The organism is Pseudoalteromonas sp. TAB23 (assembly GCF_000498075.1).
GTDB lineage: Bacteria > Pseudomonadota > Gammaproteobacteria > Enterobacterales > Alteromonadaceae > Pseudoalteromonas > Pseudoalteromonas arctica.
Genome location: NZ_AUTP01000241.1, coordinates 1 through 49,837, shown reverse-complemented (window position 1 = coordinate 49,837; position 49,837 = coordinate 1). Strand labels below are relative to the sequence as shown.

The window sequence follows — 49,837 nt, the reverse complement described above, 5'->3', positions numbered from 1 at the left end:
TTTTTTAAGTAGATGCTGTATGTACAAGGGGAGTAAGTAGAGATGATGTTTATCGGCATTGATATTAGTAAAGAGAAGATTGATTTATCGTGGTTGAGAGACCAGCTTACAAACAAAATTAAAACAAAAGTCTTTAAAAACAAGCATCAAGACTTTTTAGCAATAGAAAAATGGCTTTTAAATACAACTAAAAGCGCTGCTAATGAGCTCGTTATCACCCTCGAACCAACGGGTGTTTATCATGAAGCACTGATGTATTTTTTACACGAGCAAGGCTTTAATATTATTTTAGCGAATCCCGGTAAAGCTAAAAAGTATGCAGACGCTTTAAACATAATTCATAAAACAGACAAATCTGATGCAACGATGCTTGCTCATTACGGCTGTGCTAAGCACGCAGTCGTTAGTTATTGGCAACCTGATGCATTAGAAGTTAGAGAGCTTAAAGCCCTTATCCGTCGTTTAGATGCGCTTGAGAGTAACCGACAACGAGAAGCTAACCGATTAGAAGCAAGTGAATTCAGCAACGTTTCAGCACGTGTTTGCCAATCGATAAAAGTGACAATCGCGTTTTTAGATGATGAAATTAAACAGCTTAAATCTGACATTGATAACCACATAGATAATGAACCTGATTTAAAAAGAAACAGGAAACTACTTGAGTCTATCCCTGGCATAGGGCCCGTATTATCGAGAGAGCTGACGTATTTGTTTGCGGCTAAAAAATTTAATAAAGCCAAAGAAGCGGCAGCTTATTGTGGATTAATCCCACGGCATAATGAATCGGGTAAATTAAAAGGGCGAACATCAATCAGTAAACTTGGGCCAGCCAGAATTCGATGCAAACTTTATATGGCGGCCATTGTTGCAGGGCAATGGAATAAAACAATAAAGAGACACAAGTTAACGTTAATAAACAATGGTAAAACACCGATGCAAGCTGTGTGTGCAAATATGCGAAAGCTCATTCATATATGTTTTGGTGTAATAAAAAACCAAGAAGCGTTTAAGCTCCAAGAAAGTTAAATACGACCTTGAAGCTTAAAATGAGAGATGGTATCTACAGCCGAAATTTAACACCGTGAATAAGATTAGCTTGTGTTTCTCACTTACTCTTCTTTCACTTCTCTTTGTTCAATAGATATTTTAGTGGCTCTGTTCCGATTCAATGAATTTCGATACCAGTAAAAAAAAGCGCAATATAAATATCGCGCTCTTGAATCAACTTTCAACTCGCTCAAATGAGTTTACTCTTTTTCATTTTCCATAAAACGTTGTAGCTGATCTTTTAAGTTTGGCGGAATACCTTTAATCACTAGTGTATCGGTTGCTTCGTTGTACGTTACGCGCTCACCTAAGTGTTTACGTTCAAAACTTACACTTACACCACCACCAAGACCTGAAAACTTAACCATACTGGTTACTGTTTTTTTATCAACGGGGAAAGTTTCTTCCAAGTCATAGCTTTGCTCTTTGCAAAAACTATCAAACGGGCTGTCATCGCCTTTTGTAAGCGTTGCAGATAGATCGCTCACACTTGCATCTTCGCCTGTGGTTACGCAATCATTACAGTAATCAAATACTTGTTTACGTAAATCGTCTTTTTCTGATTTATCAAACTGTTGCTCTGATAAATAATCCTCTACTGCGCTAAGCATTACTTGGCTTTGCTGTTTTGAATCAATACCCTCTTCACAGCCTAAAAAGTCTAAGAAAAAGTCAGCAACTTTACGACCCGCACGTCCTTTGATAAACGAAATATAACGATTATCTTCTGCTTGCGTATCCCACGCTGTTAAATCGATACGAGCAGCGAGTTGCATGCGAGATATGTCTAAATGGCGAGAAGCCGCTAAATCAAGCTCAGACGTCATAGAGTAATGCTCTTTAATGTTAATCATCGCAATTAACATGTAATCGGTAGCAACATACTGATAATGACAAAATACTAAATAGCCTGTTTCACTAAATGCATACTTATCAAGTTCTTCTTTTAAAACCGTTGAGGCTTGCTCGGTCATATGCCAAAAGCCTAGCTCATCGTTACGGTAGCTTTGCATTGCAGATGCTACAACACTGTTTTTATCACCACTGAAAGCACAGTAACCTTTACCTGGCTTACCATTGTATGCATGATGTAATTGTTCGATAAAAACGGCTACTTTATCGTTAATTACCATCTCATCATTTCGAAGGTGAATTTGCGTATCGCCGTCTTTTTTGTCTACATAATGAACGACTAATTTTTTAACGTCTGTTGTCATCTTTGTTTTTCACGCCTCTAGTGTTAAAATACGAGAATATAACTATTTTATTGAACCAACTGATGCCAATCTTATCAAAATACTCTAATGAAGAAGTAGAACAAATCGTCGATCAGCTTATTGATGTGCTAACTAAACACAATGCGCCGGTAGATTTAAGCCTTATGTGTTTAGGAAATTCTATCACGCATATCTTAAAAGAGCATGTACCAACAGGGAAAAGACAAGCCGTAACTGAGAACTTTGCAAAAGCTCTATCACAGTCGGTTAAATAAACTCTATGAATTTATCGCAGCACAATCAGTTTTCATCAAAAGCGAGTCAGCTATTAAGCTGGGGCCATTGGTTTACTTTTGCCAATATTGGTTTGGCGCTATTTATTAGCTTAAGCTACTTATTTGCCGACTCGCCACCAACAAGCTTTATGGGCATTACTTATATGCTAGTAACGTGGTTAAGCCACACTAGTTTTATCGCCTTTTTAGCGTTTGTGCTGACGGTATTTCCGCTTAGTTTAATATTCCCCTACCCACGACATATACGAGGCATGGCGGNTGTTATAGCCACACTAGGCGCTTCACTGCTTACCCTTGATGCTTATGTTTACGTTACTTTGGGTTATCACCTAAGTATATCTGCCTTACCTGAGATTATTTCTCTACTGTGGCATCGTTTAACCAGTTCACCTGCTTTAACAACCATTTTAGCCAGTGGGATAGTATTACTTATTTTAGGCTTTCAGCTACTTGTGAGTAATTACACATGGCAACACCTTGAGCGCTTAAAACAATATAAATTTGCACGTTACGCAATTTCATTTTTAATAGTGTGTTTTTCACTTAGTCACAGTATTCATATTTGGGCTGACGCAAATTTAAACTTTGACGTAACGAAGCAAGATAATGTACTACCACTTTCATACCCTACTACCGCTAAAAGTTTATTGGCTAAAAATGACCTGCTTGATATAGAAAGCTATAAGCAAGCACATAACGTAAAAATTAATAACCAAAATATTAGTTATCAAATGCCAAGCCCGCTTGATAAGTGTGAAGACTACACACAAGCCAATGTAGATATTTTTGTATTTGAAACCCAGCAGCAACTCGCTAAATTTGTTGCCGATAATAAAAACTTACACAAAACAGAGCAGTTTTTACAGCCAACTAATCACGACGATATGCTATTTAGCTTAGTGTATGGTTTGCCAGCTTTTTATAAAGCAGCAATTTTAAGAGATCAAACTCTTCCCGCATGGCAAAGTCAGCGCCGCAGCATAGAAGTAACCGGCGTGGAAGAACTTAGTTTTATAAATGATCAAGCACATAGTTCTAGCGCAATTAGAGTTATTAAAAGTAGCGATAACGCCGTTGTACGAGATGATAAAACACAAGTTTTTGCTTTTAGTCTTGCCAATAACAAGCAAGAAGTAGTAACAACATCAACTTTATATAGCTCCGACAAACGTATTTCTAAAGTAGATGGACTTATTCAACCTAGCGATTTAATTGCAACAAGTGTTGGCCAATATTTAAATTGTAAAGCCATTGCTAAGCAAACAATGCTGGGAGTTAATTTATACAAGAAAAAAGATGATATGGGCGTTAACTACTCTCAGGGTGTCGTTATAGCCTATAAAAAAGATAGGATTACCTTAATAGATTCAGATGGTAACTTTAAAAACATTTCCGCAGCTGAAGGTTTTTCTATTGAACAAGGTTTAGATATACCATTTTTAGTACAGAGTATTAAAAAGCTTAAAACCTTCACCCAATAGCCGTTATCCTAACCTAGCTTGCTATACCACCAAGCTAGGTTATAGTTTTATATTGTTTTACTAAAGAATATAAAAATCAAGGACGGCATACATGTTTAAAACTCTTCGTTATATCATCCTCCACTCTAGCTTTTTACTTGTCAGTTTTTTTAGCTTTAGCGATACCACTTACTACAAATGCGTAACAGAAAAAGGCACAATCTTTTCTCAACTTCCCTGTGACGACGAAGCAACGACTTATAAAGTTAACACAACGGGTAATCAGTATTCAGGTCCTCAAGTTGATTACACTAAACAACTGAATGAGCTTGAACGTGAAAGACTTCTATCTGGCTTACAGGCAGAGCTTCGCAGTAATAACCATAAACTAACAATACTTGATCGTAATAAGCAGCGTGCTGAATACAAACAACAAGAGCGGTTAAATCATATCTTAGCCATTGATGATAAAAAGCGTATTACCAAAGATATTACTAAAAAATTAAAAATAATTAATAAAGAGTACAAAAAAGATGTATTGGTTATTACTAAACAAATTAAAATTCTCGAAAAAAAGATAGCTCAATACCAATAAATCACTCTTAATTAGCAAGTAATATTTATCTTTGTTTTAAACTTAAAATAACATACCCTTAACACAATAGAGTATAAGCTCTAGGGACTATTAAGGAGTGCAAATGCAGCCTCGCCACATTGCTGAATTAATTTTAACGGGTTTTAAAAGGCACTATCAGCTATTTCAAAAAACAACGGCCAAAGCCCCTCTTGCCTTTGCAAAAAAAGATTGGCAAGCAATTAATGATATCAGCCGTTTACGTATCAGCTATTATGATGATCGTGTTAACGAAACCACACAAGCGCTAAAAAAAGAAACCCCAACAGAGCAACTAGATGAAAGCCTATGGCTCGAAGTTAAAAAGATATATCAGCACTTTTTATGTTTCCACCCTCAAGCAGAACTCGCCGAAACCTTTTATAACTCTGTATTTTGCCGGCTGTACCATAGGCGCTATTTTCATAATGACTTTATATTTGTAGAAGCAACTTTGAAAGATGCTCCTTCAGTACCTGTTGAGGCCGAATATAGGACATACTTTCCAGTAGTTGATGGCCTAAAGCCAACAATAAAGCGCATTATTAATCATTTTGATTTTAAAGCCCCATTTGTAAATTTAGAGCGTGATATTCGCCTTCTTGTTAAAGCTTTTTATAAACAAGCCCCCGATACACATCATCAACCTTGGCAAATGCGCTTTGATATTTTGCACACGCCTTTTTATCGTAATAAAGCAGCTTATATTATTGGTCGTGTTGTTTCAAAAAGTGGGGTTCAGCCTTTTATAATAGCCGTATTACACGATGAAGATAACGGATTATATTTAGATGCACTTTTAACTAAATCATCTCAAATGCGTGTCATTTTTGGCTTTGCCCGTGCCTACTTTATGGTAGAGACTCATGCACCTTCAGCACTTGTCCGGTTTTTGAATCAGCTTATGCCAAACAAAACACTTGCTGAGCTCTATAACGCAGTGGGTTTTCATAAGCAGGGTAAAACTGAGTTTTATCGAGAGTTTTTAAATCACTTATCTCACTCTAGTGATGTGTTTACAATTGCACCGGGTACTCCCGGTATGGTGATGATGGTATTTACCCTTCCCTCATTTGGTTATGTTTTTAAAGTAATAAAAGACAAATTTGGTGAAAGTAAGCCCTTCGGCCGTGATACCGTATTAAAGCGTTATCAACTAGTAAAAAACCATGATCGCGTTGGCAGAATGGCCGATACCATAGAGTATTCTAACGTCGTATTTCCTTTGGCGCGTTTTGATAGTAATTTACTTGCGCAATTACATAAAACAATTGGCTCATCAATGGTAATTGAAGGCGAATGGTTGATCATCAAGCATTTATATATTGAACGGCGCATGACACCACTCAATTTATTTTTAGAAAATGCTGATGAAGAAAGTGCCGCAGACGCGATTGAAGAATACGGGCAAGCTCTAAAAGAAATGATTGCCGTTAATATATTTCCTGGCGATATGCTCTTAAAAAACTTTGGTGTAAGTAAGCACAAACGTATTATTTTTTACGATTACGATGAAGTTCAATACCTAACAGATATGAACTTTAGAGCATTACCAAAAGCAAAGAGCTACGACGATTATTTAATGGATGAACAAAGCTACTCTGTTGCACCACAAGACGTATTCCCAGAGCAGTTATGTACATTTGTAATGCCTAATCCTATGTATAAAAAGTTTTTTCTCAGCACTCATCCAGAGCTTATAGATGTTAGCTTTTGGAAGCAGGCTCAACAAAATATAAAAAATGGGCAGGTAAGTCATATTTACCCTTACCCGACAGCACAGCGATTTATCCATCACTGGTAGACGCAAAGGACACACAATGAATATAAGTAAAATAGATTTAAATTTACTCGTTTATCTCGATACATTGCTTCGAGAATGCAACGTAACACGCGCTGCTAATCAATTGAGTATTACGCAGCCCGCAATGAGTAATGGCCTTAAACGTCTTCGTAACTTATTTAACGACCCTATTTTAGTTCGTACCAGCGATGGTATGGTCCCGACAGAGCGCGCTTTAGAGTTACAACCCGTTATTCGTGGCATATTAATGACGCTTGAAGAAACCCTAGCACCTAATCGAGAATTTGAGGCAAGCCAGAGTAAACGTGTATTTAGAATAATGGCCAGTGATTACGCTGCAAGTACGTTAGCGCCAAAGCTCTTAAGTAAACTACACGAAGAAGCCCCCGATACTACTTTAGATATACTCACCCCAAGTGATGTAACCTTTCATGATGTAGAAAACGGTAAAGTAGATATGGCAATCAACCGTTTTGAAAACTTACCTCAGTCTTTTCATCATAAACGTATTTGGAAAGACAGTTTTTGCTGCTTAGTTAAGGCCGACAACCCTATTATTGAAAACTTTAGCCTCGACAGCTACTTAAAAGCGCGCCATATATGGGTGAGTAAAACAGGTTTTGGTGTAGGCGTGGGCATGGACCCTAAAGATGTGCAAAAACTTGGTTGGGTTGACGAAGCACTTGCCCACTTTGGTAAACATCGTAACATTGCCACTTTTACGCGTAACTACCATGTAGCGATTCATTTAGCTAAAGAGAAAAATTTGATTGCGACCCTTCCTTCAAAAGCCGCAAATATATACTTAGATGATCCGGGGCTTAAAATTTTAGAGCCACCGTTTCCAATTCCTCCTTTTGAGCTTGATATGATTTGGAGCCCACTGTTACATCGCGATGCGAGCCACATCTGGTTACGCCAAAAAGTAGCTGAAGTAGCTGAAGAGCTAAAATAACTTTATTACACAATATAATGTAAAAATTGCTAGGTTAATACTTTCCTCATTAACTTAGCCCCTTTCTGAAATAAAATTAAACTAATAAAATCAAACAACTACATAAAAATAAAAACGTGGAACATACATTGCTTTTATTAAATTGAACTATACATTCATTTAATAAAAGAGGTCATTATGAACACCCATCAAGGATCAGAAGTAAATCATATTACTGACATCATTCAAGTTATGAACAGCGGCATCGACTTTTATCAAAAAGCACAGGAAAAAGTTGAAGACCCTGCTATTGGCGCACTTTTTCAGCGTATGATAGATGCCCGAAAAGTGAGTGTTGAGCGCTTGCAGCCATATGCAATTAATGAAAAAGGCGAACGCGAAGATGGTTCATCTTTCGCAGTTGAAGCACGACGTGCATACACAGCCTTACTTACTACATTCACCTCACATAACGACAGCACGTATGTAAAAGAGCTTGAAGAAGTAGAAGATAAAACGCTTGTAGAAATTAAAGCCGCTATGGATAAACCACAACCGGCTGATTGCGAAGCTGCACTGGCTAAAACATTATTAACAATGCAAAGCTGCCATGCAGAAATGAGCCGTATGCAAAAGCATTAAGCTTACATAACGCATAAATAGAACCCAGCCTAGCGCTGGGTTTTTTATTGGCTCTAATACCAACCTGCATAGATATTTAAGCAATTTAACGAATTAAATTACACTATACGATGTTAAATAGACCCCATATATAAGCAAATTGGTATAAACACCACCTTATTTCGCCACATTTTAAATACATAATGAATACAAATATTTAATGTTATTAGAATGTTTATTTAACCACGCTTTATTTTTGCTGTGCTAATTTTGTTAGTAGGTACCTAAAACCTTGCTGTGGCGCCGCAGCATTTAATTAAAAATAAGGTCCAATATGAAAAGTAAACTAACTAAACTGCAAAATAATGCTGATGTAGATATGACCCCGATGTTAGACATAGTGTTCATATTGCTAATTTTCTTTATTGTAACTACATCTTTTGTAAAACCTGTGGCTATTGAATTAAACCGACCACTCGACAACCCTCAAATAGATAAGCCTGTTAAAAATGCTTTATTTAGAATTGATGAAAGTAACGGAGTATATTTTTCAGGGAGGTTAATTGATTTAGAGCAAGTTGCGACTAATTTAGCGATGTTCGCGGCTAAATATGAAATAAGTTCGGTACTTATAACCGCAGACGAAAACAGTACACATAATACTTTAATGAGTGTAATGAATAATATTAAGCAATACGATGATTATTCAATAAGTTTGATTTCTAAATAAAACAGCCCAAGATAAAACCAAAAAAAGGGCCTTACGGCCCTTTGAGTTAAATAACGAAAGGGAGGTTATTAATTAAAAACGGTATTCTGCACCTACGTAGTAGTAAGCACCGTTAAATCCAAATGGAGCCGAACGACGTGAGTAGTCAAACACACCTGAGCTACTTATTACTGTATTGCCACTAGCATCCACAATAGTACCTGAGCGAGAGTTACCTATTTCGTTTTTATCTGGGTAAACATCAAACAAGTTATTTGCACCAATGTTTACCGACAAATCTTCAGTAACGAAGTAGTTAACTTTAACGTCAGTTAAAATTTCTGCGCCATACGTTTGACGACCACCATCTTCTACTGTGTACTCACCAAAGCGATTAAGTGACAGGTTAACTGTCCAATCGTCACGTTGATAAAGCGCACTTAAGTTAATACGATCCTCTGGTTGCCACTCTTCAATAATAGAGATGTCTTCCGCTGAAAATATATCGTCTACGTTTACTGTCTCAAGGCTTGAGCCAGCAGGCGAAAATAACGATACAACATCTGTTTTAGTAAAGTTAGCTGCAAGTGTAAAATCAAGCGTGCCGCCTAAACCTTCAGTGTTCCACGTTGCTACAAAATCAACACCACGAGTTTCTGTATCAGCACCATTTAAGAAGAACTGACCTACGCCAGCACCCGCACTATTTAGTGCAGCATCAAGGCTTGTAGATAAACCTTTACCTAAGCGGTCACTAATTACAATACGGTCGTCAATATCAATTGAGTAGTAATCAACGGTTACATTAATATTATCTGTAACGTTATATACAATACCTAAACTACGGTTTTGTGATTTTTCTTCTTTAAGCTTTGGAATACCTAAGCTTTGCGCAAGTGTTGAATCATTTCTAAATGTACCAACCTCTTCTGCAACTAAATTACCATTAGTACCAACAACAAATTGCGTACTTACGTTATTAAAGTAAAGCTGCTGCATTGAAGGCGCTCTAAAACCTGAGCTTAATGCACCACGTAGTGAAATATCGTCGGTTACAGACCAGTTACCAGCAAGCTTAAAGTTTACTGTATCACCAAAGCCTTTGTAGTTATCGTAGCGAAGTGCACCCGATAAAATTACATCTTCAATCACATAAGATTCTGCATCTATGTAAAATGAAATTACATCACGCGATTCATCAACTGATGACGCAGGAGCTGAACCACCAAAACCTTGTGAACCACCTGATGCATCTTCAGAGCCAACACCACCACTTAAGCCGTTGTAAATACTTACACCGTTGGTTGTATCGTAATCGCGGTATGCGTACTCATTACCTTCTAAAATGCGATATTCGTCAGTACGGATTTCTGCACCCATTGCTAAAGAATAATCATCAAAGTTTTGCGTAAAATCAATATTGATTGTTTGCAGTGATAATTCCATGCCGTAAGCGTACGCTTCACGTGGGATAGTTGTACGAATATCAGCAGCACTTAAACCTTGGTCATAACGTAAAAAGTTAGCGTATGAGGCATTGATAGTGTCACTTGTCGTGTAATCAATGCTGTTTTCACCATAGGTGTAAGATAAATCAAGGCTTGCATCGTTATCAAACTCAGTTTTATAACCAAAGTTGTACGAGATATCGTCGATAGTTGTATTAATTTTTGGTAAGAAACCTAATGGAATCGTCGCATCGTTATCTTGTAGTACTGGGTTACCACCTGCATTTGCATTATGACGGAAAAATGCAGCCGACTCATTTTCACGTGTTGAGTAAGTAATAAAGCCGTAAAGCTCGCCATCACCTAACTCGTAACCGGTATTAATTGTTAAACCAAATTGCTGAGAATCAGCATCACCAATTCTAAAAGTATCACGATCGGCTGTCAGCTCACGCGGATCGCCAGCAAGTAAAGTGCCGTCACTTAGTTCTGTACAACCATAAAACTGACAAGAGCCATGTAAACCAGCACGGTTAGTCGGTGCACGGTCACGGTAATTGATAGTTGTATTTAAATAACCGTCATCACCTAGCGCAAAGCCTTTATTAAAATCAAGGTTAATGGTTTCGCCATCGCCTTCAGAATATTGACCGTAGTTAATAGCCGCTTTGCCACCTTCGCTACCATCTTTAAGCACAATATTAATAACACCTGCAATTGCATCAGAACCATACTGAGCAGCAGCGCCATCACGTAATACTTCAATGCGTTTAATTGCAGAAGCTGGAATTGCATTCATGTCAGTACCTGCGGTACCACGCCCAACAGAGCCATTAATATGAATAATACTTGCTTGGTGACGACGTTTGCCGTTAATTAACACCAATGTTTGATCGGGGCCCAAACCGCGAAGTGTCGCAGGTCTTAAAGCATCAGTACCGTCACTAATTGCAGAGCTTGAAAAGTTAAATGAAGGGGCGATAGACTGTAGCATACGACCAACTTCTGTTTGGCCTGTATTTTCAAGCGCTTCTGCACTTAAGATATCTACTGGAACGGGTAAATCTTCAACTGAACGTCCTGCTACACGGCTACCGACAATAGCAATTTTTTCAATTTTTTCTTGAGCGACTTCTTCTGCTGCGTTTACACCTTGCGAATTTACTGCAAGTAAAGCTGGTAATACTGCTGCACTGACCGCTGAAAGCTTCATCATGTTGTTATCATTCCTGTTGATTTGTTTGAGTTTTATACTCAGTAAACCATTTTGATCAACAACCGCATCGAGCTCAGTCCCACCTAATAATGCCTCTAGAGCATCTAGCTGAGTGTAAAATCCATAAACTGAATTTGCGTCATACTGCTTTGCCAACTCATAAGAAAACACCACGGTTTGCTCTGTTTGTTTAGCATATTCAATTAAGGCTTTGTCTGCTCGCTGCGCTTTTATATCAAATTGCACCATTTGCCCAGTGGTTTGAGTTGCTGCTTGTACACTCAAGCTAAAAATAGCCGGTACAAGCACACTAAATCCACTCAATAAATGCGTTTGGTTACTGCGCAACTTATATAAACAGCTGACAAACAAAAATCCTCTATGGTTTTGTTTCTTTTTTTTAATGTTTTTTTTACGTTCAATCTTTATTGATGCAACTTTATCTAACATTAGTTTGATTTGCATAACGTCTACTTATGATTCTGTATGGTGTTTTAGCGTTACTACATGCTCACCTAAACGCTCATGATCAATCGAAAAATTAGTTTGTAAACTTTCTAGTAAACCTTCAACGTCACCCGCTTTAAATACCCCAGCTACTTTAATACTGGCAAGCTCGGCTGATGAAAGTTCAAAACGTGTTGCGGTATAGCGACTTACTTCATTTAAAGCATCGCTTAACTCTTCTCCATTAAAAATAAGCATGCCATTTTGCCATGCCAAATCGCGTTGTACGTCGTTCATTGAAAGCTGGGTAATTGGCTTTGTAACACTCTGCTCTATAATTACTTTTTCGCCTGAGGTAACAATATTGGCATTAATTTGACGAATTTTTTGCGTGCTGTTATCTGCAAGCTGATAATCTTTAAAGTCATTTGCATCAACCGCTACACTAGGGTCGGTGATCATCACTTTGCCTTCGGTAACAACAAGCTCTAAATCTGATGAGGTATTACGCTGTACATTAAACACGGTACCGAGTGCGGTAAAGCTTTTGTCGCCGGCCATAACACTAAACGGACGCGTGGCATCTTTTGCTACATTAAAACGCCCTTCTCCTCGACTAAGTAACAACTGCCTGCGGCCTTTGCTATAAGCAACTTCTAGTAAGCTATTAGTATTAAGCTGCACTATAGTGCCGTCAGGCAATACATAGGTTGCTTGCTCGCCTACTTTTGTTTTGTAAATTTTAGTGTAGTTAACTTTTGCAAGCTCTTGGTTATAGCCGTTTTCTAAATTAATTAATAAGTAGCTGCATACCATTAGTGCTGCAAATAAACTCGCTGCAATTGAGTAAGAAAACATCCACTTATTTTTTGATGCTTTAGTATTGTTACGCTGAGGAAATAAATGACTTAATTCATTTAATACCGAAAGCTCATCCCAAAGCTGAGCAAGCTCGTATATAGAGTCTTGATGGGCGATGCTTTGCATCATCCATAATTTAAATTGCTCTTTTTCATCATCAGTTAAACCACGATCAATCGCGCTTATCCAATCACATGACTTTTCTAAAATTAAATCTTTTGAATTAAATTGATGAACATTACTCATTCTGCGACCCTCTTAACTGATATAGGGTGTGCTTGAGCTTTAGGGTTTGTTTGAGGGCTTTGCTCATGTTCACGCATGTACAACATGGTTTGTAACAATCCTTTGGCAATGTGTTTTTCAACAGTGCTTTGGCTTAACTGCATTTGGTCTGCGATCTCTTTTTGGCTCATGCCGTAAACTTTTTTTAATATAAAGCATTTACGAATCGATGAGCTTAGTTGCTCAGTAGCTCTACAAAAAAGTAAAAAGCGCTCTTTAGATGTATATTCATCTTCAAGCTTCATTGATTTGAGTAATACGGGTAATTCGTTATCATTTTCTAACGAATCATTAAATTTGTTGTCCCACTTAGCTATATGGTTAAGTGCTAGGTGTTTTGCTGTTTTAAGCATGTAACTGCGGGTAAACTGTATATCTTGCTTTAAATCAGCTTCGTAGCTTTTTACAAAAGTTTCTTGCACAATATCTTCTACATCGTCGGGTTGAACAATGCGCGATACAAAACGTTTGAGCTGTTTAGATATATCAACAAATGTTGACGTGAATTTTACTTTTTTCGTCATCCTTAACATCCACCTGTTGTTATTTTTATTACTAGGGCGTGTTGGCCTTTCGTGGTTGAATTTGCAGCAGTACGTTTGGTATTTAGGCAAGGCAGAGCCTATCTATTGTGGTTACTCCCCATAAATAGGTGATAACGCAGCATAAATGCCAAACATGCGCTGCCCTTTGAGCTCGATCTAGGGACGATTAACTCTTTGTTGCTCGGTTTTGACTTAGCCCGCTAGGTTACAAACCTAGCGCCGCGATTAAATCGTACCTAGATTGAACAAATTTCAATCCACAAAGGTCAACACGCCCCATTAGATTACGAGTTTTTGATATAAAAACAAGCTCAAATGTTAATTCTGGGTTATTTAAATGGATAGGAAGATAAATGAGTAAATTTTTAGATTATATCCGACTTAGTTTCTTTGCATTCGGTTTACTACTTGGAGTGCAAATCCCTGCATTTGTAAGCGATTTTGGCCAAGCATTATCAGCCCAATTAATTGAAGCTAATAATGCCATTGCGCCTTTTAAAAGCGATGCAGCTAAGTATTTTAATAATGATTTAAGTAAGCTAATTAAACACTATAAAAATATTGATGATGGGATTGTGAATAAAGGTGCAAGTAATATCAGTACACTTTACACACGACAACAAGACTTACAAATCGCTGTAAATAGGTTTGCGCAATCTCCATATATTTTTACTATGATCAGTGGCATGAGCGATGTAAAGCAACAAGTGTGGCAACGCTTTGAAGGTCAAATCATTTTAAAAAAAGACTCTATTATAGCCGCCATTGTTGCAGCTATTATAGTTGCCTTACTTGCCGAGCTTACTGGTTATTTGTTTTTAACTGGAGTAAAACGCTCATTTAAACGCTTATTCGCAGCTCAAAAATAGTGATTTCATAAAGTCATAAAATACATCGGTTTTGCGGGTAGTTAAGCTATTTTGCGGACGCAAAAACCAAACTGGTGCATCATCTTGTGCCATTACACCGGGCATAACTTCAACTAAAATGCCATTTTTAATATCTTCATGAATAGCTATCATTGATTTAATTGCAATGCCATGACCTGCAATGGCTGCTTGAGTCATATTGTCGGAATTAGAAATAGTAAAGCGTGTTCTTGCATTAAAAGTATGTGTTTTACCTTGTTCATCAAAAAGCTTTAATTGGCGCTGCCACGGCAGGCAAACCCAATAGTGTTCGCTCAATTGAGCTAAGCTTTTAGGCATGCCATATTTTTTTATGTAGCTAGGAGCTGCGCAAAGTATACGTTTGTTGTTTACTATTTTTCGTGACAGTAAACCGGAATCATTTAATTGTCCTACACGAATTGCCACATCTTGTGCGTCATCAACCACATTTACAAAATGATCAGTAATTAAAAAATCAAGTTTTAGTTCAGGATAGGCCTGCTCTAACTCATTAAGTCTTGGCATTACGTATTTTGAAAAAATCCAAGGGGGCATAGTCACGCGTAATAAACCACTCACAGATGAACTACGCGCACCAATACTATGCTCAGCGTCGTGCAGCGCCTCCATTATAGCGCCAACTCGCGTATAAAATATTTCACCTGCGGGAGATAACCGTACTCGTCGGCTATCTCTAAAAACAAGTACTGTTGCAAGCTCACGTTCTAATTTACTTAAGCGATGGCTTACCGTTGCAGGCGATAAACGCTGCTCACGCGCAGCAGCAAGCACCCCTTTATTTTCAACTACTGCTATAAATGTTTCTAGGTCGCTTAAATTATACATAAAGATGCCATTGTGCACTTTTCAATGTTTAACATTTTCGAATGAAGCTTTCAGTTTTGCAATGTTTATTTAAATATGTAAAACACTATAATTGCAAATAGTCTAATTATTGAGGTTCAATCATGAGTTTAAAAGCGCAAATAGATGCCTATAACGTACAAAAAGATGCCAAGTTACCGGCTGACGTTTTAGCATTAATGAACACTACAAACGAAGAACTTATTGCACAGCATATTAAAGACAATGCGTTGCAAATTGGTCAAAAAGTAGAAAACTTTAGCCTAGCCAATCATAAAGGCGAAAACATTGACCTTGCGGATTTATTAAAAAAAGGCCCGGTAATTATTAGCTTTTATCGTGGTGGCTGGTGCCCATATTGTAATTTAGAGCTAAAAGCACTTAATGACTACTTACCGCAATTTAAAACTCAAAGTGCTCAGTTAGTCGCAATATCACCACAACTGCCTGATGAAACTCTCTCAACTGCACAAAAAAACGCCCTTGAGTTTGATGTGCTTTCAGATGTTAGTAATAAAGTAGCTGAGCAATTTGGTTTATTGTTTACACTTGATGAGCGTATTCAAGCGTTGTACACACAATTTGGTATTGATTTTGAACACTACTATGGCGATAAAAGCTTTAAATTGCCGCTACCGGCTACTTATGTGATAAACCAAGAAGGTGTTATTACATACGCATTTTTAAACGAAGACTACACCCTACGCGCAGAACCTACTGATGTTATGGCAGCACTTGAATCGGAGAATAACTAATGTCTATTTTAAAATCGTTAAAAACACTTACTCTTTCACTACTTGTAGGCACAAGCCTTGTATCTGGTTATGCAGTCGCTGATGAACCAAAAGAACAAACAAAGCCCAAAGTGCTTATTTTTGATGTAAACGAAACCCTACTTGATTTAACGTCAATGCGTACCTCTATTGGTAAAGCACTAGGCGGACGTGAAGATTTATTACCACTGTGGTTTTCAACTATGTTGCACCATTCATTAGTAGATACAGTAAGCGGTAGTTATCACGACTTTGGGCAAATCGGTGTGGCGTCACTCCTTATGGTTGCTCAAAACAACAATATTGATATTACTAGTGAACAAGCTAAAACAGCTATTGTTACGCCTCTTTTAACTCTTCCTCCACACAGCGATGTTAAAGAAGGACTGGCAAAACTTAGAGCACAGGGCTATAAATTAGTAAGCCTTACAAATTCTTCAAACAAAGGTGTAAAGGCACAGTTTGAAAGCGCTGGTTTAATGTCTTACTTTGATGCACGTTACAGCATTGAAGATATTAAAATTTACAAACCAGACTTACGTGCTTATGAATGGGTACTTAAAAAGCTAAATGTAGCACCAAATGAAGCAATGATGGTTGCAGCCCATGGCTGGGATGTTGCTGGCGCAAAAGAAGCGGGTTTACAAACCACTTTCATTGCACGCCCAGGTAAAGCACTTTATCCATTAGCTAAAAAACCAGATCACGTTGTGAAAGATTTACATGAATTAGCCGCTCTACTTAAATAAGTATGCGCTGATGAATCAATACCCAAGCGGCCAATGTTAGGATGACATTGGCCGCTTTTTTATAACTACCCCTAAATATGTCTTAGTGTATTTATTTTCATAATCAGTATGTTAAAAATTGAATGTAAACAAAGCATTTAGCCCACTATGAGTTATTTTATCTGCTAGCAATTTAGTACTCACAACGCTACTATTAAATAAATACGTGGTGGAGAACATAATGAATAGTGAAAGATTAGGTGAGTTTGAGCAGTACTTTCAAATTAATGAAAGTATAAGAGTGAATTTATTCGCCGTATCGAACGGACAAGTTCCTAAATCGCAGCTTGAGCTAGAAGACGATATCCCCCCACTATTTAGATTAGCAAATGAAGTAAGTGAACTTGAGCAAAGCTCGTTACGACCACTGCGTAACTTGGGCGATATAGCACAAGAGCTAGCTACATTTTTACAAGCGCAGTCACGTAAAATAGATTTAATAATGAGCCATATTTTGGCCTCAGAACAAGTCCAAGATAATGCAATACAATGTGATAGCTACGGCGGTGGCGGTATTCGCTTTACATCACCCGAAGTACACTCAATTGGCCAAGCATTTAGAACAAAACTGTTTTTGCACCACGAAGCCTCTGCGGTTTATTGTTACACCGAAGTTGTGGCAGTAGAAAAACAAGATAGCGAACATTATCAATACACCATGCTCTTTACCGCAATTAGAACCACTGACCAAGAACTTATTGTTAGAGCAAGTTTACATGCTCAAACCCGCCAACTTAAAAAACGTCAAGAACTTGATCAAAACCAAGCCGATCTAAACAGTGATAATTAGCTGACATCTTTATGTAAAATGCTAAACTAGCGTCATCTTAATTAGTATATAAAATTCATGAACTTTAGACTTTTACCAGAATGGGCCGAGCAAGACGCTGTTATGCTTACATGGCCTCATAAAGACACAGATTGGGCTGATAATTTAGCACGTGTAGAACCTGTATATATTGAGCTTGCTAAGCATATAACAACGCAGCAACAGCTTGTTATTGTGGCGCATAATAGTGCCTTAAAAATGCATATTACAGCATTGCTAAATATCGCTAACATCTCTCTTAATCGTGTTCATTTTGTAGTAACGCCTACCAACGATACCTGGGCGCGCGATCATGGCCCGCTTACTTGCGCCGCTATTGATTCACCAGAGCAACTAAAAGTATATGATTTTACTTTTAATGGTTGGGGCAATAAATTTGAAAGCGCATTAGACAATCAAATTAATCGTACTTTGGTAAAAGAGCTAAGTAGCACAAACAACCAATATCAAGCGCTCGATATGGTACTTGAAGGTGGCGGTATTGAAATAAACGAGCATGGTGTGTTGCTAACAACCAGCGAATGTTTGCTTAACAAAAACCGTAACCCAGATTTAAACCCTGCTGACATAGAAGTACTTTTAAAAGAGCACTTGGGAGCAACACGTTTTTTATGGGTTGATCATGGCTATTTAGCGGGTGATGACACCGACAGCCACATTGATACCTTAGTGCGCTTTGCTCCAAATAATACCCTTGTATATGTACAGTGTGACGATAAAACTGATGAACACTTTAGCGCACTTGGTGCAATGGAAAAACAACTAAAAACCTTTAAAACTGCCGATAACACCCCATATAACTTAATTGAGTTACCGTGGCCAAAAGCCGCTTATGACGATGAGCAAACACGCTTACCGGCTACCTACGCTAACTACTTAATTATTAATAATGCTGTGCTTGTGCCAACGTATAATGATGCCAATGATGAACGTGCTCTTGCACAAGTTCAAAAAGCATACCCACAACACACTATTATTGGCGTTAATTGCCAACCAATAATTGAACAATTTGGCAGCCTGCACTGTATTACAATGCAATTACCTCGTGGATTTTTAGTTGGAGCAGCACAATGACAAGCCCTGCAAAATTAACCGTTGCATTAGTGCAACAAAGCAATACCGATAACGCTCAGCACAATATGGCAAAATCAATGAGTGCCATTCGTGAAGCCGCTCAAAAAGGTGCAAAACTGGTTGTACTTCAAGAGCTACACCGAAGCCTCTATTTTTGCCAAACCGAAAATGTTGACGTATTTGATTTAGCCGAAACCATTCCAGGCCCTAGCAGTAACGCCTTAGGTGAGCTTGCTAAAGAGCTAAGCATTGTTATTGTGGCCTCTTTATTTGAAAAACGCGCTACGGGCCTTTATCACAACACTGCGGTTGTATTAGAACAAGATGGCAGTATTGCGGGTAAATACCGCAAAATGCATATTCCTGATGACCCTGGTTTTTACGAAAAATTCTACTTTACCCCAGGTGATATCGGTTTTGAGCCTATTCAAACCTCGGTGGGTAAATTAGGCGTGCTAGTATGTTGGGATCAATGGTTTCCTGAAGCTGCGCGTTTAATGGCAATGGCAGGCGCTGAGGTGTTAATTTACCCAACCGCTATTGGTTGGGATCCTAACGACGACATTGCTGAGCAAACTCGTCAAAAAGATGCGTGGGTTATTAGTCAGCGTGCCCATGCTGTTGCCAATGGTGTACCGGTAATTAGCTGTAACCGTGTCGGCCATGAAAGTGACCCAAGTGCGCAAAGCGATGGTATTGCGTTTTGGGGGAATTCGTTCATTGCAGGCCCACAAGGTGAATTATTAGCAGAGGCTAATAATACTGATGAGCAAATTTTAGTTGTTGAAATTGATCAAAAACGCTCAGAAAACGTAAGACGTATCTGGCCGTTCTTGCGTGACCGTAGAATTGATCACTATAAAGACCTAACAAAAATATACCGAGACTAAGAAATCTTAACTCAAGATGGCTCTTACTTGCTAAGAGCCAACTATAAATGGAGTAATAAATGGCGTTTGAGCAATGGGCAGCCTTGCCTTGGGTAAAATCTCAAAAAGATAAAATTCAATGGGGCCAGCTAAGCGGAAGTGGTTTAAGTATTGCCATTGCTGAAGGCGTTAAACAACAAGACAACTTAGTCTTGATTGTTACTCCTGATACACCAAGCGCACTACGCCTTGAAACAGAATTAGAATATTTATTACCCGATAACCCAGTAATGGTATTTCCTGATTGGGAAACTCTGCCATACGATCACTTTTCTCCCCATCAAGATATTATTTCAGCCCGTTTAGCCACTTTAAACACCTTAAAAAAAGAACAACAAAGTGTGTTAATTGTGCCTGTATCTACCTTAATGTTGCGCACAGCCCCGGCCTCGTTTATTTACGGTTCAACAATAAACTTTAAAGTGGGCGACAAACTAGACACTCATAACTTTCGTGACAATTTAGAGCAAGCCGGTTATTTAAATGTTCAACAAGTAATGGAGCACGGCGAATACGCTATACGCGGCTCTATCGTTGACTTATACCCAATGGGTAGCCCGCATCCATTTAGACTCGATTTTTTTGATGACGAACTCGACACAATTCGCTTATTTGATGTAGAAACGCAGCGTTCTGATGAAAAAGTAGATAAAATTGAGCTACTTCCAGCGCATGAATTTCCTACTAACGACGCTGATATTGAACGTTTTAGAATAAGCTACCGCGAAAAATTTGGTGCAAGCTCGCAGCAAGATTCAGTATACATGCAAGTAAGCAAAGGTAACTGGCCTGCCGGTATCGAATACTACATGCCGTTGTTTTTTGAAAAGCTAGCGACTATTTTTGACTACCTGCCAGATACAACAACTGTTATGCAGCTGGGTGATTTAGAGCACGCGGCAGATAACTTTTGGCACGATGTAAATGTACGCTATGAGAACCGCAGAGTTGACCCACTTCGTCCATTACTTGAACCCAATGCGCTTTATCAGCCTATTGAAGAGCTGTTTTCTAATTTAGGCAATTTTGCACGTATTCGTTTATCTCTTGCAAAGCTTGGTACTAAAGCGGGCAATAAAAACTTAAGCGTTAGCGAGCTGCCTGCTATTCGAATTGATCATAAGCAGCATGAACCTTATGCCGCGTTTATAAATTATGTAGCAGAGCAAAAAAAGAAAAAAGGCCGCATATTACTCAGTGTTGAATCCGATGGTCGTCGCGAATCATTACTGAGCATTTTAAAACCAAGCGGTTTAAAATTTAAAGAATTTGAAACACTCGAACAATTTACAAAAAGCGCGAGTGATGTGGGTTTAATAGTAAGCCCGCTTGAGCAAAGTGTGGTACTTGGTACTAAGCCCAGCCTTTCTATTATTACCGAGCAAGAACTGCTTGGCATTAAAGTATCTCAGCGTAGACGCCGCAAGCACAAGTACGAAGCCAGCCAAGATGCACTAATCCGTAACTTAGCCGAGCTTAAGGAAGGTCAACCTGTTGTGCATCTCGATCATGGTGTTGGGCGTTACCAAGGTTTGCAAACAATTGATGCTGCAGGTGTAGTTACTGAGTTTGTTACGATTACTTACGCAAGTGAAGCTAAATTGTACGTGCCAGTATCTGCATTGCATATGCTGAGTCGTTACTCTGGTGGTGAAGAAGCCAGCGCCCCGCTGCATAAGCTTGGCTCAGATGCATGGGAAAAAGCAAAAAAACGTGCGGCTGAAAAAGTTCGCGATGTAGCAGCCGAATTACTCGACATTTATGCACAGCGCCAAGCAAAACCCGGTAATAAGTTTACTCTAGACGCCCCTGCATATCGCCAATTTAGCGATAGCTTCCCGTTTGAAGAAACTGACGATCAGCGCAACGCCATAGAAGCGGTGTTAGGTGATATGCAATCAAAGCAAGCCATGGACCGCTTAGTGTGTGGTGACGTAGGCTTTGGTAAAACAGAAGTGGCCATGCGCGCTGCTTTTGTAGCGGTTAACGATGATAAACAGGTAGCCATTTTAGTGCCTACCACCTTACTGGCTCAGCAGCACTTTGAAAACTTTAAAGACCGCTTTGCTGATTTTCCTATTGAAGTAGGTGTACTTTCGCGCTTTAACTCCACTAAAGAGCAAAAAGACACGCTTGAGAAAATGGCAAACGGTAAGCTCGATATAGTTATTGGCACACATAAACTTATTCAGCATGACATTAAATTTAACGATTTAGGCTTACTCATTGTTGATGAAGAGCATCGCTTTGGTGTTCGCCAAAAAGAGAAAATTAAAGCCCTGCGTGCCGATGTAGACATACTCACACTAACTGCAACGCCAATACCGCGTACACTTAACATGGCCATGAGCGGAATGCGCGATTTATCAATAATCGCAACGCCACCGGCTAAACGTTTAGCGGTAAAAACCTTTGTACGCCAACGCGATGTAGAACTAATACGCGAAGCTGTACTACGTGAAATTAAACGTGGTGGCCAAGTTTACTTTTTGCATAACAATGTGGAAACTATTGACCGTGTTGCGCAAGAAATTAGTGAATGGGTCCCTGAAGCAAGCGTCACCTCAGCCCATGGTCAAATGCGCGAGCAAGAGCTTGAGCAAATAATGACTGACTTTTATCATCAAAAATACAACGTGCTGGTATGTACCACGATTATCGAGACCGGTATTGATGTACCGACAGCCAACACCATTATTATGGATAGAGCCGATAAACTTGGCCTTGCGCAATTACACCAATTACGTGGACGAGTTGGTCGAAGCCATCATCAAGCGTATGCCTATTTACTCACAGGTGACCCTAAAGCACTCTCTAAAGACGCGAGTAAACGCTTACAAGCAATCGAATCATTGGAAGATTTAGGCGCGGGTTTTGCCCTTGCTACACACGATTTAGAAATTCGTGGCGCTGGTGAGTTACTTGGCGACGATCAATCAGGTCAAATGCAAACAATCGGCTTTAGTTTATATATGGAAATGCTTGAGCAAGCCGTAAATGCGCTACGTGAAGGAAAAGAGCCAACGCTTGAAAATCTACTTAAAAAACAAACCGAAGTAGATTTAAAACTGGCTGCACTATTACCTGATGATTACATACACGATGTTAATGCACGCCTAGGTATGTACAAGCGAGTTGCTAGTTGTGCTAACCTTGATGATATGGATGAACTACAGGTAGAACTTATAGACCGCTTTGGTTTACTGCCTGATGCCGCTAAAAACCTATTTAGCCTACAATTATTAAAAATGCAGGCAAGTAATTTAGGGATAACAAAAATTGAGGCAAATCCAAAAGGTGGTTACTTTGAGTTTAGCCAAGATACTAAGGTTAACCCTAGCTTCATCATTGGTTTGATACAAAGTGCGCCTAAGGTGTACAAAATGGATGGCGCAAATAAACTGCGCTTTGCAATTAGTGAAGCTAACGCTCGCGAACGCTTAAAAATGGTCACTGCAATGATTGCAGATTTCGAAAAAAAGGTTAGCCATTAATGTTGCTAAAAAAATCGCTAGTTATTTTATGCTGCTTGTTTAGCAGCACTGCATTTGCAGAACGCTGGTTTGAGGTTGAGGTGCTTGTATTTAAGCAGCGCCCTGCTCCGTATTTGCAAGAAGATTTTACACTTAAGCACAAAGCTATTGAGGATAAAAACTCTCTAGATTTAATGACCCCTCTTTATACAGAGCAAGCAATGCAAGCATGTATAGATGGTGATGAGCGTTTTCAAAAACGCTCTTTTACCGACTCATTAGTTAATTCAAACCCACAATCGGGTGTATGCGGTGACAGTACAAACTACCTACAAAGCTACGATGAGCTACCTATAACACCTCTAGCACCCGCTAAAGATGATATGCAGCAAACTTATTTATTAGCGCCAGAACAACTGCAATTTAAAGCGCAGTACCGACAGCTAGATCGCAAAGGATTAACACCTATTCTACATACTGGCTGGCGCTTTGAAGGCGCAAGTAAATCGCGTGCTCCAAGTATGCATTTAATAGCAGGTAAACACCTTAAAAGTGATTCCAACGTAACCCCTAGCTATTCAAATCCTGATTTTGTAAGTTTATTAAACTCACAACCTGAACTGTTTAACGACCCAAACCAATCAAAAGCAGAATGGGAACTAGACGGTTTATTTAAAATACACTTACGACATTATTTATACATTACAGCTAATTTTGATATTAGCCAAAAACTAGAAAATGGCGATATAGAGTCAGCCCGCTTTTCTCAGTTTAGACGTGTAATAAGTGGTGAAGTACATTACTTTGACCACCCACGAATGGGCATGATCGTCCAAATCAGAAAATTCAAACATTAATACTAAGTAGGATATAACAATGAAAAAACTCCTTATCATCGCAGCTACACTAAGCCTTGCGGCTTGTTCTAAGGTAAGTCTTGAGAGTTACGAAAAAATCAAAGTAGGTATGGACAAGACTGAAGTTGAAACCATTTTGGGAAGTGCAGATAATTGTGTTGAAAAAACACTGCATACTAATTGTGTGTGGGGCGACGAAGCAAAAAATATCGAGATCACGCTAGTATCAAACAAAGTAACTTTATATAGTAAACATGGTTTAGCTAATAAATAAATTTAAAAAAGGGACTGATTTTATCAGTCCCTTTTTTAATTACTAAAATTCATTTTTTGGAGTAGATAAGCTCAATATTAACGATTTTACTACGATTTAACGTTATTTTATAACGTTGGTAGAGTGTTCTATCTTCCTCAGTTAGCACAAGCACCATGTTAAGTTGATAGCGCCGTTCAACCGCCTGCTTAGAAATTTTATTACTATCTAAATGATATAACTTCCCTTCACCACGCTTTAAATAACGCGCAAATGGTGCAAGACTAAATTGCAGTGTTTGTTGCAGTGTATCGTAACCGGGTAAAAATTCTTTTGCACTAACACGTGTCTCACTTGCAAAGTGTAACCACTGCGCGGCTTGTTTATTTTGCTGACGACGCTTTGAAAAAATAGATCTAACTTCTTTAGGTATTTTTTTAAAGCGTGTGTATTCAAGCCAAATTAGCTGACTCGCTACTTTGTCTTTGGTAATACTATTTTTAAAACTAAATCGCCACTTAGGTCGCCCTTGTACAATAGCTCGCCAGATCATACGTGTAATGTCTTCTTTAAATATTTCACGTAGCCCGTAAATAACCCCTAAAATTAAAATAAGCGTCGCGGTGACTTCAGTAAACGTTGAGCGGGCATTAAGTATCACAACCATCACAAATGCCATGATAACAGCTGTTACAGTGCCTTTAACTAATCGTTTAAGGTAGCTGTTAAGAAAACGCGTTTGGCGCTGTAATATAACGCCATGCTCAATTAAACGTTGTAACAAGCGCATTTTATTTGTTATTCGATTTGCGTCTTGCATGGTGGTTTCAGAATTGTAGCTTTTCTCTGCTCGGTACGTATTTTCGTTTTTACAAAACTGCAGTAAATCGTTACGCTCTTTTGCATAATCGCTACTACGTGGGCCTTCATCTAAAAGCTTTAAAAATGATTGCTCGACATGCCAACTTAAATAGTTGTCAGCATTGGTAAAAAATGGAAGTAGTTTTTCGTCATCTGGCGTGTAGCGACGCAGCTTTTTTAAAAGCCCTTCACTTTGTTCATATACTTCGTTAGCGCGTTTATAAAAGTCTTCTGCTTCATCAATTTTTAACGCGTCTTTAATGTCGGCATCAAGGGCTAAACGCACTTGGTAACAAAATAAATTAAGGTTTTGACGGTAATCTTGCTGCTCACCTTTGTTTTTACTAACAAAACGGCTTCGTACTAATGGCAAGTGTATATTGTTAGCGTTGTAGGCTAAATGTGATTTAAAGTGGTTATTAAAGTAAGATTCTTCGGTAAGCGTTTGCGGATTAATCCCCATTTCATTAGGGATAGAAAAATACAGATCTATGCGCTGTTCAGAACGAGGAGTTAGCTCTGGTTCAATGACAAAAGATAAGTTTTCATCTTGTTTTAACAATCAGTTCTCCTTCTAAAATATCTTTTTAGTGTACTTGTCTCCTTTGTTTTGTTCAATAAAAAAGGCTCAGTAAATACTGAGCCTTAATACGATTAATGTGCTAGTTAAAACTTGTAGTTTACACTTGCAAAAACACGTGAACCAATTACATCATAAACTTCTGGAACAGTACCCATATCGTTACCACCTAATACTTTCTCAGGCTCTTTATCGAAAATGTTGTTCATGCCACCAGTAAATCGTAATGCATCATTCAAGTTGTAGCTCATTGAAATATCGTGGTAAATAACGTTGTCAGTACTAAAGTTTTCACCGTAGTAGTCACCATCCATTCCACGAAGGAATCTTGCGTTATAAAGGATATTTAATGAATCAGTTAGATCGTAATTAACTGAAAGGTTAGACTTTATTTTAGAGTAACCACCGATGTTGCCATCAATAGTACCTGTGTAATTAATGTCATCTTCTTCAAACTTAATTAAATAAGTTGTATCAAGGTTTATACGGTAGTTATCTGCAGAGTAGCTAATATTCCAATCAACACCTGACGTTTCTTGAGAACCTACGTTAGTTAGTGCTGAACTTAGGTTAGATAAGTCACCAGATTGTGTAATGTTTACTGATGAACATGATTCTGAGTCACCTGCAAAACAGCTATTCATTTCGTTTTGAACATCTAAGCGAGTAATCGCATTAGTAATATCAAACTTCCAGTAATCTAGAGTTGTTGATAAACCGTCAGCTACTTCCCAAACCATACCAAAAGTGAAAGAGCGACTTTCTTCGGCTTTAAGATCGTTATCACTTGTGTAGTTTACAAGTATTTGAGCATCTTGTTCGTTGCCCCATGGATCAGCTAGGTAATCGTACGAACCTGAGTTACCACCAAACAGTTCTGATACGTTTGGTGCTCTAAAGCCAGTAGCTAATACAGAACGAACCATAAACTCTTCAGTTACATTCCACGTTGCACCAAGTTTCCACGTTGTTTCGCCACCAAAGGTAGAGTAGTTATCGTAGCGAGCAGCACCTTCAAGGGTAACAGTCTCTAATACCGGCATAGATGTTTCAAAGTAGATAGACTGTACTGAGAAATCACCTTCAGTTGGATCTTGTTGTGCAGCTGTGCTCTCACCAAGCTGAGTAATTAGATCTGGTGTGTAGTAACCACTTTCAAAGCGGTTTTCTACACCGATTGCGTAACCAATATCACTTTCTGTTACTGCGCTGTAACCAGCTGAAAGAATAAATTGCTCGTTACCACCTTCGTTTGACTCAGTATAAATTGAATCGTTAGATGTTAATAAGCTACGATCTAAAGAATCACCGCTGAACCAAAGAGCTTGGTTTGCATAAATGCTTTCTTCAACTCGACTTGCATTAATTGAGTTTTGAACTTTATCTTTTGAGTCATTACGACCGTAAGTTGCACTTACATCCCAGCTTGCATCGTTATCTAATAAACCTTGTAATGCAACAGATACACGGTAAGTGTCAGTTTCTTGCTCATAAATACGAGGACCAGCATCAACCATTCTTCTTCTGTACTCTAAAGAGTCAGCAAGATCGCCTGTATCTGCGTCACGGAAGCTATCTGTGTAAGTTGAATCCAAGCTAGAAGTACTTAAATCAATACTTGCTGGTTGTGGTGCAAGTTGTTGATTAGATTCACGACGTGTATACATCAAATCAACATTAAATGTAGTGTCTGAGTCTAGCTCTTTGTCAAAACTAGTAAATAAGCTGTATAGCTCATTAGGTGTTTGAGCATAGCTTGATGTTGTGAAGTCGTATGAAGTAGTTCTATCTGCAAAAACACCATTACCCTGGTAAGTTCTGCCGCCCAGTGTTCCTTCAGGGATAAATGAAGACTCGCCAGGCTCTACAAAACGACGATCCGACTGAATTACTTCACCACGGTTTGAGTATTGAGCACCAACAACTAAGTTGCCATCGGCAATATTCATTCCGTGTAATAAACTAACACCGTAGTTATTGCCATCACCTTTTGTAGTGCGGCTTCCTTCAACGTTTAGCTCTGAACCTTCAAAATCTTTCTTTGTTATAATGTTAACAACACCAGCAATAGCATCAGAGCCATATACTGCAGACGCGCCGTCTTTTAAGATTTCGATAGATTTGATCATTGCTACAGGAATGGTATTTAAATCAACAGAAGAATCTGCGCCGGTACCTGAAGAAACCATACGACGACCATTTAATAATACCAGTGTACGTTGCGAACCCATACCACGTAAGTTAACTGTCGCAGAACCACCTGAACCATTATTACTTGAAGCGCCTAAGCTAATACCAGCAGCTGATGGCTGAGTAGAAAGTATGTCAGCAACAGATGTGAAACCACTTTTTGCAATGAAGTCATCACCGATAACTGTGATTGGGCTTGCTGTTTCCATATCAGTACGGTTAATACGAGAGCCCGTCACCTGAATTTTTTCAATTGATGTAGCTGCTTCGTCAGCCGCTAAAACTTGCACACTTGAGAACATTGGTATTGCTGCAATTACAGCTAAGCCAAGAGTTGATTTTTTCATGAAAGAACCCTACTTGTTGAAGTTTACCTTTATTGGTAATGCTCACTTGTTATAAGAATAGTGAGTCAGATGGGCAACTTAGGCGTTTTTAACTGAACGAAAACTTAACGCCAGTACGCTTTTTATCAACCAACAAAATAGAACAACTCTTTTGGGGACATACGTTACAACTTGTTTCATTGTTAACGAATAAATACATTTAAATATCAATAGCATAAACAATTTAAGATACTTAAATAACACAGTTGAAACCAAACTGGTCAACTTTGTAATTCAATGTAATTAATCGAATTGTGTACCAAATTCAGATAAATTAACAAGTTAATCACAGCAAATTATTAAAACCGCAAAACTAAATGTTAATTACTAACCGAATTTACGCATGTTTGGTGCTTAAATAGCTTTATCTGACTACTTTGCGGTTTTTTTGATTAGACTTTTTGTTCAGCCACAATTAAAACTGTGTCTTTATTGAATTAGTTTCATATTATAAAAACTTATATTGGCTACTTGATTCAAATAGCAGTTTTAGTGATCTTCTCGCTTAAATAATCGTATGGATAACAATGCAAATTGCTAATGGTAAATGGATTGCATGAAAGTTAGGTATTAAGCCTAATACGTTACATAAAAAGAGTAATTTAGTGTTTGTATTAAAGAGGTTGTATTATCTTTGACTGTTAGCTCTAAATTCCAGAGCATATTTTGCTCAGAACAAATGCCAACCATGGTATTACTCTGCCACAGGCCATTATGTTTTTTAAATTGCTGAGGAATGTAACCCATATACATAGTAATGCCTTTAAGCTTGGCATCTTCAATTGTAAGGTTTGTTGGCAAATCACTAAAAATAGTAAATGGAGTTTCGGGAGAAAGAGTTTTCTCGCTTAACCATACTTTAACATCATTTGAAAAAGTACAAGGCAAATTGGCTGTGCATGTGGCATTTTCTAGAAACTTTTCATCTGTATTTTTGGAAAAATCACATGCTGTTAATAAAAAAAATACCGCCGTGAATAAACTTAATCTATATATAAGCATAACAATTTCGCACTAAAGAAAAACAAATACTAATAATCGCGACTGCAAATAACAAGTGCGAGTGTTACTATTAAGCCAAATTAGGCACAAACTGTATCAAAAAATAAACAACAAGCTCACAAACATTGATTGATGTCATAATTTTATGTAATTGACCTATCTTTTTTAGGCCAAAAAATTTATCATTTCACCCGCAAAAAATAAGGGTTTCTCAAGTTTTTTTTCTGAAGCTTTCATGTATTGAAAGTTTTAGATAACACGCTTGAGAAAATAGTAGGCCCCACTTTTAAAGGTGGGTAATTCATTTCTAAACGCATTTATTGCAGCGGAAGCCAGAAAATGAGCCAAACAGTAGCATCACAAACTGAGTATAACTATAAGGTTGTACGCCAATTCGCTATTATGACAGTGATTTGGGGCATCGTTGGCATGAGTATTGGGGTTCTGATTGCTGCCCAATTAGCTTGGCCAGCACTTAACTTTGATACACCATGGTTAACTTACTCTCGACTACGTCCGTTACACACGAACGCAGTAATTTTCGCATTTGGTACCAGTGCACTTTTTGCGACGTCTTATTACGTCGTACAACGTACTTGTCAAACGCGTCTTTTCTCAGACAAACTCGCCGCCTTTTCTTTTTGGGGCTGGCAGCTAGTTATTGTATTAGCAGTAATAACGCTACCGTTAGGTATTACTAGCTCAAAAGAATATGCAGAACTTGAATGGCCAATCGATATTTTAATCGCTGTGGTTTGGATTGTTTACGCTATTGTATTCTTTGGTACTTTAATCAAGCGTAAAGTGTCGCACATCTATGTTGCTAACTGGTTCTATGCTGGCTTTATTATTACTGTTGCAGTACTACACATTGTAAACAGCATGGCAGTGCCTGTGTCGTTAACTAAATCATATTCAATCTATGCAGGTGCCGTAGATGCTATGGTTCAGTGGTGGTACGGTCATAACGCTGTAGGTTTCCTACTTACTGCTGGTTTCTTGGGTATGATGTATTACTTTGTACCTAAACAAGCAGGTCGTCCAGTGTACTCATACCGTTTATCGGTAGTTCACTTTTGGGCTCTAATTTCATTATATATCTGGGCTGGTCCTCATCACCTTCACTACACAGCGCTTCCTGATTGGACGCAAAGTTTAGGTATGGTTATGTCTATTATCCTATTCGTACCGTCTTGGGGTGGTATGATTAACGGTATTATGACGCTATCTGGCGCGTGGCATAAACTACGAACTGATCCAGTACTACGCTTCTTAGTTGTTTCATTGTCTTTCTACGGCATGTCTACGTTTGAAGGTCCAATGATGGCAATTAAATCTGTAAATGCGTTATCTCACTACACAGATTGGACAATCGGCCACGTACACTCAGGTGCACTAGGTTGGGTTGCTATGATTTCAATTGGTGCTATTTACCACTTAATTCCTGCGTTATTCGCGCAAGGTCGTATGTATAGCGTTAAATTGGTTAATACCCACTTCTGGTTACACACTGTAGGTGTTGTTTTATACATTGTTGCAATGTGGATTTCTGGTGTAATGCAAGGTCTAATGTGGCGTGCAGTGAATGCTGACGGTACATTAATGTACAGCTTTGTGCAGTCTTTAGAAGCGTCGCATCCTTTCTATATCATGCGCTTTGTAGGCGGTGTATTCATCGTAACGGGTATGTTAGTTATGGCTTATAACGTTTACCGCACTATTTCAGCTGAGAAAGAATCTCTGAAACTAGACGCGCAAGCACAATTAGCATAACGGAGTGAGATGATGAGCAAGAAAAATTCACAAAACAAACATGAAATAGTAGAAAAGAACGTTGGCCTTATGGCTATTCTGACTGTTTTTGCTATTAGCTTTGGCGCACTAGTTGAGATCACTCCGCTAATGTTTCAAGACGATACAACTAAACCAGTAGAGGGTTTACGCCCTCTTAACGCTTTAGAAATGGAAGGCCGCGACCTTTACGTACGTGAAGGTTGTTCTAACTGTCACTCACAAATGATTCGTCCTTTTCGTGATGAAGTTGAGCGTTATGGTCACTACTCTGTAGCAGGCGAATCAGTATGGGATCATCCGTTTTTATGGGGTTCTAAACGTACTGGTCCTGACTTGGCTCGAGTTGGTAAGCGCTACTCGGATGATTGGCATTATGCTCACTTAGTTGATCCACGTGCTGTGGTTCCTGAGTCAAACATGCCAGGCTTTCCTTGGTTAGCAGAGAATACGGTTGATACAAGCCTTACTCTGAAAAAACTACAACTTTTCCGTGATACTTTTGCTATTAACCCAGAAAACCCAAAACATCCGGGTTTAGGTTATGGCGATGATGCAGAGCTTCAAGCAGATGTTGATAAAGTTAATGCTATGAATGATGGCAAAGGCGCAACAGAAATCCAAGCTCTCATCGCGTATTTACAGCAACTTGGTACCCACTTGAAGTAAAAAATTATGGATTACGGAACATACAGAGGTATTTTGACTCTGGTAATTTTAGTATTGTTTATTGTGATTGTTGCATGGGCATATAGCAAGCGAAGCAAAACTCGTTTTGACAGCGCTGCTAATGCCATTTTTGAAGATGAAAAAAAACATGACAACACGCTCTCTAACGAGGAAAAGGAGTCTGAAAAATGACTAGCTTTTGGAGTATTTGGGTTATTGTATTAACCCTTGCATGCTTATGCATCATCTTTGGCTTATTAGTTTGGAACTTAAAAAACTATGCAGGCGTAGAAGAAGGTGAAAGCTGTGGACATAAATTTGACGGCATTGAAGAGCTAAATAATCCACTACCAAAATGGTGGACCTACATGTTTTTCGCAACTTTTGCTTGGTCGGTATATTACCTTGCAGCTTTCCCAGGTTTAGGTAACTGGGAAGGTTTTGGTAAATGGACTAGTTCTAATCAAGGTATTACCTCTTTAGCTGAATCTAAAAAAGCAGTTGCAGAGGCAAAAGCGGATGGTCGCTTTGTAAAACTTGATAAAGAGTACGAAGCTGCAGAAGAGCGCTTTGGTCCTATTTTTAATAAACTTGCACAAGTACCCGTTTTAGATTTAGTTAACTCTAAATTTGAAGGTGATGCTGCACAGCAAATAGCACTTGATAATGGTAATAAACATGAGCAAACAGATGGCCAAGTAGCCATTGAAATTGGTCAGCGTTTATTTTCACAAAACTGTGCGCAATGTCATGGCTCTGATGCACGTGGTGGTACTGGCTTCCCTAACCTAACTGATAAAGATTGGTTATATGGCGGAACACCTGACAAAATTAAAGAAACACTTCTTTATGGTCGTATTGCAGCAATGCCAGCTTGGGGTCCTGCTCTTGGCGAACAAGGCGTTAAAGAAATGACAGCACATGTGCTGAGCCTTTCTGGTCGTACTGTTAACCAAAAAGACGCAGACGCAGGTGCCGCTAAGTTTGCTATGTGCGCCGCATGTCATGGTGCTGATGGTAAAGGGTCAGTTGCACATAACTTACCATTTGGCGCGCCTAACCTGACTGATAACATTTGGTTATATGGTGGTTCTCAACGTGCTGTTGAAGAAACGCTTAACCACGGCCGTGCCGGTGTAATGCCTGCATGGAAAGACATTTTAGGTGAAGATAAGATTCACTTATTAACTGCCTATGTTTACAGTTTATCGCAAGATAAATAAGCACGCGGTTAATAAAATGTTTATAAATTAATTTATTTAATTCAATAGATTAATCCAGATCAAAAAAGCCTCCACTGTGAGGCTTTTTTTTAGTCTTTTACGTATAATTCCTATAAAATAACGCTTCCTAAACTAATTTTAGAGACACTATGCAACCTACTCCGTGGTATAAAAATTTTTGGCCTTGGTTTTTAATCTTTTTTCCGTTAGTTGCCATTATTGGCTGTATTAGCTTATTTATTACGGCAATAGGTAACGGTCCAGATATGGTTGTTGACGACTACTACAAAAAAGGTAAAGCAATAAACTTAGAACTGACTAAGTTTGAAAAAGCAAAAGCACTTTATCTACATGGCGAATTAAATGTAACAAACGAGCGTGTAAGCTTTAGATTTTCTAAAGGCGACTTTAGTAATGTACATGCGTTGAAGCTGTCTTTTTATCACCGCACCATTAAAGCACATGACTTTGCAGTTACGCTTACACCTAATGCTAATCAAGAATTTACTGCATTACTTAACGAGTATACGCAAGGTGCCTACTCTGTATTTATTGAGCCAATAGATGGCAGTTGGAAAATGAAAGAAAATATAACGTTACCAACTGGACAAACCGTTTTAGTTACTCCTAATTATAAGTAGTAATAACTATGTCTAACTCTTGCTTTCATTGCCTTGAAAGTGTGCCAAACGGATTTAGCGTAAACGTTATAATTGACGATAAAGCTCAGCCAATGTGTTGCATTGGCTGCCAAGCTGTTGCGCAAAATATTGTTGATCAAGGTATGACCGATTATTATAAATACCGAACGGTTCGTGCTGGAAAGGTCGAACAGCTGGTACCTGAGCAACTCGCATTTATAAAAAGTTATGACAACGAAGACATTCAAGACGAATTTATAGCCACTAACGATAATATCTCAGAGGTATTATTAAGCGTTGAAGGTATAACCTGCGCCGCTTGTGCATGGCTTATCGAAAAACAACTCTTAAATTTAACCTCAGTTAAGCGTGTTGATGTAAATACATCTACCAACCGCGCGATGATTCAATGGGATAAAACCAGCACCCCGTTGAGTGAAGTTATTACTTCCTTAGCTAAAATTGGTTATAAAGCCTACCCATTTCAATCAGATATTGAAGCTCAGCAAAAGCAACAAACTGCAAAAGCCTATATTCGCCGTTTAGGTGTTGCTGGTTTAATGACCATGCAAGTAATGATGTTTGCATTTGCCATGTACTTTGGCATGTTTTCAGGTATGGATCGCAATTTTGAGCAGTATTTTAGATGGATCAGCTTAGTACTGGCCTCTCCCGTTGTTTTATATAGCGCACTGCCCTTTTTAACTAATGCTATAAATGGCTTGAAAGCAAAACAACTCAATATGGATTTACCCGTATCACTGGCTATTTTTGGCGCATTTGGCGCAAGTTGTTACGCCACATTTATGCAAGTCGGCGAAGTGTATTTTGAATCTGTGTGCATGTTCACCTTTTTACTGTTATTAGGTAAATATCTTGAATTTAGAGCGCGTTTAAAAGCCAGTGAATTTACTGCCAACTTACAAAAACTATTGCCATTAACAGCGCGTACCATTAACGAAAGTGGCGAAGAGCTTATAATTGCAGCCAAAAAACTAAAACTTAATGACGTAGTACTTATTAAAGCAGGTGAGACAATTCCTGCTGATGGCGAATTAATTAAAGGTAAAACTACGGTTGATGAATCAATGATGACGGGAGAACATCAACCCGTTACAAAGTTTATTGGCCATAATGTCTATGCTGGGTGCGTTAACCACGACGGCGTTATTGAAATAAAAATTAATAAAATTGGTCAAAATACGCTTTTAAACCAAATTATACGCCTGCAACATAACGCTTTAACCAAGCGCCCTAAACTGGTTGAAATTACAGATAAAGTAGCGCAATGGTTTATTGCGTCTTTACTTATATTTGCTTCACTTACAGCTATTGGCTGGTACCAAATTGACCCAGAACACGCATTTTGGATCACTATTTCGGTTTTAGTTGCTACCTGCCCGTGTGCCCTGAGTTTAGCCATACCTACCGCGCTTACATGTGCAGTGGCAACGCTTACCCGCAAAGGCGTATTAATAAAACAAGCGCATGTGCTTGAAACGCTCTCACAAATTACTTTATTTGCATTTGATAAAACAGGCACACTTACGCAAGGTAAATTTAGCCTTGATGAAGTAGATATAATCGATAAACAATATACAAAAGCGCAAGTGCTAGATATAGCAGCCATGCTAGAGCGTTATTCTGAGCACCCTATCGCCAGTGCATTTGATGAGTTTACGCCAGCTCAGCGCAGTCTTAATAGCGTTGAAGTACATCCAGGACTGGGAATTAGCGCACAAGATGCAACTAATCATTACGCAATTGGTAAAAGTGGTTGGTTTAATAGCAAAAAATCGAATGCACAAGCGAGCTTGTATATAAATAAGCAAGTTGTTGCACGCTTTTACTTTGTTGATAAAGTAAAAAGCGATGCTAAAAAGCTTATAGACTCACTTCAATCGCAAAACTTAACCTGTCACATGTTAACCGGTGACGCGTCAGATGCTGGGCAAAAAGTAGCTAAGCAACTTAAACTTGAAAGTGTGCAATTTGGATGTTCTCCACAAGATAAACAAACCGCCGTTGAGCAATGGTCTTCACAAAATGAAGTCGTTGCAATGGTAGGTGATGGTGTAAACGACAGCCCGGTATTTGCCAGTGCGCATTTATCTATCGCTATGGAAACAGGTGCAGACATATCAAAAAATAGCGCCGATGTAGTGCTTCTTAATAGCGATTTAGCCTCCATTGGTCACTTACTTAATGTGGCAAAACAAACCAGACGTATTATTAAGCAAAACCTTGCGCTGTCTTTATTGTATAATGCTTCCATATTACCACTGGCAGCGTTGGGCTTAGTTGCTCCATGGATGGCTGTGATTGGCATGTCTGCCAGCTCAATTATTGTAATTAGTAATTCACTAAGGCTATTAAAGTTATGAGCATAATTTACATTTTGATCCCTATCGCCATTTTATTTGTCATTATTGCTATTGGTGTATTTTTTTGGGCTGTAAAAAGCGAGCAGTTTTCAGATTTAAACAAGCAAGGTCATAGTATTTTGTTTGAAGATGACAAAGAGCAACACAACAAAAGTAATGATTGACCCTCTTTATACCAGCGCATTTTTAATGGGACTAATCGGTAGCGGTCATTGCATTGCTATGTGTGGTGGTATTGCAAGCTCATTACAACTGGCTAGTGATAAACGCAAAACATTTACCTATTCATTTGCTTATAATATTGGACGTGCTCTGAGCTACATGGCAGCAGGCGCACTTGTTGCTGGTATTAGCAGCCAATTTGCAAGGCAAAACACCTCCTTCTCTTTAGTACTTTCGTTCATTGCAGCTATTTTTATGCTCCTCGTTGGTGTGTATATAATGCGCTTGGGCCCTACTTTGCAATGGTTAGAGAAAATTGGTAAAACCTTGGTGTGGCAACATATTGTTAAGCTAAATAAATATTTAATGCCTATTAACTCTCCTTTTAAAGCCCTAGGTTACGGTGCGTTGTGGGGATGGCTACCTTGTGGGCTTGTATACTCAGCGCTTACATGGGCGATGACTAGCCCAAGTGCCCTAGACGGTGCCTTAGTTATGCTTTGCTTCGCTTTGGGTACTTTTCCCGCGATGATCACATTAGGCATTACCGCGCAAAAACTAAATACTATTATTAACCATCCATGGACCCGAATTGTATTAGGCAGTGTTATAATTTGGTATGGTATCTACTTATTGATTATTGCAACTGACAAACTGGTACATTAATCTATTCGCATTATTAACCTTTATGGTTATTTTGCAGTCGTGTATAAAAATTTAAACGGATTAAATTATGGATTTCTCTCAAAGTCGCGCTAAAGGTAATTGTGCTATTAGCTGTAATAACTGCAGTATTAGTCAATTGTGTTTGCCATTTTCACTTAATGGCCAAGAAATGGACAAGCTTGACGAAATTATTGAGCGAAAAAAACCACTCCATAAAGGCGACTATCTATTTGAATCAGGTGCACCTTTACAGGCTATTTATGCGGTTCGTTCTGGTTCATTTAAATCGTACACGCTATCGGAGCGAGGTGATGAGCAAATTACCGGCTTTCATTTAGCGGGCGACCTAGTTGGTTTTGACGCAATAAGTAAAATGACTCATCCCAGTTTTTCGCAAGCACTTGAAACGTCAATGGTGTGCGAAATCCCATTCGATACTCTTGATGAACTATCAGGAAAATTACCAAAGCTTCGCCAACAAATAATGCGCTTAATGAGCAGTGAAATTACATACGATCAAGAAATGCTGCTATTACTCAATAAAAAATCAGCAGAGGAACGCTTAGCTAGTTTCATTTATAACCTGTCAGAGCGTTTTGGTGAGCGTGGTTTTTCGCGTAAAGAATTTAGATTTACAATGACTCGTGGCGAAATAGGCAATTACTTAGGCCTAACAGTAGAAACCATTAGCCGTTTATTAAGTCGTTTTCAAAAAGCTGACTTAATTAAAGTAGAGGGTAAATTTATTACAATTTTAGATAATGATGCCTTGGCTAAAACCGCAGCAATAGTAAAACCTCGTTAGTACCTGCCTCGAATAACAATCCTTTACTCGTAATTGTTATGTAAATAAAGTGTAATTATTGCAATTACACTTACCTTCGACTAATACTTTAGAAGTGGGCTTAATTAAAGTTCTACAAATAAAGAACTTCATTTAACTCAGTACCATTATTTGGCGCAGCGCATTTTACAAAAGCAATAATGCAATTTTATCATCGTTAAAAACTTCTATTTTATTCACTAAATGAAAGGAAATATTATGCGTAATATTTTATGTCTCTTGTTTATTTTTTCTTTAGGTATATTCAGTGCTCAAGCATTAAGTTTCATGATTCCAGATGATGGGGCCGATGACTCTCAATCGTTAAAAGAATTAATTTTGAACACTGAGGAGAATGGTGAATTAATTATTGAACAACCAGGCGTTTATGATATTTGCTCAGCTATAATTTTTAAAAACATCAGTAATGTTGTTATCTCTGCAAAAAAGGGAGTAGTGCTGAGAAAGTGTGATAGATTTGAAGGTGAATATATTTTAGCTTTCTATAACTCACATTTTGTAACTATTGAAGGCTTCATCTTTGAAGGGCTAACAAAAGATAAGGTTAATTACGCTTGGGGCGAGCAAGGTTTACTTTTAGCTGGTTCTTCTGATATTTCAGTGCATCATAATCAATTTTTTAACTTCGGAGATGCAGCAATTAGAGCTACTTCTTCTCACTTATCTTCTTTCGAAGGACCTATTAATTCTTTCAGAATCAAGATTAGTAATAATTACTTTGAAAATATCACGCAAGTTACGACAACTCACCCTTGGAATAATAACTTTGGTGGTACGCATGATATTAGAGTTGAAAATAATACTTTCGAAGGCATGAAAGGCTCTTTAAAATTCGCCTCTGTAAAGCCAGTGTCTAAGGCTTTAGTAAGATATAATACGTTTAGAAATACAAAAGGTACTGCTATCGAGCTGACCTATTATTCAAATGTTAAAATCATTGCGAATACTTTTTTAGACACAAAAAAATTTATACTCAATGCTTATCCAAACAAGCCAAAAAGTGTGACAATTCCTTTTAATTGGGGGAGTATTTATTTTACGCATAACAGTATTATACGTTCGAAAGGGGGTATTAGAATACAATCTGATGTGACGGGAGAGCTCATTGACGATAATTACGTAAGAGGCATTTATATCAATAATAATCACTTTCTTGATATTGATATGACCGTTTACCCAGAAAAAAAATACTGGGATCTAATTAACTTATTTACTCGCGGTGGGAAAAATTATTTATTTTCTACAATTAAAGACAATACCTATAACCTACTCCCAGGGGTAAGCTTTGTAAAAGAAACTTACGGATTTTCCCAAGAAAATAATATATTACTGGAATCTAAGAATAATTAAAAAGTATAATTTTTTAGTTTAAAGTAACTTTTCAGTATATTTCACAGCCTTTGAGTTACTAAATTTTAGATATCCTTATGGGTTAAGGCTTCTTCAGTCTATTTTGGCCTTAGGTGAGACTGAGTCGATGCAACTTACGTACTACCAATGAATAGGAAATGGAAATCTATAAAAGGCAAACATGCACCGCAATTAAATCGCTATAAATTAAAAAAGAGCAAAAAAACATCAAGTATATTTAAAACTTGGAACGAAAATATTTTTTGATTTAGAACAACAATTTATATGCTACCCCTTTAACTGTTTTATATTTACGTTACACTAAATGTACACCCGTTAGGTAAATGGAGTAGCATATGAACACTATTAAACGCATTATTGCGGTTATTGACCCCACCAAAGATGATCAACACGGTTTAGCACGTTCAATAGATTTAGCTAAAAAATCTGGCGCAAGTATTACCGCCTTTATGACGGTTTACGACTTCTCTTACGAAATGACGACTATGCTATCTGGCGATGAACGCGAAGCAATGCGCGATGCCGTACTAAAAGATCGCCAGCTATGGCTAAACGATTTAGTTTCCCCTTACAAAGATATAAATATTGAAACCCAAGTGGTTTGGCATAACCGCCCTTACGAAGCCATAATCGATACTGTAATTGATGAAAAGTACGATTTAGTAATTAAAGGCACACATCAACATGGTGCACTTAAATCAGTTATTTTTACCCCGACCGATTGGCACTTAGTACGCAAATGCCCCGCTCCGGTATTATTTGTAAAAGAAATGGCATGGCCAGCAAACGGTAATATTTTAGCTGCTGTAAATGCGGTTAGTGAAAATGAAGAACATGTAGCACTTAATAAACGCGTTATTAAAGACGCACAATATTTATGTGAACTTGCCAACGCAAAACTTAATTTAGTTAATGCCTACCCTGCAACTCCTATTAATATTGCCATCGAAATTCCTGAGTTTAACCCAGGACTTTATAACGAATCAGTTAAAAAGCATCATCATGAATCAACCAATGCACTTGCTGCAGAGTTTAATTTAAACCCAGAGCAATGTTTTATTGAAGAAGGCCTGCCGGAGGATGTAATCCCTGATGTAGCGAAGCGGTTAAATAGCGAATTAGTTGTTATTGGTACTGTAGGCCGCACGGGCTTAAGTGCCGCTCTTGTAGGTAATACAGCAGAGCATGTAATTGATAGCCTAGACTGTGATGTACTGGCACTCAAACCCGATGGTTACGTGAGCCCTATGGCAAAGGATTAATTTTAAGCTTTATGTGCAAGTTATAAGCGAGTTATTTTTACGTGTTAATAAGGCACGTTTAAATCAATTTTAATTACATCCTAAACTCGCATATTCAGGTGGTTTGGGTATAATACGCCCCTTTATTTTTAGCAAATAACTTTGCTGTATTGTTTTACTAGGGGGCGTAATTGTCACACTCAGATCAAGCTAAAGCTCAATTTAACTTAAATAAGCTGCAAAAGCGTTTACGTCGCCAAACTGGTCAAGCCGTTATGGACTTCAATATGATTGAAGAAGGTGACCGTATAATGGTATGCCTTTCTGGCGGCAAAGATAGCTACACAATGCTTGAAATGCTTCAACATTTAAAACGTGTAGCACCTATAAAGTTTGACCTAGTTGTTGTAAATCTTGATCAAAAACAACCTGATTTTCCTGAGCATGTTTTACCCCAGTATCTTGATAAATTAAATGTTGAATACAAAATTGTAGAAGAAGATACTTACAGTATTGTTACCGATATTATCCCTGAAGGTAAAACAACGTGTTCACTTTGCTCACGCTTACGTCGTGGTATTTTATACCGCACAGCAAAAGAACTAGGCGCTACTAAAATAGCCCTTGGTCATCACCGTGACGACATGATTGAAACATTGTTTTTAAATATGTTTTACGGCGGAAAGCTAAAAAGTATGCCGGCTAAATTAATGAGTGATAACGGCGAGCATATGGTTATTCGCCCACTTGCATACTGTAAAGAAAGCGACATAAGCCAATACGCATTTGTACAAGGTTACCCTATCATTCCGTGTAACCTATGTGGCTCGCAAGAAAACTTACAGCGTAAACATACAAAAACAATGCTCGCTAAATGGGATGCGGAGCACCCAGGTCGTATTGAAAGCATTTTTACGGCAATGCAAAACATAGTGCCTTCACATTTAGCTGACGCCGACTTGTTTGATTTTAAAAACTTACAAACCGGTGAAGTAATTGATGGTGGCGATATAGCCCTTGATAAACCAGATATTCCTAAAGTGCCTGTTGCTAATGAGCTTGATGAACAAGAAGCGCCAAGTGTAGTTACTATAAATCTAAGCTAACAAATTTAAGGGGGTTGTATTTATGTACAACCCCCTTAAATTTACCAATTCAGCATTGCGTTCTATTTTTAACTCTCAGCTAAGCCTTGTAAAAATTCCAAACTTAACTTTTCTTGTGCATTAGCCTGATATGGTAATTGCTGCAAGCTATCGTACGAAAAATCGTTAATATCAAAGTGACTTATTTCACTATTCCCAAAGCTATTTCGCTCACCTGGGCTTGGCGACATTCTCTCAATAACAAAGTCGCTTAAGCGCATATCTGTAATGCCTTGTGGTAGCACCGACCAATGAGCTTTCAAATTAAGAGTTTGGCTTCCCTTCGTTAACCGCTCTTTAGATACTAAATGAGCAAGTGGTGTATCGCCACTGTATAAATTAGCCCTAACACGATACAAACCACTTTTTACTACCACTATGTTAGCTGGCAAAATCATGTTTTCGTTTTGTGCATAAGCAGTTTCAAAACCTGTTAAAGTTGCACTCGGCGGCATATATTGAATTTGCGCAACTACGGGAACTTTTTTACCCGCAACATCACCCTCTACAAACACTTGTAAGCTACGAGGGTAATCTTCATCCTCTTCAAATGTAATAATTGCTTCACCGTCACGCGCATTGCCTGTATGGGTATTTAACACTTCTTTTGTATCAGTATTTGCAAGCTCAACGACCACTTTTCCAAGCCCTTGGGCGCTTATCTTTATTGTTATTTCTTCTGGGTATACAAAACGATATTGTTTAAGACTTAACGTTAAAGCATCGCCACTTTCATCAATAGGGCTCGATACCGGGTAGAATTGATTTGGCTTTAATCGATCTTCATCTAATGGACTCAATGGCTGAGAATAAGGAGGAAATTTAAGTGCACTTTCATATTGCATAACCACTTGCTGCGCTGCTTTTGTTAAGTCTTCATTAAACGCGATTTGTTTTTTTGATTGTGTTTTTTTTGCTGTAGGTACGTCTATAGGGATCACTTTTACAGGCGATAAATCAGCTACGCTCGCACTGTGTTTAACCTGAGGTGTTATTGGCTCAACAACTTTATGAGCATCATTTTTACCTGTAAACCATAGCGAGAATAAAATAGTGCTAATAATTAAAGCAACGGCATAAAATTTTTTCATTTTTATATTTCAATCTTTTATAAGGCGTATAGTTTTTAACTACACGCCTTGTATGTTATGGAATCACATTATAAATAAGTGCTGATGCGCTTAAATTATTTGAATCCTTAATATAACGATATTGTTTTTTCCAAAACCAACTACCTGTAGTTTTATCAAACGTATTAAAACCTACTGTGTCACCTTCCACATTTACGTTATTCATGGCTATTGTTACATTACCTTTTCGCTGCGTGTTATGTATTTCGTTATGGCTATAACTGTCACTCATCATCATTGGATAATGGTTTGGCATAAAGCTACTTACTGCATCACCTTGCGATTTTAAATGGCCATTTGTATCAATACTGCTGCTACAACTTCCAAACGAGCCAGCCGAACTGGCACCACATGAAGAGTGCGATGCAACAACCGAATCATCATTCCCTTTTAAAAAACCACCCGTTAAACCCAAATATGCATTTCCATCGGCAACAAAGCGTAAACGTGGCGTACGTGCATCTGGGAATGGTGAAATTTTACGTGCATTGTTTACTTTTAAATCGTGTAATACACCAACAGCTTCGGTTACATCACTTCCTAGCCACCATTTGAGTGCAGCATCGACCGCAAAGTTCCATGATGCGCCAGTTAAAGCACTAACAGCTACGTCAGCCAGCTCACTTCCACCACCCGCGCCTGCTAAATCAAACGTGGCAACAATATTAAGCGGCTCTAAACCTTCGTTTTCTAACCAGTTTTCTTGATTATCAATAATATGGCGTGCAACTAAGTCTCCTGTTGAATGTGTTACAAATACACAGCCATCACTGCATAAATTAGAGCGTGAAATTTGCTTTAGCTTTGGCCACACCCAATCGGTAGCAATTTTACCTTCAATACGTTCATAAGCAGGCCAATCAATTCGCTCATCTGCACGATTATTCCAGTACGATTGCCAATATGTTTCACCATCATTGATTACATCACTACCCGACTTATTTGTTATTTGCGAAGTTTGTAACCCATGAATTAATATAATTTTGTAGTCTTTACTCGCTGCAGAAAAGCTCATTAACATAGCTAACCCCGCACCAATTAGGTGGCTTGGCTTAATTAAGTTGTGTGTGCGCTTTGTGTTGTTCATACAATTCCTCAATGTTGTGTACTTAATATTTTATTATCATTTAAGGTATTCATGTTGGTTTACATAAGCTTGTCAGCTTAGGTGTTCACTAGGGTCTGTTGTTCTTTGCGGATTAAAATTTGTTCAAACTAGAGGCTATTTAATCACGGCGCGAGATTTGTAACCTAGTGGGCTCGGTAACTGCTCCTGCGTTACTCTACTGGCTTACATCCATGTAAGAATAAGTAAAACCCGAGCAACAAAGAGTAAATAGCCTCTAGGAAGTACCCTTTGGGCAGCGTCTGTTTGGCATTAATGCTACGTTATCGCCTATTTATGGGGAACAACCACACTACTTAGGCTCTGCCTTGCCTAAATACCAAACAGACTGCTGCAAATTTAACCTTGAAAGATCAACAGACTCTAGTATTAGGAACAACGAACAAAAATGCAACAACTTATTATCATTTAGGGAAGAGAAGAAACTTATTTCATACTGATTAATGAGTTAATAGAGGTATAGTTGTTATATTTGAAATTATTAGATGGGTTTCAAGGGGTATATTGAGGGTAGTAAGATTAAAGCGGATACCATTGAAAGTGCCCGCTTTAGAATAAGGACGAAGCTAATCTAACCGTTAGCTTTAAGTTCACTGGTAAATTGCCCAATTGCATTTACAACTTCTTGTGCACCTTGTTGGATCTCTTGCATCACTTCACCAGATTCTTTAGATAACGCCAAGCCTTGCTCTGCCTTCTCTTTACCTTTTTCTATTACAGCCACCGTATTTTGGGTTTGTGATTGGTTGCGCTGTACAACTTCTACAATTTCTTCTGTTGCTTTTGAGGTACGCGATGCAAGCAATCGCACTTCATCTGCAACCACAGCAAAGCCTCGCCCCTGCTCGCCAGCTCTTGCCGCTTCAATTGCGGCATTTAATGCTAATAAATTTGTTTGCTCAGCAATACTACTAATGCTTTGTACAATACTCGATATTTGTTGCGACTGCTGATCAAGCGCTGAAATTTCATTTGCAGCTTGCTCCATGTTAATAGCCAGCTCAGTCATTACTGCGACTGTATCTTGTATAACGCTCGCGCCTTGCTCTGCTTTTTTATCAGTTTGGGTTGAGGTGCTATAAGCAATTTCGGCAGCTTGTGATATCGCAATTTCTTGATTTACTTGATCAGTGATAACAGTTGCAAACTTCATCACTTTATAAAGCTCATTCGCGTCATTTGAGATTGGGTTATATGACGCTTCTAGCCAAACAATGTTGCCATGTTTATCTACACGCTTAAAACGCTCAGCAATAAACTTACCTTCTCTTAATTTAGCCCAAAATTGCAGATACTCTTGGGAGTTATACTCTGAAGCCTCACAAAACGTACGGTGATGTTTACCTAGTATTTCACTTTCTTGATAACCCATTGCAGCTAAAAACTGATCATTTGCTTTTAAGACATGGCCCTCTAAATCAAATTCAATTACCGCCATAGAGCGATATATCGCTTTAATAGTATCGCTTTGCTCGCGAGAAGCCGTAATTGTTTTTGTAAGTACACTTCCGAATATAGAAAAATAGAGCAACTGATCTTGCTCCCCTTTTACTGGATGTACTATTAAACGTAACCATTCAGCTTTACCATCGCTGCGCATAACTTGCAATGCACCGCCCCAATGCCCTTCTTTTTTAATAGCTTGCTGTAGGCTTTTAAATTCTGAAGATTGACGAGACGAATCTGTAATAAAATCGTCAAAAGAATTATTAGTTAGATCATCTTCACTGTAGCCTAGGTTTTCTAAAAACTTATCATTGGCGTGCGAAATTCGGCCATCATAAAGAATGTTTAGTACTAACATCTCTCGGTAAAGCCCTTCCCACACTTGTTGTAATGGGTAAAGTTCAGCTTTTAGAGAAGCTATTTCGTTTTGTTTATTTTTAGAAAAAAACATTAATATCCCTACCAATACATTCGATATGAAATGAAATTAATTTTATTATAGAAGATATTATTTATAACGCGATAAATAATAAGAGCTTTAATTACTAGATTCAGAAAGTTTTAAAATAGCCAATACATAAACACTGGTATCTACAAATATGTGGATACATCAATAAAATAACTTCTATGCCCCAGCAGAACCTTTAATTCTCAAACTTTAATCTTTCATACAATCCAGACGCTCTCGATACGCTTTTATTCATTGCTAATTGCAGTACTTTTTTGTCAGCCACCAGCTCAAACTTATTTTTAGCGCGGGTTATTCCCGTATACACTAATTGCCTGTTAATACCCATGCGCGCTTGTTTTAGCGGTGGCAGTACCATGGCTGTGTAGCTAAACTCTGAACCTTGTGATTTATGAATAGTCATTACATAGACTTTATCGTGCGCAGGGAGTCGTGCTGGCGAAAATGCTCGTTGATTACCTTGCTCGTCAATAAATATGGCTTTGAGTTGATTACTTTCATCGGGCATTAAAATACCAATATCACCGTTAAATAACTTAAGCTGGTAATCGTTTTGGCTCACCATAATAGGCATGCCTGTGTAATGATGTGTATTATGGCTAACTGTTATTAAACCTTGCTGTTGCAACACGCGCTCTATTCGTTGATTTAAGCTATGAACGCCGTAATCGCCCTCTCGTACCGCAGCTAAAAGCTGATAACTCGCAAAAGCAGTATGCACCTGTGCAACATCTGCCCCTTGGGCAATTAAGTTAAGGTACTTTGCATAATGACTCGCTGCACTTTTAACGAGCTTTTCAATTGGTTTTGCTACAAAGTCGTAATCTAAAATTACATCGTTAAAGCGCCCTTCACTACTTTCTTGCTCTACGTAATTTAAAATACCGGTGTTATTGGTGTTTACCGCAAGTGCGAGTTGACCAATGCCGCTTTGTGCATCAAATCGATAACTGTGTTGTAAAAAGGCAATGCAATCTGCGAGTTTAAATTCACTCACGCTTTGCGCTACGAGCTTAGGCTCATTATTGAAGCATAAACTATTTAGCTCATTACAACGTGCTTGCGAATAACTTGGCGTTTGCCCAAGTGTTAAACCTTGGCATAAATCGCTCATTACGCTGCCGGTATCTACCGAGGCAAGTTGATCTTTATCACCTAGGAGTATTAATCGCGCGTGCGCAGGTAGCGCTTCTATTAATTTAGCCATCAGCGATAAATCGACCATACTGGCTTCATCAATAATTAGTACATCTAAATGCAGCGGATTGCTTTTGTTATGTCTGAATTTATTAGTAAACGGTTTTACGCCTAATAAGCGATGAATAGTTTGAGCGCTTTGCGGGATCAGCGTTTTTATATCATCAGGAATCGTTGTGAGCTTATTTTTAGCGCCCAAAATAGACTCACTTAAACGTGCAGCAGCTTTACCTGTAGGGGCCACCAGCTTAATACTAAGGGGTGCTGTTTCATAAAGTGACTGCAAAATAGCCAGCAACTTAGTCACTGTGGTAGTTTTACCTGTACCTGGGCCACCCGTGATCACACTAAAGCCTTTGGTGGCCGCAATCGCACACGCCACTTTTTGCCAATCAGTTTCAATTGTTGAATCAGCAGGAAAATAGGTATTTAAAAGTTCAGCCAATACTTCATTATTAATATTGAGCTTTCGCTCGCTCATGCTTAATAGTCTATCCGCGAGTGTTTGCTCATAACCGGCAAGGCGCGCAAAATAAAGTCGCTCGTTAAATAGTTGCAGTGGTTTATTTTCGCCCACGCTTTCATGGCTTTGTAAATAATTAAGCGCCGTATGTACGTTAAAGTCATCACTAAACGGGCTTAACGTACTGGGTACATTGCCATCGAGTTTATTAAAGTCACTGTTGCGCAAGTTAAAAGGATTGCTCCAGTCAACCTCATTTAAGATTAAGCAGCTATGCTGACTTTGCTGCGATAAGCAAAGTAATAAAATAATATAAAACAGCTCATTATGAGTTTGCTCAATGTCATTAGCACACAGTAATTCTGCGAGTTTAACATCAACTACACGCAGTCGATTTTGCGCTAATAAATACTCAAGTAGCGGGACTTCGATAATCGTATTATTTAACACAATGTCATCTAATGGGGCATCTTGTGCTACATTTTTTGAAGTAAGAGGCTCTGCGGCTTCATTATTAAGTGTCTCGTCTATATCGTCAAACAAGCCAGGTTGCTCATTTAAATCGCTCATAGCATGGCTCCTTGGCTAAATAAGCCATCTAAAATAATCACTTGTTCTTCAGTTAGCTTTTTAAAGTACACGCCTTGCCCTGTCGGCATTCCACGTAAAAACGTGTAATACACGCCGCCTAAATGGGTTTCTATCGAGTAATCAGCTATACGTTGTTTTAATAAACGATGCAGCGCTACCGTGTAGATTAAATACTGTAAATGATACTGATGACTGCTCATTGCTTGCTCAAGCATATCGCCTTCGTAATCAGCTGGCGTACTGCCTAAGTAATTAGACTTATAATCTAAAATATAATATTTGCCTTGGTAGCAAAATATTAAATCGACAAAGCCTTTTAACAAGCCTTTTACTTGTGAAAATTCAAGCTTACTTTGCGTAAAGCCAAAATGTTTAACCAGCATTTCGTTTAGCTTAGGTGCGCTTAAGCTCTCAAGTGGTAAATTAAACTCCATTTCGACTAGGCAGTCGCTTGGTGTAAGCACACCTAATGAAAGAAGGCTGTTTTCTAGAGAGCTTTTATCTAGGGGGCACGCAAGAACATCGAGTACCCACTTTTCAGCCACTTCTCGCCATTGCTCACCTATGTGATACTTTTCAAGACTGCGCTTAACTACCTCAGATAAGTTTTGCTCGGTATTAGTTGGGTGAACTATTGGGCTAATAAAATCTATTTGTTCAAATATTTCATGCAAACAGCTACCCGGCTTTGGCCCTTTAGGAAAACTATAAGGTGATGGCAGTTCGTCCTCTTGCACTGCAAACTCGTCTTTTTCGTGATCTTCATCACTTCGCCCTGGGGCTAATTGGTCGCTGTGCTTTTTAAAGCTCAACGCACTAAAGCTGGTTGCTCGCCAGTTACGTTCAATATTTGCTGTTACTCTATTAACACTTAATGTTTGCTGCGCAATTTTACTATTACTAAAACAAAGCTTTCCCTGTTCTAATAACGTTTGCGAGGTAAATTGCTGATAGCTCATCGCGCTATTAGCGTCGCAAAACTCACTTAAATGCGTGCGCCATGTTTGGCTACTGGCAAGCTCAAGCCCTGCAAATAAAACATGCCCTAGTGCACTACTTTGCATTGCTAAGCGGCTACTTTGCCCATGCCCAATGTTATAAACACCAAGCGCACAAAAATGCACAGCGCGAGTAAGTGCTACATACAGCAGGCGTAAATCTTCAGCTAAGCGCTCTTGCTCTGCTTTTTGCAGTGCATCTTCGTCTTTACTTAAATCGTAAACTAGCTTGCCGTTATTGTGATAAAGCGCTTCTTTTGTTTCGCGATAGCCACTAGCAAACGGCATAAATACCAGTGGGTATTCAAGCCCCTTTGAGGCATGCATAGTGACAATTTTAACTAAGTTGGCGTCACTTTCTAGGCGCACTTGTACTGTTTCGCCATCTTGTTGGCTTACCTTTTGTGCAAACCATCGCAGTAAACGCAGCGTGCCTTCAAGCTCTATTTGTTTTTGCTGAAGTATTTCGCCCAAATGCCTAAAGTCAGTCAGCCAACGCTCAACGTTATATCCCAATCCTTGCCATTTAGCGCTAAGCTGGTTATGGCTCATTAAGCGCTCAAGCATTGCCATAGCGCCTTGCTTGTTCCAAATGTGGCTAAGTTGTGCAAAAAAGTTTAAGTAGTCTTGCCATTTATTTTCATCATCGGCGAGTGCGTGTATTTCGTTATAACTTAAACAAAATAATGGACCAGCTAAAACACCGCGCAGCAGTGACTCGTCATATTGACCATGCAGCGCCGTTAAAAAGTTAAGTAGGTGATGGCTAAGCTCTTGGCTAAAAACGCTCTCGCGCGATAAATACACGCTGGCTATTTTGGCTTCGCTAAGCGCTTTTTTCATTATTTGCGCTTCAACACGGTCGCGCACTAATATACAAATATCGGCAGCGCTTACAGGGTTATTGCCAATACACGCGTCCCCCTGTTTTGCTTTTTCAAGCAGGGTCACTATTTTATTAGCAAAGTGGGTGGCTAAATGCGCTTGCCCTACACCTTTGTTGGTTGGTTTGTTTTTTTCATCGGCGG

The 49,837-nt window shown here is 38.6% G+C and carries 42 protein-coding genes; 29 read left to right on the top strand and 13 right to left on the bottom strand.

Translation table 11 applies throughout. The features are described 5' to 3' along the window. Positions 1–42: 42 nt before the first annotated feature. Entirely contained in the window at positions 43–1,026 is a 984-nt protein-coding gene (locus L654_RS0114645; RefSeq protein ID WP_024599096.1) for an IS110 family transposase, read from the top strand. Positions 1,027–1,247: 221 nt separating this feature from the next. On the opposite strand, the gene yejK is transcribed toward L654_RS0114645, so the two are convergent. Next, positions 1,248–2,264: a nucleoid-associated protein YejK gene (yejK, locus tag L654_RS0114640; RefSeq protein ID WP_024599121.1), complete on the bottom strand. Its 1,017-nt coding sequence runs from the start codon at positions 2,262–2,264 to the stop codon at positions 1,248–1,250. Positions 2,265–2,326: 62 nt separating this feature from the next. Between yejK and L654_RS0114635 the strand changes: the two genes are divergently transcribed. From L654_RS0114635 to L654_RS0114605, 7 genes are all read left to right on the top strand, one after another. Further along, the gene (locus tag L654_RS0114635; RefSeq protein ID WP_007375276.1) at positions 2,327–2,539 is read left to right on the top strand and encodes a DUF1414 domain-containing protein; all 213 of its coding nucleotides are present in this window, start codon (positions 2,327–2,329) and stop codon (positions 2,537–2,539) included. 5 nt (positions 2,540–2,544) lie between these two features. Further along, positions 2,545–4,041 (top strand): DUF3413 domain-containing protein, encoded by a 1,497-nt coding sequence (locus tag L654_RS0114630; protein WP_024608303.1) that lies wholly within the window; start codon positions 2,545–2,547, stop codon positions 4,039–4,041. 91 nt (positions 4,042–4,132) lie between these two features. After that, positions 4,133–4,615: a DUF4124 domain-containing protein gene (locus L654_RS0114625; protein ID WP_024608302.1), complete on the top strand. Its 483-nt coding sequence runs from the start codon at positions 4,133–4,135 to the stop codon at positions 4,613–4,615. A 103-nt stretch (positions 4,616–4,718) separates the two neighbouring features. Next, positions 4,719–6,437 (top strand): bifunctional isocitrate dehydrogenase kinase/phosphatase, encoded by a 1,719-nt coding sequence (gene aceK, locus L654_RS0114620; RefSeq protein WP_024608301.1) that lies wholly within the window; start codon positions 4,719–4,721, stop codon positions 6,435–6,437. 16 nt (positions 6,438–6,453) lie between these two features. Beyond that, on the top strand, positions 6,454–7,392 hold the full coding sequence (locus tag L654_RS0114615) for a LysR family transcriptional regulator (RefSeq protein WP_002961484.1): 939 nt from the start codon (positions 6,454–6,456) through the stop codon (positions 7,390–7,392). 177 nt (positions 7,393–7,569) lie between these two features. Next, positions 7,570–8,013: a PA2169 family four-helix-bundle protein gene (locus L654_RS0114610; RefSeq protein WP_024594386.1), complete on the top strand. Its 444-nt coding sequence runs from the start codon at positions 7,570–7,572 to the stop codon at positions 8,011–8,013. Between the two features lie 313 nt (positions 8,014–8,326). Continuing rightward, on the top strand, positions 8,327–8,722 hold the full coding sequence (locus L654_RS0114605; RefSeq protein WP_024608300.1) for a biopolymer transporter ExbD: 396 nt from the start codon (positions 8,327–8,329) through the stop codon (positions 8,720–8,722). 72 nt (positions 8,723–8,794) lie between these two features. Here the strand turns inward: L654_RS0114605 and L654_RS0114600 are convergent, their stop codons facing one another. The 3 genes from L654_RS0114600 to L654_RS0114590 are packed head-to-tail and all read right to left on the bottom strand — an operon-like array spanning position 8,795 to position 13,482. Continuing rightward, the gene (locus L654_RS0114600) at positions 8,795–11,830 is read right to left on the bottom strand and encodes a TonB-dependent receptor (RefSeq protein WP_024608299.1); all 3,036 of its coding nucleotides are present in this window, start codon (positions 11,828–11,830) and stop codon (positions 8,795–8,797) included. Positions 11,831–11,839: 9 nt separating this feature from the next. After that, positions 11,840–12,919 carry a FecR domain-containing protein gene (locus tag L654_RS0114595; RefSeq protein WP_007585689.1) on the bottom strand — a complete coding sequence of 360 codons (1,080 nt, stop codon included), beginning with the start codon at positions 12,917–12,919 and terminating at the stop codon, positions 11,840–11,842. Continuing rightward, positions 12,916–13,482, bottom strand: a complete 567-nt coding sequence (locus L654_RS0114590; protein WP_002961494.1) for an RNA polymerase sigma factor — start codon at positions 13,480–13,482, stop codon at positions 12,916–12,918. The genes L654_RS0114595 and L654_RS0114590 overlap by 4 nt, the downstream gene beginning before the upstream one ends. A 374-nt stretch (positions 13,483–13,856) precedes the next feature. Between L654_RS0114590 and L654_RS0114585 the strand changes: the two genes are divergently transcribed. Continuing rightward, on the top strand, positions 13,857–14,372 hold the full coding sequence (locus tag L654_RS0114585; protein ID WP_024608298.1) for a DUF2937 family protein: 516 nt from the start codon (positions 13,857–13,859) through the stop codon (positions 14,370–14,372). On the opposite strand, the gene L654_RS0114580 is transcribed toward L654_RS0114585, so the two are convergent. Next, positions 14,352–15,239: a LysR family transcriptional regulator gene (locus tag L654_RS0114580; protein ID WP_007585683.1), complete on the bottom strand. Its 888-nt coding sequence runs from the start codon at positions 15,237–15,239 to the stop codon at positions 14,352–14,354. The two genes, L654_RS0114585 and L654_RS0114580, sit on opposite strands and share 21 nt — an antisense overlap. Positions 15,240–15,361: 122 nt before the next feature. Between L654_RS0114580 and L654_RS0114575 the strand changes: the two genes are divergently transcribed. The 8 genes from L654_RS0114575 to L654_RS0114540 all read left to right on the top strand — a co-directional run bounded on the left by L654_RS0114575 (position 15,362) and on the right by L654_RS0114540 (position 24,254). Then, positions 15,362–16,012, top strand: coding sequence for a peroxiredoxin-like family protein (locus L654_RS0114575; protein WP_024608297.1), 651 nt, complete (start codon positions 15,362–15,364; stop codon positions 16,010–16,012). Then, positions 16,012–16,779 (top strand): haloacid dehalogenase type II, encoded by a 768-nt coding sequence (locus tag L654_RS0114570; RefSeq protein WP_010554072.1) that lies wholly within the window; start codon positions 16,012–16,014, stop codon positions 16,777–16,779. Before L654_RS0114575 ends, L654_RS0114570 begins: the two co-directional genes overlap by 1 nt. Before the next feature lie 220 nt (positions 16,780–16,999). Next, complete coding sequence (locus L654_RS0114565; RefSeq protein WP_024608296.1) at positions 17,000–17,608, top strand: PilZ domain-containing protein; 609 nt, start codon at positions 17,000–17,002, stop codon at positions 17,606–17,608. 57 nt (positions 17,609–17,665) lie between these two features. Next, complete coding sequence (locus L654_RS0114560; protein WP_024608295.1) at positions 17,666–18,721, top strand: agmatine deiminase family protein; 1,056 nt, start codon at positions 17,666–17,668, stop codon at positions 18,719–18,721. Then, positions 18,718–19,611 (top strand): carbon-nitrogen hydrolase, encoded by an 894-nt coding sequence (locus tag L654_RS0114555; protein WP_024608294.1) that lies wholly within the window; start codon positions 18,718–18,720, stop codon positions 19,609–19,611. The genes L654_RS0114560 and L654_RS0114555 overlap by 4 nt, the downstream gene beginning before the upstream one ends. A gap of 59 nt (positions 19,612–19,670) precedes the next feature. Next, on the top strand, positions 19,671–23,144 hold the full coding sequence (mfd, locus tag L654_RS0114550; RefSeq protein ID WP_024608293.1) for a transcription-repair coupling factor: 3,474 nt from the start codon (positions 19,671–19,673) through the stop codon (positions 23,142–23,144). After that, entirely contained in the window at positions 23,144–23,980 is an 837-nt protein-coding gene (locus L654_RS0114545; protein WP_024608292.1) for a peptidoglycan binding protein CsiV, read from the top strand. Before mfd ends, L654_RS0114545 begins: the two co-directional genes overlap by 1 nt. 19 nt (positions 23,981–23,999) lie before the next feature. Beyond that, positions 24,000–24,254, top strand: a complete 255-nt coding sequence (locus tag L654_RS0114540) for a hypothetical protein (protein ID WP_007585664.1) — start codon at positions 24,000–24,002, stop codon at positions 24,252–24,254. Between the two features lie 49 nt (positions 24,255–24,303). Here the strand turns inward: L654_RS0114540 and L654_RS0114535 are convergent, their stop codons facing one another. The 3 genes from L654_RS0114535 to L654_RS0114525 form a co-directional block, all read right to left on the bottom strand. Further along, positions 24,304–25,656 (bottom strand): hypothetical protein, encoded by a 1,353-nt coding sequence (locus L654_RS0114535; protein ID WP_024608291.1) that lies wholly within the window; start codon positions 25,654–25,656, stop codon positions 24,304–24,306. A gap of 104 nt (positions 25,657–25,760) precedes the next feature. Then, on the bottom strand, positions 25,761–28,211 hold the full coding sequence (locus tag L654_RS0114530) for a TonB-dependent receptor (RefSeq protein ID WP_007585660.1): 2,451 nt from the start codon (positions 28,209–28,211) through the stop codon (positions 25,761–25,763). Positions 28,212–28,826: 615 nt separating this feature from the next. Then, entirely contained in the window at positions 28,827–29,252 is a 426-nt protein-coding gene (locus tag L654_RS0114525; protein WP_007585651.1) for a hypothetical protein, read from the bottom strand. Positions 29,253–29,591: 339 nt separating this feature from the next. Here L654_RS0114525 and ccoN point away from each other — a divergent pair, with 339 nt between their 5' ends. The 12 genes from ccoN to ttcA all read left to right on the top strand — a co-directional run bounded on the left by ccoN (position 29,592) and on the right by ttcA (position 41,350). Further along, entirely contained in the window at positions 29,592–31,025 is a 1,434-nt protein-coding gene (gene ccoN / locus L654_RS0114520; RefSeq protein WP_007585649.1) for a cytochrome-c oxidase, cbb3-type subunit I, read from the top strand. Positions 31,026–31,037: 12 nt separating this feature from the next. Next, positions 31,038–31,712 (top strand): cytochrome-c oxidase, cbb3-type subunit II, encoded by a 675-nt coding sequence (gene ccoO / locus L654_RS0114515; protein WP_010554062.1) that lies wholly within the window; start codon positions 31,038–31,040, stop codon positions 31,710–31,712. Positions 31,713–31,718: 6 nt separating this feature from the next. Next, positions 31,719–31,904: a cbb3-type cytochrome c oxidase subunit 3 gene (locus L654_RS0114510; RefSeq protein ID WP_010554061.1), complete on the top strand. Its 186-nt coding sequence runs from the start codon at positions 31,719–31,721 to the stop codon at positions 31,902–31,904. Beyond that, the gene (gene ccoP / locus L654_RS0114505) at positions 31,901–32,935 is read left to right on the top strand and encodes a cytochrome-c oxidase, cbb3-type subunit III (protein WP_024608290.1); all 1,035 of its coding nucleotides are present in this window, start codon (positions 31,901–31,903) and stop codon (positions 32,933–32,935) included. Before L654_RS0114510 ends, ccoP begins: the two co-directional genes overlap by 4 nt. A 149-nt stretch (positions 32,936–33,084) precedes the next feature. Next, positions 33,085–33,576, top strand: coding sequence for a FixH family protein (locus tag L654_RS0114500; RefSeq protein WP_024608289.1), 492 nt, complete (start codon positions 33,085–33,087; stop codon positions 33,574–33,576). A gap of 8 nt (positions 33,577–33,584) precedes the next feature. Next, complete coding sequence (locus tag L654_RS0114495; RefSeq protein WP_024608288.1) at positions 33,585–35,960, top strand: heavy metal translocating P-type ATPase; 2,376 nt, start codon at positions 33,585–33,587, stop codon at positions 35,958–35,960. After that, the gene (ccoS, locus tag L654_RS0114490; RefSeq protein WP_002963071.1) at positions 35,957–36,124 is read left to right on the top strand and encodes a cbb3-type cytochrome oxidase assembly protein CcoS; all 168 of its coding nucleotides are present in this window, start codon (positions 35,957–35,959) and stop codon (positions 36,122–36,124) included. The genes L654_RS0114495 and ccoS overlap by 4 nt, the downstream gene beginning before the upstream one ends. Continuing rightward, positions 36,117–36,788, top strand: coding sequence for a sulfite exporter TauE/SafE family protein (locus L654_RS0114485; RefSeq protein WP_007585638.1), 672 nt, complete (start codon positions 36,117–36,119; stop codon positions 36,786–36,788). Before ccoS ends, L654_RS0114485 begins: the two co-directional genes overlap by 8 nt. Before the next feature lie 67 nt (positions 36,789–36,855). Continuing rightward, positions 36,856–37,593: an FNR family transcription factor gene (locus L654_RS0114480; RefSeq protein WP_007585636.1), complete on the top strand. Its 738-nt coding sequence runs from the start codon at positions 36,856–36,858 to the stop codon at positions 37,591–37,593. Between the two features lie 237 nt (positions 37,594–37,830). After that, positions 37,831–38,982 carry a right-handed parallel beta-helix repeat-containing protein gene (locus L654_RS0114475; RefSeq protein WP_024590466.1) on the top strand — a complete coding sequence of 384 codons (1,152 nt, stop codon included), beginning with the start codon at positions 37,831–37,833 and terminating at the stop codon, positions 38,980–38,982. Between the two features lie 356 nt (positions 38,983–39,338). Further along, positions 39,339–40,265, top strand: a complete 927-nt coding sequence (gene uspE / locus L654_RS0114470) for a universal stress protein UspE (protein ID WP_007585634.1) — start codon at positions 39,339–39,341, stop codon at positions 40,263–40,265. 170 nt (positions 40,266–40,435) lie between these two features. Further along, positions 40,436–41,350: a tRNA 2-thiocytidine(32) synthetase TtcA gene (gene ttcA, locus L654_RS0114465; RefSeq protein WP_007585631.1), complete on the top strand. Its 915-nt coding sequence runs from the start codon at positions 40,436–40,438 to the stop codon at positions 41,348–41,350. A 68-nt stretch (positions 41,351–41,418) separates the two neighbouring features. Here ttcA and L654_RS0114460 read toward each other — a convergent pair whose 3' ends face one another. The 5 genes from L654_RS0114460 to L654_RS0114440 all read right to left on the bottom strand — a co-directional run. Then, positions 41,419–42,480 (bottom strand): hypothetical protein, encoded by a 1,062-nt coding sequence (locus L654_RS0114460; RefSeq protein WP_024590467.1) that lies wholly within the window; start codon positions 42,478–42,480, stop codon positions 41,419–41,421. Between the two features lie 55 nt (positions 42,481–42,535). Further along, positions 42,536–43,606: a hypothetical protein gene (locus L654_RS0114455; RefSeq protein WP_024608287.1), complete on the bottom strand. Its 1,071-nt coding sequence runs from the start codon at positions 43,604–43,606 to the stop codon at positions 42,536–42,538. 610 nt (positions 43,607–44,216) lie between these two features. Beyond that, positions 44,217–45,542 (bottom strand): PAS domain-containing methyl-accepting chemotaxis protein, encoded by a 1,326-nt coding sequence (locus L654_RS1000000128630; RefSeq protein ID WP_007585625.1) that lies wholly within the window; start codon positions 45,540–45,542, stop codon positions 44,217–44,219. 193 nt (positions 45,543–45,735) lie between these two features. Further along, positions 45,736–47,790: an exodeoxyribonuclease V subunit alpha gene (gene recD / locus L654_RS0114445; protein WP_024608286.1), complete on the bottom strand. Its 2,055-nt coding sequence runs from the start codon at positions 47,788–47,790 to the stop codon at positions 45,736–45,738. After that, positions 47,787–49,837, bottom strand: a 2,051-nt coding sequence (locus L654_RS0114440; RefSeq protein WP_024608285.1) for a 3'-5' exonuclease, incomplete at its 5' end; no start/stop codon positions are given. The genes L654_RS0114440 and recD, both read right to left, overlap by 4 nt.

Coding starts and splice junctions, on each gene's coding strand:
- L654_RS0114645 (WP_024599096.1), top strand. CDS start 43: ATGATGTTTATCGGCATTGATATTAGTAAAGAGAAGATTGATTTATCG.
- yejK (WP_024599121.1), bottom strand. CDS start 2,264: ATGACAACAGACGTTAAAAAATTAGTCGTTCATTATGTAGACAAAAAA.
- L654_RS0114635 (WP_007375276.1), top strand. CDS start 2,327: ATGCCAATCTTATCAAAATACTCTAATGAAGAAGTAGAACAAATCGTC.
- L654_RS0114625 (WP_024608302.1), top strand. CDS start 4,133: ATGTTTAAAACTCTTCGTTATATCATCCTCCACTCTAGCTTTTTACTT.
- aceK (WP_024608301.1), top strand. CDS start 4,719: ATGCAGCCTCGCCACATTGCTGAATTAATTTTAACGGGTTTTAAAAGG.
- L654_RS0114615 (WP_002961484.1), top strand. CDS start 6,454: ATGAATATAAGTAAAATAGATTTAAATTTACTCGTTTATCTCGATACA.
- L654_RS0114610 (WP_024594386.1), top strand. CDS start 7,570: ATGAACACCCATCAAGGATCAGAAGTAAATCATATTACTGACATCATT.
- L654_RS0114605 (WP_024608300.1), top strand. CDS start 8,327: ATGAAAAGTAAACTAACTAAACTGCAAAATAATGCTGATGTAGATATG.
- L654_RS0114600 (WP_024608299.1), bottom strand. CDS start 11,830: ATGCAAATCAAACTAATGTTAGATAAAGTTGCATCAATAAAGATTGAA.
- L654_RS0114595 (WP_007585689.1), bottom strand. CDS start 12,919: ATGAGTAATGTTCATCAATTTAATTCAAAAGATTTAATTTTAGAAAAG.
- L654_RS0114590 (WP_002961494.1), bottom strand. CDS start 13,482: ATGACGAAAAAAGTAAAATTCACGTCAACATTTGTTGATATATCTAAA.
- L654_RS0114585 (WP_024608298.1), top strand. CDS start 13,857: ATGAGTAAATTTTTAGATTATATCCGACTTAGTTTCTTTGCATTCGGT.
- L654_RS0114580 (WP_007585683.1), bottom strand. CDS start 15,239: ATGTATAATTTAAGCGACCTAGAAACATTTATAGCAGTAGTTGAAAAT.
- L654_RS0114575 (WP_024608297.1), top strand. CDS start 15,362: ATGAGTTTAAAAGCGCAAATAGATGCCTATAACGTACAAAAAGATGCC.
- L654_RS0114570 (WP_010554072.1), top strand. CDS start 16,012: ATGTCTATTTTAAAATCGTTAAAAACACTTACTCTTTCACTACTTGTA.
- L654_RS0114565 (WP_024608296.1), top strand. CDS start 17,000: ATGAATAGTGAAAGATTAGGTGAGTTTGAGCAGTACTTTCAAATTAAT.
- L654_RS0114560 (WP_024608295.1), top strand. CDS start 17,666: ATGAACTTTAGACTTTTACCAGAATGGGCCGAGCAAGACGCTGTTATG.
- L654_RS0114555 (WP_024608294.1), top strand. CDS start 18,718: ATGACAAGCCCTGCAAAATTAACCGTTGCATTAGTGCAACAAAGCAAT.
- mfd (WP_024608293.1), top strand. CDS start 19,671: ATGGCGTTTGAGCAATGGGCAGCCTTGCCTTGGGTAAAATCTCAAAAA.
- L654_RS0114545 (WP_024608292.1), top strand. CDS start 23,144: ATGTTGCTAAAAAAATCGCTAGTTATTTTATGCTGCTTGTTTAGCAGC.
- L654_RS0114540 (WP_007585664.1), top strand. CDS start 24,000: ATGAAAAAACTCCTTATCATCGCAGCTACACTAAGCCTTGCGGCTTGT.
- L654_RS0114530 (WP_007585660.1), bottom strand. CDS start 28,211: ATGAAAAAATCAACTCTTGGCTTAGCTGTAATTGCAGCAATACCAATG.
- L654_RS0114525 (WP_007585651.1), bottom strand. CDS start 29,252: ATGCTTATATATAGATTAAGTTTATTCACGGCGGTATTTTTTTTATTA.
- ccoN (WP_007585649.1), top strand. CDS start 29,592: ATGAGCCAAACAGTAGCATCACAAACTGAGTATAACTATAAGGTTGTA.
- ccoO (WP_010554062.1), top strand. CDS start 31,038: ATGAGCAAGAAAAATTCACAAAACAAACATGAAATAGTAGAAAAGAAC.
- L654_RS0114510 (WP_010554061.1), top strand. CDS start 31,719: ATGGATTACGGAACATACAGAGGTATTTTGACTCTGGTAATTTTAGTA.
- ccoP (WP_024608290.1), top strand. CDS start 31,901: ATGACTAGCTTTTGGAGTATTTGGGTTATTGTATTAACCCTTGCATGC.
- L654_RS0114500 (WP_024608289.1), top strand. CDS start 33,085: ATGCAACCTACTCCGTGGTATAAAAATTTTTGGCCTTGGTTTTTAATC.
- L654_RS0114495 (WP_024608288.1), top strand. CDS start 33,585: ATGTCTAACTCTTGCTTTCATTGCCTTGAAAGTGTGCCAAACGGATTT.
- ccoS (WP_002963071.1), top strand. CDS start 35,957: ATGAGCATAATTTACATTTTGATCCCTATCGCCATTTTATTTGTCATT.
- L654_RS0114485 (WP_007585638.1), top strand. CDS start 36,117: ATGATTGACCCTCTTTATACCAGCGCATTTTTAATGGGACTAATCGGT.
- L654_RS0114480 (WP_007585636.1), top strand. CDS start 36,856: ATGGATTTCTCTCAAAGTCGCGCTAAAGGTAATTGTGCTATTAGCTGT.
- L654_RS0114475 (WP_024590466.1), top strand. CDS start 37,831: ATGCGTAATATTTTATGTCTCTTGTTTATTTTTTCTTTAGGTATATTC.
- uspE (WP_007585634.1), top strand. CDS start 39,339: ATGAACACTATTAAACGCATTATTGCGGTTATTGACCCCACCAAAGAT.
- L654_RS0114460 (WP_024590467.1), bottom strand. CDS start 42,480: ATGAAAAAATTTTATGCCGTTGCTTTAATTATTAGCACTATTTTATTC.
- L654_RS0114455 (WP_024608287.1), bottom strand. CDS start 43,606: ATGAACAACACAAAGCGCACACACAACTTAATTAAGCCAAGCCACCTA.
- L654_RS1000000128630 (WP_007585625.1), bottom strand. CDS start 45,542: ATGTTTTTTTCTAAAAATAAACAAAACGAAATAGCTTCTCTAAAAGCT.
- recD (WP_024608286.1), bottom strand. CDS start 47,790: ATGAGCGATTTAAATGAGCAACCTGGCTTGTTTGACGATATAGACGAG.